Annotated in this window: 36 protein-coding genes (2 of these 36 cut by a window edge); 21 read left to right on the top strand and 15 right to left on the bottom strand. The window is 73.8% G+C overall.

Annotated features, from left to right (window positions below):
* The 5 genes from WME83_RS10335 to WME83_RS10355 all read left to right on the top strand — a co-directional run.
* Nucleotides 1-339: the 3' portion of a chemotaxis protein CheW gene (locus WME83_RS10335; protein WP_044985687.1), read on the top strand. It extends 153 nt beyond the left edge of the window; 339 of the gene's 492 nt are visible here — the last part of the coding sequence; its start codon lies beyond the left edge, outside the window; it ends in the stop codon at nucleotides 337-339.
* Nucleotides 336-2,477 carry a HEAT repeat domain-containing protein gene (locus WME83_RS10340; protein ID WP_437319107.1) on the top strand — a complete coding sequence of 714 codons (2,142 nt, stop codon included), beginning with the start codon at nucleotides 336-338 and terminating at the stop codon, nucleotides 2,475-2,477. Before WME83_RS10335 ends, WME83_RS10340 begins: the two co-directional genes overlap by 4 nt.
* On the top strand, nucleotides 2,474-3,448 hold the full coding sequence (locus WME83_RS10345; protein WP_437319108.1) for a CheR family methyltransferase: 975 nt from the start codon (nucleotides 2,474-2,476) through the stop codon (nucleotides 3,446-3,448). Before WME83_RS10340 ends, WME83_RS10345 begins: the two co-directional genes overlap by 4 nt.
* Before the next feature lie 120 nt (nucleotides 3,449-3,568).
* Nucleotides 3,569-4,651, top strand: coding sequence for a chemotaxis-specific protein-glutamate methyltransferase CheB (gene cheB, locus WME83_RS10350; protein WP_437319109.1), 1,083 nt, complete (start codon nucleotides 3,569-3,571; stop codon nucleotides 4,649-4,651).
* A 347-nt stretch (nucleotides 4,652-4,998) separates the two neighbouring features.
* Entirely contained in the window at nucleotides 4,999-7,746 is a 2,748-nt protein-coding gene (locus tag WME83_RS10355; protein WP_437319110.1) for a transglycosylase SLT domain-containing protein, read from the top strand.
* Nucleotides 7,747-7,830: 84 nt separating this feature from the next.
* Here the strand turns inward: WME83_RS10355 and WME83_RS10360 are convergent, their stop codons facing one another.
* On the bottom strand, nucleotides 7,831-8,172 hold the full coding sequence (locus WME83_RS10360; protein WP_437319111.1) for a cupin domain-containing protein: 342 nt from the start codon (nucleotides 8,170-8,172) through the stop codon (nucleotides 7,831-7,833).
* Between the two features lie 372 nt (nucleotides 8,173-8,544).
* Between WME83_RS10360 and WME83_RS10365 the strand changes: the two genes are divergently transcribed.
* From WME83_RS10365 to WME83_RS10385, 5 genes are all read left to right on the top strand, one after another.
* Nucleotides 8,545-11,025 (top strand): protein kinase domain-containing protein, encoded by a 2,481-nt coding sequence (locus WME83_RS10365; RefSeq protein WP_437319112.1) that lies wholly within the window; start codon nucleotides 8,545-8,547, stop codon nucleotides 11,023-11,025.
* Between the two features lie 156 nt (nucleotides 11,026-11,181).
* Entirely contained in the window at nucleotides 11,182-12,744 is a 1,563-nt protein-coding gene (locus WME83_RS10370) for a protein kinase domain-containing protein (protein ID WP_437319113.1), read from the top strand.
* Between the two features lie 76 nt (nucleotides 12,745-12,820).
* Nucleotides 12,821-14,956: a protein kinase domain-containing protein gene (locus WME83_RS10375; protein ID WP_437319114.1), complete on the top strand. Its 2,136-nt coding sequence runs from the start codon at nucleotides 12,821-12,823 to the stop codon at nucleotides 14,954-14,956.
* Nucleotides 14,957-15,090: 134 nt separating this feature from the next.
* Entirely contained in the window at nucleotides 15,091-17,031 is a 1,941-nt protein-coding gene (locus tag WME83_RS10380) for a serine/threonine-protein kinase (RefSeq protein WP_437319115.1), read from the top strand.
* A 202-nt stretch (nucleotides 17,032-17,233) separates the two neighbouring features.
* Complete coding sequence (locus WME83_RS10385; protein WP_437319116.1) at nucleotides 17,234-18,898, top strand: protein kinase domain-containing protein; 1,665 nt, start codon at nucleotides 17,234-17,236, stop codon at nucleotides 18,896-18,898.
* A 349-nt stretch (nucleotides 18,899-19,247) separates the two neighbouring features.
* Here WME83_RS10385 and WME83_RS10390 read toward each other — a convergent pair whose 3' ends face one another.
* From WME83_RS10390 to WME83_RS10450, 13 genes are all read right to left on the bottom strand, one after another.
* On the bottom strand, nucleotides 19,248-20,927 hold the full coding sequence (locus WME83_RS10390) for a PGRS family protein (protein WP_437319117.1): 1,680 nt from the start codon (nucleotides 20,925-20,927) through the stop codon (nucleotides 19,248-19,250).
* Between the two features lie 12 nt (nucleotides 20,928-20,939).
* On the bottom strand, nucleotides 20,940-21,929 hold the full coding sequence (locus WME83_RS10395) for a hypothetical protein (RefSeq protein ID WP_437319118.1): 990 nt from the start codon (nucleotides 21,927-21,929) through the stop codon (nucleotides 20,940-20,942).
* Nucleotides 21,930-22,016: 87 nt separating this feature from the next.
* The gene (locus tag WME83_RS10400) at nucleotides 22,017-23,681 is read right to left on the bottom strand and encodes a PGRS family protein (RefSeq protein ID WP_437319119.1); all 1,665 of its coding nucleotides are present in this window, start codon (nucleotides 23,679-23,681) and stop codon (nucleotides 22,017-22,019) included.
* A gap of 36 nt (nucleotides 23,682-23,717) precedes the next feature.
* Entirely contained in the window at nucleotides 23,718-24,803 is a 1,086-nt protein-coding gene (locus tag WME83_RS10405; protein WP_437319120.1) for a PEGA domain-containing protein, read from the bottom strand.
* A gap of 310 nt (nucleotides 24,804-25,113) precedes the next feature.
* Nucleotides 25,114-26,670, bottom strand: a complete 1,557-nt coding sequence (locus tag WME83_RS10410) for a hypothetical protein (RefSeq protein WP_437319121.1) — start codon at nucleotides 26,668-26,670, stop codon at nucleotides 25,114-25,116.
* Nucleotides 26,671-26,744: 74 nt separating this feature from the next.
* Nucleotides 26,745-27,770 (bottom strand): tetratricopeptide repeat protein, encoded by a 1,026-nt coding sequence (locus tag WME83_RS10415; RefSeq protein WP_437319122.1) that lies wholly within the window; start codon nucleotides 27,768-27,770, stop codon nucleotides 26,745-26,747.
* A 13-nt stretch (nucleotides 27,771-27,783) separates the two neighbouring features.
* A complete protein-coding gene (locus WME83_RS10420; RefSeq protein WP_437319123.1) occupies nucleotides 27,784-29,403 on the bottom strand; it encodes a hypothetical protein in 1,620 nt (539 codons plus the stop codon).
* A gap of 32 nt (nucleotides 29,404-29,435) precedes the next feature.
* The gene (locus tag WME83_RS10425; protein WP_437319124.1) at nucleotides 29,436-30,545 is read right to left on the bottom strand and encodes a PEGA domain-containing protein; all 1,110 of its coding nucleotides are present in this window, start codon (nucleotides 30,543-30,545) and stop codon (nucleotides 29,436-29,438) included.
* A 2-nt stretch (nucleotides 30,546-30,547) separates the two neighbouring features.
* Nucleotides 30,548-32,437 carry a hypothetical protein gene (locus WME83_RS10430; RefSeq protein ID WP_437319125.1) on the bottom strand — a complete coding sequence of 630 codons (1,890 nt, stop codon included), beginning with the start codon at nucleotides 32,435-32,437 and terminating at the stop codon, nucleotides 30,548-30,550.
* The gene (locus tag WME83_RS10435) at nucleotides 32,427-33,428 is read right to left on the bottom strand and encodes a hypothetical protein (protein WP_437319126.1); all 1,002 of its coding nucleotides are present in this window, start codon (nucleotides 33,426-33,428) and stop codon (nucleotides 32,427-32,429) included. Before WME83_RS10435 ends, WME83_RS10430 begins: the two co-directional genes overlap by 11 nt.
* Nucleotides 33,429-33,714: 286 nt before the next feature.
* A complete protein-coding gene (gene tsaD / locus WME83_RS10440; protein WP_437319127.1) occupies nucleotides 33,715-34,779 on the bottom strand; it encodes a tRNA (adenosine(37)-N6)-threonylcarbamoyltransferase complex transferase subunit TsaD in 1,065 nt (354 codons plus the stop codon).
* Nucleotides 34,767-35,366 (bottom strand): hypothetical protein, encoded by a 600-nt coding sequence (locus WME83_RS10445; protein ID WP_437319128.1) that lies wholly within the window; start codon nucleotides 35,364-35,366, stop codon nucleotides 34,767-34,769. Before WME83_RS10445 ends, tsaD begins: the two co-directional genes overlap by 13 nt.
* Entirely contained in the window at nucleotides 35,363-39,661 is a 4,299-nt protein-coding gene (locus WME83_RS10450; RefSeq protein WP_437319129.1) for a HEAT repeat domain-containing protein, read from the bottom strand. The genes WME83_RS10445 and WME83_RS10450 overlap by 4 nt, the downstream gene beginning before the upstream one ends.
* A gap of 330 nt (nucleotides 39,662-39,991) precedes the next feature.
* Between WME83_RS10450 and WME83_RS10455 the strand changes: the two genes are divergently transcribed.
* The 3 genes from WME83_RS10455 to WME83_RS10465 all read left to right on the top strand — a co-directional run bounded on the left by WME83_RS10455 (nucleotide 39,992) and on the right by WME83_RS10465 (nucleotide 46,991).
* Complete coding sequence (locus tag WME83_RS10455; protein WP_437319130.1) at nucleotides 39,992-41,749, top strand: AAA family ATPase; 1,758 nt, start codon at nucleotides 39,992-39,994, stop codon at nucleotides 41,747-41,749.
* 226 nt (nucleotides 41,750-41,975) lie between these two features.
* Complete coding sequence (locus WME83_RS10460) at nucleotides 41,976-45,977, top strand: protein kinase domain-containing protein (RefSeq protein WP_437319131.1); 4,002 nt, start codon at nucleotides 41,976-41,978, stop codon at nucleotides 45,975-45,977.
* 219 nt (nucleotides 45,978-46,196) lie between these two features.
* Nucleotides 46,197-46,991: a hypothetical protein gene (locus WME83_RS10465; RefSeq protein WP_437319132.1), complete on the top strand. Its 795-nt coding sequence runs from the start codon at nucleotides 46,197-46,199 to the stop codon at nucleotides 46,989-46,991.
* Nucleotides 46,992-46,996: 5 nt separating this feature from the next.
* Here WME83_RS10465 and WME83_RS10470 read toward each other — a convergent pair whose 3' ends face one another.
* Nucleotides 46,997-47,593, bottom strand: coding sequence for a Uma2 family endonuclease (locus tag WME83_RS10470; protein WP_437319133.1), 597 nt, complete (start codon nucleotides 47,591-47,593; stop codon nucleotides 46,997-46,999).
* A 75-nt stretch (nucleotides 47,594-47,668) separates the two neighbouring features.
* On the opposite strand from WME83_RS10470, the gene WME83_RS10475 reads away from it, so the two are divergent.
* The 8 genes from WME83_RS10475 to WME83_RS10510 all read left to right on the top strand — a co-directional run.
* Nucleotides 47,669-48,841: a hypothetical protein gene (locus tag WME83_RS10475; protein WP_437319134.1), complete on the top strand. Its 1,173-nt coding sequence runs from the start codon at nucleotides 47,669-47,671 to the stop codon at nucleotides 48,839-48,841.
* Nucleotides 48,838-52,416, top strand: a complete 3,579-nt coding sequence (locus tag WME83_RS10480; protein ID WP_437319135.1) for a hypothetical protein — start codon at nucleotides 48,838-48,840, stop codon at nucleotides 52,414-52,416. Before WME83_RS10475 ends, WME83_RS10480 begins: the two co-directional genes overlap by 4 nt.
* Before the next feature lie 169 nt (nucleotides 52,417-52,585).
* Nucleotides 52,586-53,404 (top strand): CDP-diacylglycerol--serine O-phosphatidyltransferase, encoded by an 819-nt coding sequence (gene pssA, locus WME83_RS10485; protein ID WP_437319136.1) that lies wholly within the window; start codon nucleotides 52,586-52,588, stop codon nucleotides 53,402-53,404.
* A gap of 84 nt (nucleotides 53,405-53,488) precedes the next feature.
* Nucleotides 53,489-53,890 (top strand): hypothetical protein, encoded by a 402-nt coding sequence (locus WME83_RS10490; RefSeq protein ID WP_020734041.1) that lies wholly within the window; start codon nucleotides 53,489-53,491, stop codon nucleotides 53,888-53,890.
* Nucleotides 53,891-54,125: 235 nt separating this feature from the next.
* On the top strand, nucleotides 54,126-55,037 hold the full coding sequence (ccsA, locus tag WME83_RS10495) for a cytochrome c biogenesis protein CcsA (RefSeq protein ID WP_437319137.1): 912 nt from the start codon (nucleotides 54,126-54,128) through the stop codon (nucleotides 55,035-55,037).
* 5 nt (nucleotides 55,038-55,042) lie between these two features.
* Entirely contained in the window at nucleotides 55,043-56,632 is a 1,590-nt protein-coding gene (gene hemA, locus WME83_RS10500; RefSeq protein WP_437319138.1) for a glutamyl-tRNA reductase, read from the top strand.
* Between the two features lie 5 nt (nucleotides 56,633-56,637).
* Complete coding sequence (gene hemC, locus WME83_RS10505) at nucleotides 56,638-57,534, top strand: hydroxymethylbilane synthase (protein ID WP_437319139.1); 897 nt, start codon at nucleotides 56,638-56,640, stop codon at nucleotides 57,532-57,534.
* A 92-nt stretch (nucleotides 57,535-57,626) separates the two neighbouring features.
* Nucleotides 57,627-57,671, top strand: the 5' portion of a protein-coding gene (locus WME83_RS10510; RefSeq protein ID WP_437319140.1) for a hypothetical protein. The gene runs 1,083 nt beyond the window's last position; only the first 45 of its 1,128 coding nucleotides appear in the window; it begins with the start codon at nucleotides 57,627-57,629; its stop codon lies beyond the right edge, outside the window.

Consider the following 57,671-nt stretch of genomic DNA (forward strand, 5'->3'; position numbering starts at 1 on the left):
GTCGCCGGCGTCGCGAACCACCGCGGCGAGGTGGTGCCGGTGATCGAGCTCCGCGTGCGCTTCGGCCTGCCTCCGGTCGAGCCGAGCCGCAGCACCAAGTGGATCCTGGTCGACGTGGGGACGCACACGGTGGGGCTCGTCGTCGACGCCGTGACCGAGGTCTTCGGCACGAGCGGCGACTACCGGCCGACGCCGCCGGTGGGCGGCAGCAGCGACCTGCGCGGCATCGTCGGGGTGACGACCCACGACGAGCGGATGATCTTCGTGCTCGACGTCGGGCGCTTCGTCGAGCTCGCGCTCGCGCTCGCCGCGTCGGGCGCGCTCCTGGAGGCGCCGTGAGCCGCGCGTTCGACGACCTCGGCCCGTACGGGGGCCCGCGCGTGAGCGACGCGGGCCCCTGGCCGACCGAGCCCGAGTCCATCTCGCCCAGCGTGCGCAGCACGCCGATGCCGATCGCGGCGATCGCCACGGCGCTCGCCGCCGACGACGCCGAGGAGCGCCGCCAGGCGGCCGCGCGGCTCGGCCGGGCCGACGTCGTGGAGGCGCTGCCGCTCCTCCTGCGCGCGCTCGGGGATCCCGACTGGCGCGTCCGCAAGGAGGCGACCTACGCGTGCCACCGGCTGATCCAGGCCTCGTCGTCGCCGCCGCCGGCCGCCGAGGGCGATCGGCCTGCGGCGCCGCCGGGCGGCGCCGAGGGCGAGCGGCCGTCCGCCGCGCTGGTCCTCGTCGGCGCGCTCCTCGACGCGCTGCGGACCAGCGACGACGTGGGCCTCAGGAACGCGGCCATCGAGGTGCTCGGCTACTGCGGCCGCGACGCCACGCCGGCGCTCGTCGGCGCGCTCGCCGAGCTCACGGGGGACGAGCGCAAGCTCGTGGTCGACGCGCTCGGCCGCACGCGCGACCCGGCGGCGCTCGACGCGCTCTACGCGGCGCTCGCCGAGAAGGACGACAACCTGCGCCAGAGCGCGATCGAGGCGATCGCCGGGATGGGGCTCATCGCGCGCGAGCGGGTGACGGACATCCTCTACGAGCGGCTCGGCGATCGGGATCGCTTCGTGCGGCTCACCGCGCTGAACGGGCTGAACGGCCTCGAGGCGCCGGTGCCGTGGCGGGTGCTGTCGCAGCTCATCGACGACCCGATCCTCCGCTCCGCGGCGCTGGTCGCCGCGGCGCTCGCGGAGAGCCCGGAGGCGCCGCGGGCGCTCGTCTCGGCGCTGGCGACGGCGCGCGGCGGCGCGTTCGCGCAGCTCGTCCGGGCGCTCGCGCGGCTCGTCGAGGGGCCGCTCGCGTCGCACGCGGTCGACGCGCTGCGGGCCGCCCCGCAGGAGGTGGGCGCCCGCCTCGTGCAGGCCGCCGCCGCGTCGCCGGGCGCGGGCGCCGCGGAGCCGCCGTCGTGGCGCGGCCTCGGCGCCGATCCGGTGAGCGGGCGCGCGCAGGCGCTCGTGCTCGCGGCGATGGCGCGCGCGCCGGGCGCGGCCGACGCCGCGGTGCAGGCGATGATCGAGCCGGCGCTCGTCGAGACGGCGCAGCGCGCGCTCGGGCTGCTCGGCGGGGAGGCGCTGCCCGCGGTGCTCGCCTACCTCGAGCGGCACATCGATCCCGATCCGGATCTCTGGGAGGGCCTCGACGACGCGACGGCCGCGCTCATCGACGGCGCCGTGGCGATCGCGGAGCAGCGCGGGCGCGAGGGCGCTCCGGCGCAGCCGGCGCAGCCGCCGCAGCCGCCGCAGCCGCCGCAGCCCACCGCCGACCCGACGCTCGACGAGCTGCTCGGCGCGGTGCGGAGGTCGGTCAAGAGCCCGTCGACGCTCGTGGCGACGAGCGCGCTCTACGGCCTCGCGAAGATCGGGACCGCGGACGATTTCCCGCTCGTCGTCTCGCAGACGCGCGCGATCTCGCTGCCGGTCGCGCGCGCGGCGGAGAGCGCGCTCGCGGGGCTCTCGGAGCGGTACCCCGAGTCGGCGCGCGCGCTCGCGCGCCGGCTGATGCAGGCGGGGGAGACGCACCTCGCGGCGGCGATCGTGATCGAGGCGCTCGGCACGGCGGATCAGGAGGAGATCGCGTTCCTCACGAGCGTCGCGTCGGTCGGGGACGTGCGCGCGCGGCGCGCGGCCGTGACCGCGATCGCGGCGGCGGCGGGCGTCTCGGCGCTCGAGGTGCTGAGCCTCTCGCTGGCGGACGAGGAGCGGGAGGTCCGGCTCGCGGCGGCGCGCGCGCTCGGCCGGCTGTACGCGTCGCTCTCGGATCGCGCGGGCGACGAGCGGGCGCGCGCGCGCGAGCTGCTCTCGCTGGTGCGCGCGTCGGGGGAGCCGGAGCTCGTCGCGGCGGCGGCGCAGGGGGGCGCGCCGTTCCGCTCGGATCCCCCGTGGAGCGAGGCCGGGGACCGGCTGAGCGCGCCCGTCTCGATCGATGGCGGCGAGGGCCCGACGTCCCCCTCGGGGATGTCCGGCGGGCCGCCGTCGGGGAAGGTGCTGTGAACCGGCGGCGGGACGACGAGATCCGCCTCTTGCCTGACGAGTTCCAGAGGCTGCGGGACCTGTTCAACAAGCACTGCGGGCTCCAGTTCGGGCCCGAGGCGCGCACGTCCATGGAGCGGCGGCTCCGCGAGCGGGTGGTGGTGCTCGGGCTCTCGTCGTTCGCGCAGTACCACGAGTACCTGCGCTCCCACAGCCGCGGGCGCGCCGAGCTCGACGAGGCGCTCGAGCTCATCACGGTCAACGAGACGTATTTCTTCCGCGAGGACTACCAGCTGCGCGCGCTCATGACCGAGATCGTGCCGATGATCGTCAAGGCGGGGGGCGCCAAGGGCCGGCTGTCCATCTGGAGCGCGGGCTGCTCGACGGGCGAGGAGGTCTACTCGATCGCGATCGCGGCGCGGGAGTCGGGCGCCGCGGATCGCCGCGAGGTGCGCGTCTTCGGCAGCGACATCTCGCGCCGGTGCGTGGTCGCCGCGCGCAAGGGGGTCTACGGCGCCTCGTCGTTCCGCGTGACGCCGCCCGAGCTGAAGCGGCGTTACTTCACGGAGCGGCCGGACGGGTTCCACGTGGTGGACGAGCTGCGCGCGCTCTGCCAGTTCGGCCACCTCAACCTGCTCGACTCGTCGCGCGCGGCGGTGGTCGGGCGGGTGGACGTCATCTTCTGCCGCAACGTGCTCATCTACCTGGACGAGGAGTCGCGGCGCCGGGTGATCGACATCTTCTACGAGCGCCTCTCGCCGGGCGGGTTCCTGCTGCTCGGCCACTCCGAGTCGCTCCTGAACGTCACGACCGCGTTCGAGATCGTGCACCTGCGGGAGGATCTCGTGTACCGCAAGCCGGCGGCGACGATGCGCCTCGGGCTCGCGGAGCTCTTCCCGGAGCGGGGGGGCGGCGAGCGGGGAGGCGGCGAGTGGGGGGGCGGAGAGCGCGGGGGCGGCGACTGGGGGGGCGGTGAGCCGGGGGGGCGGTGAGTGGGAGAAGGGTGAGCGTGGCGGATGAGGGCCGACGAAGTCGAGGCTGCACGGGCGACGGGTGGTCCCATGGCGCTCCTGGTGGGGTAGAATGAACCTCCGGCGGAAGGTTTTGCGCTCATGACATTCGCTCCCCTGCGCGTGCTCGTCGTCGACGACTCCGCGTACAACCGGCGCAACATCGCCGAGATCTTGAGCGGAAGCGACGAGATCGAGGTCGTGGGCAAGGCCGGCGACGGCGACGACGCGCTCCGTCAGGCCGCCCAGCTGAGGCCGGACGCGATCACGCTGGACCTCGAGATGCCGCGCATGGATGGCTTCACCTTCCTCCGCATCCTGATGGCGAGGCAGCCCACGCCGGTCATCATCGTCTCGAGCTACAGCCACAAGGAGAACGTCTTCAAGGCGCTCGAGCTCGGCGCCGTGGACTTCGTGGCGAAGCCGGACCGGCAGTTCACGGCGGACGCGCAGATCCGCAAGGAGATCATCCAGAAGGTCCTGCTCGTGCGCTACCTCCGCCCCCGGGCGCCGATGCCGGCGGCGTCGCCTCCGGCGCGGGCGTCGCAGCCCGCGATCCAGCGCCCGGTGCAGGAGTCGTCGCGCCTCGGGGTCTCGCTGCGCCACCTCGTGGCGGTCGGCTCGTCGACCGGCGGGCCCACGGCGCTCCTGGAGATCTTCAACCGCATCCCGGATCGCTTCCCCGGCGCGATCTTCATCGCGCAGCACATGCCGGACAAGTTCACCCGCACGTTCGCGGAGCGGCTCGATCGGAAGGGCGGGCTGCGGGTGGTCGAGGCGCAGAACGGCGATCAGGTGGTGGCCCGCAAGGCCTACGTGTGTCCAGGACGGATGTGCATGGAGATCGCGGTGACGCCGGGCAGCGGGGTCGGGTTGAGCGGCGACATCCGGATCCGGGTGGGGGCGCCGGCGCCTGGCGATCGGTACGTGCCGAGCGCGGACCGGCTGTTCCGGAGCGTGGCGCAGGTGGGCGGCAGCCGCGCGGTGGGCATCATCCTGACGGGGATGGGGGACGACGGGGTGAACGGCGCGCGGGCGATCCGCGCGGCCGGGGGCACGGTGGTGGCCGAGAGCGAGGACTCGGCGGTGGTCTACGGCATGCCCGGGGCCGCGGTGCGCGCGGGGGTCGTGAACGAGAGCCTGCCCTTCACGGCGATCGGCGACTTCATCGCGCTGCTCTCCTAGGCGGCAGCCGGAGATCCGCGGGGATCCGAAGAGAAATTGAACCACAGAGGCACAGAGGGCACAGAGGAGGGAGAGACTTCCGTCCCTTTCTGATCCGAGCTCCGAGCCCTCTCCGATCCCTCATCCTCTCTTCTCTTCCCTCTGTGCCCTCTGTGCCTCTGTGGTTTAAAATCTCTCTCTTCATCACACCCTCGCCGGTGCGATGTGCGCCAGCCCCCCGTGTCGTGGACGGTTCGCGGCCGTTCCGCCTGACTGCCAAAGTTGACCCCTCGGGCGCATCGTGAGACAGGTCGGGCGCTGACATGCGGATCCGACGCGCCGCACGCAGGCTTGTCTGTCTTGGCTGGATGGCCGCCCTCTCGGGCGTCGCTCTCGACGGCCTCGCCGCGCCTCCGGAGGCCGCGGCGGCCGACCCGGCCAAGGTCGAGGCGAAGCGGGACGAGGCGCCCGGCGGCAAGGCGGACCGGCCGGAGGCGAAGAAGGCCGGCGCGGCGGAGGCCACGCCGGAGAAGCCTGCGCCGGCCAGGCCCGCCGCCGCGTCGAGCGGCAAGGGCGGCGCGAAGCGCGTGGCCGCCAAGGCGCCGGCCAAGCCGGCGGCGCGATCGAAGGCGCCGAAGAAGGGCGCGGCCAAGATCACGCGCAAGCCGGGGGAGCCCGGCGTGCCGGACGAGGCGGCGCGGCGGGTCATCGCGGGCACCGCGGCGCCGGCGGGGGCGAGCGTCGCCGAGTCGCCCGAGCTCCGCACGATGCGCGAGATCGACCTGGCCCTGTTCCCCGGCGCGACCCCGAGCGCCGGGCCCGCGTGGCCCGTCGACGGCACGCTCCTGCTCGGCGCGGGCGAGCCGCGCCTCGAGGCCTCCGGCCTGCCGCCCTCGGGGCTGCCCGTGGCGCCGCCGCAGGCCGAGGAGACCCGCGACATCTCCTGGCTGCGGCAGCTCGAGCTGCCCGAGATCCCGGTCCGCTGGGACGGCCGGGTCGTGCGCTACCTCGAGTATTACAAGGACGACCCGCGCGGCCGCTCCGCCGTGGTCTCCTGGATCAAGAAGAGCGGCCGTTACGGCGCCGCCATCCGCCGCGTCCTCCGCGAGCAGGGGCTCCCGGAGGACCTGCTCTGGCTCTCGCTCGTCGAGAGCGGCTTCGACCCGACCATCCACTCGCCGGCCGGCGCGGCCGGCCTCTGGCAGTTCATGCCGGAGGGCGCGCGCATCTACGGCCTCACCGTCGATCGATGGGTCGACGAGCGCCTGGATCCGGAGCGCTCCACCCTCGCGGCGGCGCGGTACCTCTCGGATCTGCGGCGGCGCTTCGGCGGCTGGGAGCTCGCGTTCGCGGCCTACAACATGGGGTACGGCGGGCTGCTCGCGTCGATCCGGAAGTACAACACGAACGACTTCTGGGAGCTGTCGCGGCTCGAGGCGGGGATGCCGCTCGAGACGGCGCTCTACGTGCCGAAGATCCTCGCGATCGCGATCGTGGCGCGGAACCTGAAGGTGTTCGGCTGCGACGAGGTCGAGCTCGATCCGGCGGTGACGTTCGACAAGATCGCGCTCGGGTCCGGGGTGTCGCTGCAGTCGGTGGCGTCCGCGGTCGGGGCGGGGGCGCCGGAGATCGAGGCGCTGAACCCGCAGCTCGTGGCGAAGCGCACGCCGCCGCTGCCGGTGGACGCGAAGGAGCAGGCGCGCTGGGAGGTCCGGGTGCCTGCGGGCGCGGGGGCGCGCGCGGCCAAGGCGATGCCGAAGCTCCTGGAGCGCGAGCCGAAGCTCGAGCGCTACCTGGTCCGCTGGGGCGAGTCGCTCGACGACATCGCGACGTTCCGCGGGACGACGCGGTGGACGCTGCAGACGCTGAACGGCCTGCGGCCCGGCGAGCCGGTGCGCCCGGGGACGCTCCTGTTCGTCCCGGCGGCGGAGGGCGTGGGCGTGGCGGCGGCGGAGCACCTCCTCGCGAACGGCGCGCCGCTGTCGTCGGAGGCGAGGCCGGTCGTGGTGGTCCCGGCGCAGCGCTTCTCGTACGAGGGGCGGCGGCGCGTCTTCTACCGCGTGGTCGCGGGCGACGCGATCCGGGATCTCGCGGCGGTGCTGTCGGTGACGCCCGACGAGATCTGCCGCTGGAACACGCTCTCGCCCGGGGCGTCGCTGCACGAGGGGATGACGCTCCAGCTGTTCGTCCCGAGGTCGCAGCGCTACGACGGGGTGTTCCTGCTCGACGAGGCCGACGCGCGCATCCTCCCGGTCGGCTCGGAGGAGTTCTTCGCTCACTTCGAGGGGCTGAAGGGGCGCAAGCGCATCGAGATCGCGGTGCGGGAGGGCGACACGTTCAGCAAGCTCGCGAGCCGCTACGGCCTCAGCGTCGGCAGCCTGGAGCGGATCAACCAGCGCTCGAGGCGGAGCCCGCTGATGCCCGGGGATCGGCTCGTGGTGTACGTGCCGACCTCGCTGCCGGACGATCCGCCGCCGGTCGAGCCGCGCGAGCCGCGCGAGGACGAGGTCCGCGTGGCGTCGGCCCCGGCGGCCGGCGCGGTGGACGACGGCGACAAGGCCGCGGCCGCCGAGCCGCGGAAGCCGGCGACGGCCGCCGGGGAGGAGGGCCGCAAGGCGGCCGCCGCCAAGGACGGGAGCAGCGCGCCGGCAGGCGCTGGGGCGGGCGCGGGCGAGACGAAGCCGGCGCGGGCCGAGAAGGCCGAGGCGGGCGAGACGAAGCTGGCGCGGACCGAGAAGGCCGAGGCGGGCGAGACGAAGCCGGCGCGGGCCGAGAAGGCCGAGGCGGGCGAGACGAAGCCGGCGAAGAGCGAGGGGGCGGCGGCGGGCGCGGGCGAGACGAAGCCGGCGAAGAGCGAGGGGGCGGCGGCGGGCGCGGGCGAGACGAAGCCGGCGCGGACCGAGAAGGCCGAGGCGGGCGAGACGAAGCCGGCGAAGAGCGCGGGGGCGGCGGCGGGCGCGGGCGATCAGGCCGGAGCGGCGCCGGAGGAGAAGAAGACCGCCGAGGGCGACAAGAAGCCGGCGCCGGGCGGCGCGGACGAGAAGAAGCCGGCAGGGCGCGCCAAGGGAGCGCAGGATACGGAGAAGCCCGCGGCCGGCGCCGGCACCGCGCTGTGAGGCGCGTCGCCCGGCGCCGCGGGTGAGCTCCTCCCGGGCGGGCACGAGGCCGGCGCCGCGATCGAGCCTCGCCGGCGGGCCTCCTCAGGTCTCGTCGCGCCCGTGGACGCTGGCCGGCGGGCTCGTCGCTTCCACCGCCGTGAACGGTTCGATGATCTTGTAAGAATGCGATGCGCCTTTAGGCACCGTCCAGGAGTCGCCCGGCTCCAGGCGCACCATCTGCCCCTCGAGGTGCAGCTCGGCTCGCCCCTCGATGACGAACCCCACGGTCTCGTAATCGCGTACGGTCGCCGGTTTGACGTCGCCCGGCGGCTCGCGCTCCCAGAGTCGCATCGAGACCTGGATTCCGGAGGCCAGGTATTTTTGTCCCATCTGGCCTCTCGGGGAGCGGCCGGAGGAGACCTTCATGATGGTTGTGTCGCCCATGTGCGCCTCGCTTTTCTCGCGTCGTTCGCCGGGTTTTGCAGCGAGCGTGGGCGCGATCGTGGGTCCGGGCCTGACACGCGCGAATCGGGCCTCTCCCGCTTTCCTGGTCGGTCGTTCGTCGTCCGTCCCTCGCTGCAGAGAACGTATCGCGGCGGGGAGAACTGCTGTAAGATGCCCCGCTCAGGAGGCGCGTCCCGTGGACCTGGGAATCGGATGTTACGTCGCGCGGGAGCAGGCGCATGAGGGAACGGACGGCGCGAGCGCTGGGCGGGGGCGCCGGACGGGTGCCGCGGCTCGCCTCGCTCCGCTGGCCGCGTCCGTCCGGGCGTGCTCCGTGACGGCCGGGCGCGCCGCGCTGCTGGAAAGCCGCTAATGTCATCGCCGAAGAGCTCGACGCTGCTCGCCTCCGGCGTGCTGATCGACAAGAAGTACCGGCTCGTGCGCCAGATCGGCGAGGGGGCCATGGGCGTCGTCTGGTCGGCGGTCAACGTGGCGACCGCCCGCGAGGTGGCGCTGAAGCTGATCCACCGCCCCGAGGCCGAGTTCCGGCTGCGGCTGCAGCGCGAGGCGCGCAACAGCGGGGCGCTGCGGCACCGGAACGTCATCGACATCTACGACATGGGCGAGACCGAGTCCGGGGAGCCGTTCCTCGTGATGCAGCTGCTCACGGGGGAGACCGTGGCCGAGCTGCTCGCGCGGCGGCGCCGGCTCGATCCGCCGGTGGCGGCGTCGATCGGGCGCGACGTGGCGCGCGGCCTCGCGGCGGCGCACGCGATGCACATCATCCACCGGGACCTGAAGCCGGCGAACATCTTCCTGCACCGCGAGCCGGACATGGACGAGCCGGTGGTGAAGGTGCTCGATTTCGGCGTCGCGAAGAACCTCTCGGTCAACGACGGCCTGCACACGGTGCAGGGCGGCGCGGTGGGCTCGCCGCTCTACATGAGCCCGGAGCAGGTGCGGGCGGAGCCGAACGTCGATCACCGCGCCGACATCTGGGCGCTCGGCGTGGTGCTGTTCGAGATGCTGACCGGCATGCGGCCGTTCCAGGGGGACGCGCAGGCGGTGTTCATGGGGATCCTGACCGGCGAGATCCCCACCGTGTCCAAGTACCTGCGGCGGGTCGACCAGGGGCTCGTCGATCTGATCGCGCGCTGCATGCGGCGGGACCGCGCGGACCGGATCGCCTCCGCGGCGGAGGTCGCGGCGCAGCTCGATCGGTACGCGGCGCGGGGCGCCGGCGCCGGCATGGACGCGGCGCTGCGGCCGACGTCGCCGGAAGAGCAGGGGCCGCTTCCGGGCGAGGCCACGGACGGCGGCTGGCAGGGGGCGCCGGCCGGCGCGGCGCAACCCGGGTCGGTGGCGCAACCTCGGTCGGTGGCGCAGCCCGGGTCGGTGGCGCAGCCCGGGTCGGTGGCGCAACCCCGGTTGGCGACGCAACCCGGGCTGGGGGGCGTCGACGTGGGCGCGGGAGCGCTGCCGCTGGCGTTGCTCGGCGGCGGACCGCGGGCTCCGATCCCGGTGCAGGAGCCGTCGGGGGCGGGCGCGCCACCGTCGCTGGGCCCTGGGCAGGCGGCCGCGGGGCAGGCGGCAGGCCCGAGCCCGGATGCGGGACAGGCGGGGGTCGCGTCGCCTCGGCGCGCCGGCAGCTCGGGCCAGCACATCGCTGCGGCGTCGGCGGGGCGCGCGCTGTGGGAAGAGGACGTGGCGACCCTGCCGCTCGGGCGGGGAGGCGCGGAGGCGGCCGGCGCCGGCAGGCAGCGCGCGGGCTCGGGGCAGCACCCGGCGGCGGGACATCCCGCGGCTGCGCTGCTGACGCCGCTCCCCACGGCGGCGTCGTCGGCAGCCTCAGGGCCGGCTCACGCGGGCGCGGGGCAGCCTGGGCCGGCGCCGGGCGCGCCGGCGCACCCCGTGCCGGGGGCGATCCCGGAGCGCGGTCCCTGGGGGATGACCGTGCGCATGGCCTCGCCGTCGACGCCGGAGGGAACGGCGGGGCCGGGGGGCTTCGGCGCTGCCGGCGCGCAGGCCTCCGGCAGCGCCGGCGCGTCGTCGAGCCGGGTCCCGGAGTCGACGGTGAAGCTCGCGTCGGAGCCGGGCGCGAGCGCCTCCGACTCCAGGCCGGGCGCGACCACCGGCACGGGCGTGCCGCAGCAGGGGACGAGCTCGTCGACGACCCCGCTCGTCTCGAACCACCCGTCGGTCCATCAGACCGGGGCGCACCCGGCCCAGGGCGCCCAGGAGCCAGCGCTGCCGGGCGACGAGCAAAAGCGCAAGCGGACGGCCGCGACGCTGGCGATCGCGGCTGCCGCGCTGTCGCTGATCCTCGTGGGGATGCTGATCGCGCTGCGATCGCAGGGGCCGGCGCCCGCCGCGCCGGCGCCGGCCGAGAGCGCGGTGCTGCCCGAGATCACCTCGGGAAAGGACGAGGGGACGCCGCCCGAGGGCGGCGGCGTTCGGGCGCGGGACGACCGGCTCCCGGAGCAGCCCGCGGCGCCGCCGGCGGGCTCCGCGACGGCACCGCCGCCCGAGCCGACGGCGGTGCAGAGCGCAGCTCCGGCGCAGAGCCCCGCTCCGGCGAGCAGCGCGGGGCCGGCGGCGAGCGGCAAGGCCGGGACGGCGGCGGGCACGGGCGCCGGGACGGCGACGGGCACGGGCGCCGGCAGCGCGACGGGGGTCGGCGCGGGCGCCGCGGCGGGGGCCACCGCGCCGGCGACGCCGAGCAGCGCGAAGCCGCGTAGCGGGGGGAGCTCGCCTCCGACCGGGACGGCGCAGACCGCCAAACCGCCCTCGAATCCGTGCGCTGGTCTCAAGTTCATGGAGAAGCAAAAGTGCGAGGCGAGGTTCAAGAAATAGGCGTTCTGTTCCCCGGTCTCGCGCCGCCTCTCCCGCGCTGACGCCGCGGTCGCACCGGCGCGCGCCCGTTCTTGACCGTGCGCTATCTCACCTGCGACAATTGCCCGAAAAGCGCCTTCGACCTGCCCCCGCGTCGTCCCTAACGCGAGCCCATCCATGCCATCTCCCTCGCCTCCCGGCGGCCCGCCGCCAGGTACGCTCGTTCGCGGCAAGTACCGGCTGCTCCGTCAGATCGGCGAGGGGGCCATGGGGGTCGTCTGGGCCGCGCACAACGAGGCCACCTCGCGCGAGGTCGCGCTCAAGCTGCTCGTGCGGCCCGACCCGGAGCTCCGCGTCCGGCTCCTCCGGGAGGCGCGCGCCTGCGGCGCGGTGAGCCACCGGAACATCGTCGATATCTACGATGCGGACGAGACCGAGGACGGCGATCCGTTCCTCGTCATGCCCCTGCTCTCGGGCGAGACGCTGTCGTCCTTGCTCAAGCGCAAGCGAAAGCTGGAGGTCCCCGAGGCCTCGCGCATCGCGCGCGACATCGCGCGCGGCCTCGCCGCGGCGCACGAGCGCGGCATCATCCACAGGGACCTGAAGCCGTCCAACATCTTTCTCCACACCGAGCCTGGCGAGAGCAACTACGTCGTCAAGATACTCGACTTCGGCGTGAGCAAGTTCCCCACGGGGGGAGATCAGATCCGCACCGCGACAGGCATCCTCATCGGCTCGCCCGCCTACATGAGCCCGGAGCAGGTGCGCGCGCAGGGCGAGCTCGATACGCGCGCGGACCTCTGGGCGCTCGGGGTGGTGATGTTCGAGATGCTCACCAGCCGGCGGCCGATCCAGGGCAGGGCGCACGAGCTCCTGAGGAACGTGCTGCAGGGCGAGATCCCCACGGTCTCCCAGATCGTCTGGCAGATCGACCCCGGGCTCGATGCGCTCGTGGCGCAGTGTCTCCAGCGCGATCGCGAGCGGCGGCCGCGCTCGGCGGCGGAGGTGGCGGCGGCGCTCGAGCCGTTCGTCACGCCGCCTCCGCGGCCGCGCAGCGCCTCGTCGCCGGGCTCGTCGCCGGATCTGCGGTACGACGTGCTGCAGCAGCCGGGGCGAGGGCCGTGGGGCGGGGGGGCGCCGGGGCCGATGCCGGCGACCACGACGCCGCTTCCGGCGTCGGTGGCGTCTCTGCAGGTTCCGCACGGGCACGGCGGCGCGCCGACGTCGGCGCGAGGGGCGGGCGCGTCGCCGACGCCGCCGCGAGGGGCGGGCGCGTCGCCGACGCCGCTGCCAGGGGTGGGCGCATCGCCGGCGCCGCCGCGGGGGGCGGGCGCATCGCCGACGCCCCCGGCGAACGGGAGCCCGGCGGCGCCCGCGCCTCGGCCGCCGATGCCGAGCCATCCCCTGCTGGGAGAGCACGGCACCATCAAGCTCTCACCGGGGGCGGCGGACGTTCATCGGCAGGCGCTCGTCGCCGCGCGGGCCCGTCCTGCCGGTGCCATCGCGCCGCAGCCTGCGCCGGCGCCGGTGCCGGGGGGCGGCACCGTGCCGCTCGAGACGCTCCGCATGCCGGAGCGATCGTCGCCCGCGCCAGCTCGCCCGGCGGCGGTGTGGATCGCGCTGGCGGTGCTCGCGGCGGTGGTCCTCGTGGGGATCGGCATGGCCGCGGGGTACCTGCTGTTGCGCGCCGGAGCGGAGACCCCCGCAGGTCGCGGTGGCGCGCGTGTTACCTCGTGGTGACGCCCTTTCGTTCCGTGGTACGTCACGATACCTTGCGCGCCCCGGTGCTGCGCCCTGAACAACCCTGTTGAGCTCGATGTCCAAGTCCTTCACGCACATCGCTGCCGGCCTGGTGATCGCCGAGAAGTACAAGCTGGTGAGGCGGCTCGGCGAGGGCTCCATGGGGGTGGTGTGGGCTGCGCTCAACCTGTCCACGTCGCGCGAGGTGGCGCTGAAGCTGATCCACCGGCCGGATCCCGAGCTCCGGCGGCGGCTCCAGCGCGAGGGGCGGAACGGCGGGGCGCTGCGGCACGGCAACGTCATCGACATGTACGACATGGGCGAGACCGAGTTCGGCGAGCCGTTCCTCGTGATGCAGCTGCTCACGGGAGAGACGCTCGCGGAGCTGCTCCAGCGCAGGCGCCGGCTCGACGCGGACGTGGCCGCGGCGATCGGGCGCGACGTGGCGCGGGGCCTGGCCGCGGTGCACGCGGCGCACATCGTCCACCGGGACCTGAAGCCGGCGAACATCTTCCTGCACCGCGAGCCGGACATGGACGAGCCGGTGGTGAAGGTGCTCGATTTCGGCGTCGCGAAGAACCTCTCGGTCAACGACGGCATCCGCACGGCGACCGGCGGCGCGGTGGGCTCGCCGCTCTACATGAGCCCGGAGCAGGTGCGGGCGGAGCCGAACGTCGATCACCGCGCCGACATCTGGGCGCTCGGCGTGGTGCTGTTCGAGATGCTGACCGGCACGCGGCCGTTCCAGGGGGACGCGAGGGCGGTCTTCACCGGGATTTTGAGCGGGGAAATCCCCAAAATTTCCAGGTACTTGCGGCGTGTGGATCCGGGGCTCGTGGAGCTCGTCGCGCGGTGCATGGCGCGCCACCGGGACGAGCGGGTCGGGTCGGCGGCGGAGCTGGCGGAGCTCCTCGACGGGTACACGGCCGCGGGCGCGAGGTCGGGCGGGAGGGCGGGCGCCGCCGTGGGGGGCGGGGGTGGAGGCGGCGTTGCGGCGCCGGAGCTGCCGGCGCAGAGGGCGAGCGTGGCGCCGGCATCGCCGCCGGTGCTCGGGGCGAGCGTGGCGCCTGCGGGGGTGCCGGCGGGGCTGGGGTCGAGCGGGGTGCCAGCGGGGCTGGGGTCGAGCGTGGTGCCGGCGGGACTGGGGTCGAGCGGGGTGCCAGCGGGGCTGGGGTCGAGCGGGGTGCCGGCGGGGCTGGGGTCGAGCGTGGTGCCGGCGGGGCTGGGGTCGAGCGTGGTGCCGGCGGGGCTGGGGTCGAGCGCGGTGCCGGCGGGGCTGGGGTCGAGCGCGGTGCCGGCGGGGTTGTCGCGGCTGCCAGGCGCGAGCGCTGGGGGCGAGCCGGTGTGGAACGCCGAGCTGACCCAGAAGCTCGATCCGGAGGTCATGGCGGGCGCGGACGCGGGAGCGGGCGCCTCGCCGACGTGGGGTCAGGACGAGCCGGGGAGAGCGGGGAGAGCGACGCCCGCGCCGCTCGCGCCGGGTCCGGAGGCGGGTCGGTCGGCAGCGCAGCCGTCGCCGTGGGCGGCGCGCGCGACGCCGCCGCCGATGCCGCCGCCGGAGCTCCAGCGGCGCCCGCGGAGGATCCAGATCCCCGGCGCGCTCCTCGCGCTGGTGGCTGCCTTCGCCGCGGGTCTCGTCGGCGCGGTGCTCTTCTTCGCCCTGCGCGCGCCCGCGGGCAGCAGCGAGGTGTCCGCAGGGCCGGACGCGTCGATGGAGGCCGGCGTCGAGCGCGAGAGCGCCGAGAGCAGCGTCGCCCGGCCGGCCGAGACGCTGGCTGCGCCGGCGGCGCCCGCGCCCGAGGCTCCGGCGGCGGAGCCGAGCGAGGGCGACACGGATGCGGGCGCGGCGACCAGCACGGAACGCGCGGAAGCGGACGCGTCGTCGCCACCGGCGCCGAGCGCGCCGGCCGCAGCGGCGACGGCGGCGGCCGTCGCGGCTGCGCCTGCGGCGGCAGCGCCCGTGAAGGCGGCGCCGGCGGCGGCAGCGCCCGCCAAGCCGGCGCCAGCGGCGGCGTCGCCTGCGTTGCGGCTCGCCGCTGCCGCGCAGCCCGGGGGCAAGGCTCCCGCGAAAACGCCCGCGCCGGCCGCCACGGCGCCGCAGCAGCCCGCCGCCAAGCGGCCCAAGGTCGATCCGTGCGCGGGGAAGACCGGGTTCATGCGGACCAACTGCCTGCGCGAGAACGAGCGGAAGCGGGATCCGTACGCGCCCTGAGCGGCGTCGACGGGCAGGGCCCGGGTTCCGCGATTCCGGTCGCGCGGGAGCGATGGTAAGCCCGCGCTGGGCTTGGGGCGCGACCCGGGGGGCATATGTCGGAACCGATCGAGGCATACAGGCTTCTTCCGGGCATGCTGCTCGCGCGGAAGTACCGCCTCGGCCGCAAGATCGGGCAGGGCGCGATGGGCGTCGTGTGGGCCGCGAGGAACGAGGCCACCGGGCGCGAGGTGGCGCTGAAGGTGATCGCGCGCCCCGATCCGTCGCTGCGCAAGCGGCTGCTCCGCGAGGCGCAGTCCTGCGGCGCGCTGCAGCACCCGAACATCGTCGACGTGATCGACGTGGCCCGCACCGAGAGCGGCGAGCCGTGCCTCATCATGGAGCTGCTCGTGGGCGACAGCGTGGCCGCGCTGCTCGAGGCGCGGCGCCGCCTGGAGGCGCCGCTCGCCGCGCGGATCGCGCGCGACGTGGCGGGCGCGCTCGGGGCGGCGCACGCCGTGCAGATCGTGCACCGCGATCTCAAGCCGGCGAACGTGTTCCTGCACCGGCCGAGCGAGGCGGGCGATTTCGTGGTCAAGGTGCTCGACTTCGGGGTGGCGAAGAGCCTCGCGGCCGCGAGCGGCGCGACGTCGACGCTCGACGTGGTGGGCTCGCCGCTCTACATGAGCCCGGAGCAGCTGCGCGCGGACGAGGACCTCGATGCGCGGTCGGATCTCTGGTCGCTCGGGGTGATGCTGTTCGAGATGCTCACCGGCGTGCGGCCGTTCCAGGGCGAGGGGCCGCAGCTCCTGTCGCAGATCCTGTCGGGGGAGATCCCGAAGGTGTCTCGCTACCTGCGGCGCGTGGACGAGCGGCTCGTGAGGATCGTCGACCGGTGCCTGCGCAGGGAGCGGCAGGAGCGGTTCGGGACGGCGGAGGAGGTGGCGCGGGAGCTCGCGGCGTTCGTCGTGCCGGCCGCCGGGGGGGCGGGGGAGCTCCGGGAGGGCGCGGGGGAGGCGGAGCGCGGGGGGCTGCGCATCACGGGGGAGCGCACCGTGACGCCGCTGGGGAGCGCGGTGGAGCAGGAGACGGTGGTGGCGCCGGCGCGAGGGCAGGGGCGCGCGGCCTCCGCGGAGGAGCTCGCGACGACGGCGCCGCTGGCGGGGCCGGGGGCGCCGGCGGTGATGCAGGGCGCGCCGGGGCAGCAGCGCGCGCACGCGCCGCAGGGCGCGCCGGCGGCCGGGCAGGTGTTGCAAGGAGCAGCCCCGCCGGGCACGAGCGCCGCTGCCCCGGCCGCCGGAGCCGGACCCATGGTCACGCTCCGCGGGACGCTCGTGATGCAAGGTGAGGCCGCCGAGGCGCAGTACCAGGCGGCGATGGCCAGGATGCGCGCGGCGCAGGCGCAGCAGGCCAGCGCGCGCGCCGCGGGCGCGCAACCCGCCGCGCAGGTGGGAGCCGCCGGCAAGGCGAGGCGAAGGGGAGGGAACGCCACGGCGATCGTGGCCGTGACGCTGGTGGCTGGCGTGATCGCGGGCGCGGTCGCGACGACGTGGCTCTTCGGCTCGGGAGAGCCGACCCCGCCGGCAGGAGCCGATGGAGGCAGCGAGCCGGCCGTGGGCGCGGCGGAGGCGATGCCGCGCGAGAGGGCTCCGGCGGCGGCAGCGGCGACGCCTGCTGCCGCAGGGCCGGGACAGCCAGCCGCGATGGAGAGACCCGCGGAGGGCGCGGACGCAGGGCTCGAGGGGGCGGTGCCGATCGAGCAGGAGCAACACGAGGCCAGGGCGGCTCAGGAGGCCAGCGCGGCCCAGACGGCGCCGCCGTCGCGAGCGGCGCCGCAGCAGGGGGAGGTTCCGCCGGCTTCGTCGGGCTCCGGAGGGACATCGTCGGACCAGGGGAGGCCGTCGCCGCCGACGGGGATGGCAGCCGCTGCGACGGGAGCGGGGAAGCCGTCGCCTGGGCGAGCGTCCGTCCCTGGAAAGCCGGTGACAGCCTCGGATTCCGTGTACGGCGAGCCGTCGCCATCTCCGCCGTCTCCTGCCCGCGCCGCGTCGCCGGCTGGCGTCGCGGAGAAGAAGCCGCCGCCCCGGCCGTTCTGAGCGGGCTGGCCCGTCGCCTTGGCGCCCGTCGCGCCAGGCTGGCCCGTCGCCGTGGCGCACGTCGCGCCACGGCGCCGCGCTCGAGCTCGCTTCGAGGCGCCGCCTGGGCGCCGCGCCCTCATGCCGCGTCCGTCGCGCTCGGCCTGCGCGTCCGGCGTGCGATCGGTTACGCTGCTCCCACCCGCAGGAGGCGCCCCGGCGCATGCAGCTCGAATCAGGCTCGATCATCGCCGGCAAATACCGCCTGGAGCGCGCCCTCTCGGCGGGCGGCATGGGCTCGGTGTGGGTGGCGCAGCACGTCCAGCTCGGCACGCACGTCGCCGTCAAGCTCATGGGCACGGCCTACGCCGGGTCGCCGGCGTTCCGTGCCCGCTTCGAGCGTGAGGCGCGCGCGGCGGCGCACCTCCGGAGCCCCCACGTCGTGCAGGTGCACGACTTCGGGTTCGAGCAGGGGGTGCCGTACCTCGTGATGGAGCTCCTGCGCGGCGAGGACCTCAGCGCGCGCCTCACGCGGGTGCGCCGGCTCTCGCTGCCGGAGACGCAGCGCCTCCTGGTGCACGCCGGCAAGGCGCTGCGGAGCGTCCACGACGCCGGGCTGGTCCACCGCGACCTGAAGCCGGCGAACCTGTTCCTCGCGCGCGTCGACGGCGAGGACGAGGACATGCTGAAGCTGATCGACTTCGGGATCGCGAAGGAGACGGCGACGAAGCTCGTGTCGGAGGCGTCGACGACCGGCGAGGTGATGGGGTCGCCGCACTACATGAGCCCGGAGCAGCTCCGGGCGGAGCGCGACATCGACGCGCGGAGCGATCTCTGGGCGCTGGGGGTGATCCTGTTCCGGATGGTGACCGGGTACCTGCCGTTCCCGGGCGAGGTGCTGGCGCAGGTGATGACACGGATCCTCGTGGAGCCGATCCCGACGCCACGGCAGCTCGCGCCGGATCTGCCGCCGGCGATCGACGCGTTCTTTGTGCGGGCGCTGGCGCGCGACCGGAACCATCGGTTCCAGAGCGTGCGCGAGATGGTGGAGGAGTTCGGGCGGGCGACGGGAATGCCGGTGTTCTCATCGTCGGGGGTGGGGGGATCGAGCCCGTTCGGGTGGACGGCGGTGGGAGGGCCGGGGGTGACGGGAGCGGCGGGGGCGCCGTGGGTGGGAGCGGGGGGGAGCGGTGCGGGAGGGAGCGGCGCGGGCGGGGGACCGGGGGCCGCCGCCGGCGGGGGGAGGGGAGCGGGGTTTGGGGTTGCGGGCGGGGCGCCGGGGGTGGGGGCGGGCGGTGAGGCGGGGGGGCATGGAGCGGCCGCGGGGCATGAGGCGCAGGCGCAGCCGGGGACGCTGACCGATGCGATCCATGTGGCGGCGTCGCAGCGGTCGCGATCGCGGGGCGCGCGGGTGGCCTGGGTGCTGGCGGGCAGCGTGGGGCTCGCGGTGGTGGGATTGGGGCTGGGGGTTGCGCTGCGGCGTGCCCTGGAGGAGCAGGCGGCTCCGGTAGAGGCGGTGGGGGCGTCGGCGGAGGTTGCGCCGGTCACGTCTGGATCTGCGGCGACTGCGGTGGCGCCGACAGGGGAGTCGCCTGCGGTGGCGACAGGGGAGGCGCCTGCCGCGGAGCCGCCGCTGTTGCCGGGGCCGGCCTTGAGCGTGCATGCGCCGGAGAGCGACGCTGGAGCGAGCGCACCACCCGAGGAAGGGAAGCCTGCTCTGGCGGGCTCGCCGGGGACGAGCGCCGCGCCGACGTCCTCGGTGACGGCGGGAGCACCCAAGGACAAGCGCCCAGGAGGGACGCAGCCCTCCGGCCCGGGTGCGTCGAAGCCGGCAGGAACGGCGGCGCCTCCGAAGGCGGTACCTGGACCGCGAGACTGGGGACTCTGAGATATCGCGCGGTGCTTTGCTCGGTGCAGTCGCTTGTCAAGGGAAAATTGCTACAAATCGACGTGCAACATCGAGAAATCGATGTGAGACATCGTTGAACCGATGCTGGGCATCGAAAAATCGATGCCGTGCATCGCGCGGGCGAAGGCGGACATCGAGCGACCGATGTTGCGCTTCGTCTGAGCGAAGGCGGACATGGACGGGGCGAGGTGCGGCTTCCGCCGATGGCCGCGGAGGTTGGAGCGGCGGAAGCGGCCGTCGCAGCGAGACGGTGTGGAGCTCGAGGTGCATGCGGCAGCGTGAACCGCCGGCGGAGCTACCAGCGGTGCGCCGCACGCAACCTCGTGCGCTAGTTGAACTCCAGCGTGGTGTCCGCGACCCCAGAAGCGCCGCTGCCGTTGGCGGTGCTCTCCTGGCCGCCGGTGCCCGGAGCGCCGAGTTCGACCGCGGTGATGCCGTCGGTGGACGGTGCGGTGCCGCGGAACGCGATACCGAGGGAATGGCCGCCCTGCCCGCCGCCGCCCTTGCCGCCGGTGCCGCCGGTGCCACCTTTGCCACCCTCGCAGGCTGGAAATAAGCCTGCGGCCCCATCCGGAACCTTTCCGCCTGGACCGCCAGCGCCTCCTTCGCCACCCGGCTGTCCGGGACCGCCCTTGCCGCCGTCGGCGCCGTTGCCAACCCTGAGGATCACGTCATCGAAGGAGAGCGCGGCATCCAGGCTGATGAGCGCGATGCTGGAGCCGCCCGGCAGGCCGCCTTTGCCGCCGAGGCCACCGCAACCGCCGGCCCCGCCGGAGCCGCCGCTAGCGCCGCCGCGTCGTTCACGTCGGCTCGGGCAATAGCGATTCCCCTCCGTATCCGCCACACCCCGGGCACCACCCCCACCGCCGCCGCCTTGTCCGGGCACCCCACGGACGCCGTCGCCGCCAGCGACACCGGCATAGCCGGCCACGGAGATGGAACCGGTGCCTACCGCGCCCGCGCCGGGAGGACTCTCAGCGCGGTTGCTGCCTGGTCTTCCGATGGTGCAGGTGGTGAGCCCGTCATGGCCGTTGCCGCGATTTTCCATGTCGCCGCTGGCAGTGAAGAGCGGGGTCCCATTGTCGCCGGTGGTTCCGATCATGAGCAAGCCGTCGCCACCACTTCCGCCCGACGAATCATCGCCGAGGTCGTCAGGTGTGCCGCACTCGTTGATCACAGCGCTTCCGCCGGCTACGGGCGCTTCGTACGCGCCGGAACACGCGTAATTGCCTTGTTGCCCCGCCAGCCCCGGCGGGGCATTGCCTTCGTGAGGCGCGCCGTCCGCCCCCGCTGCCGCAGGGCCGGCCTCGAGCACGCACCGCACGAGCTCCACGCTCGTGCTGTGCGCAATCGCTGCGATCGACGATACTCCTGCACCCTTGTCGTCTTGCTGCGTGGTGGGCTGCGCGACGACGTGCAGATCCTCGATGTGCACGGTTCGCGGCAACCCGCGCATTGTAAGCGGGATTTTACCTTCGTCCGCCGTCAGGTTCGTCTTCGTCTCATCGTCGACCCACTTCCAGCCGTCGCTGCAGTCGAGCCCGCCGTAGATCGCGACGCCGCCCGGCACCACGACCGCTTCGTTGAAGTCCTCGCCGTCGCCGGCGCAGGCGTACACGCGCCCGGTCCCATTCTGCTTTGCGAGATCGATGGCCTGCTGGAGCGAGCGGAGCGGTTCCTCCTTGGTTCCCGCCACATTGGATGCGCCACCGCGCGCCGACACGAAGACGCCGCATGCGTCGTCCACGCCATCGGGGTTTTCGCGGGGCATGCATTTCGCTTCCTCCGGGTCGGGAGGGACAGGCGGATCAGGCGGGTCGGGCGGATCGGGGGTTTCCGGCGTCTCCGGCGATGCCGTGCCTGCAGCAGCGCCTCCGCATCGATGCAGCTCGACGCAGTCGGGTCCGAGGCAGCTCGACGAATGGATCGATGCTGCGATCGCCATCACGACCAGCGTTGGAGCCCCGCGTGCGGCCAGCCGGAGCGCCCTCTTGGTTCGTCGGTTCATGGCTTCCTCGACTCAGAACACGCCGCCAGCGACGAGCCCCGCGCCGCCGGGCGTCACGAGCGGCGAGAGGTGCATCTGCTTCTCCGGCTCGCTCGGCGCTGCAGCGAGCCAGGTGTAGCCGAGCGCTCCGAGTGCGCTCGCTCCCCCGAGGATGAAGCTCCACGCCGCGAGGTTGCTGAAAAGGTACTTGTCGTCGACCAGCGAGCTCAATTTTTGGCACTGAATCGCCTGATCGGTACCGACGGGGCTGGAGCAGTTCACCGAACCGCCATCCATGGTCTTGACCTTCATCCACTGCTGTGTCGCGTCGCTCGCATGGCCATTGGCGACCAGGGTGAACGCGACGCCCGCGAGCACCAGAGCTCCAGCTGCCCCGCCGCCGATCAGCGCGATCGTCCTCGCATCGCTCCCCGCCGCTGGAGGCGCGCGGTCCGGGAGCGGCGTCGTTGCTGCCGCGGTGGAGGCAGGCGAGAGCTCGATGGTGACGCGTTCTTTCTTCCCCTCCGTCAGCCGGAACATTCTGGTTACCGGAGTGTAGCCCGGCGCGGTCGCGACCAGCTTGTAGTCACCGGGATCGCGTTCCACGGGCGTCGCCACGGCGATGCGCTCTCCGTTCAGCGTCAGCTCCACCGAGCCTGGGGCCGCGCCCGCGACAGCGACCTCCAGGGCCGGGATGCGCGGCGCCAGGGCGGCCAGCCCGGCGTTCGCGTCGGCCTGGGCCTGATGGAACGCCCGCGGAGCGCTGGCGTCGAGCGGCTCGTCGACGACGCGTCGATAGAGCGCGCGGGCCTCGAGCAGGCGGCCGAGCCGCTCGCAGGAGCGCGCCGCGAGGAGCAGGAACGGCGGGGCGTGGACCTGCGCCTCGGCGTCGCGGAAGGCTGCGAGCGCCTCTTCGTAGCGACCGGCGTTGAAGAACTCCCAGCCCTTGTCGGCGAGAGCTCGAGCCGCGGCCTTGGCCTGCTCGTCCGGCCGGGCAGGCTGGGATACCGCGGTGGCCGGCACGGCGGGGAGCATAAGCGCGAGGAGCAGACCCAGGTGGAGATGTCGGCGGACGTTCATGGCTGCGAGGCGTGGGTAGGCGTAGGCGGCCTAGTTGAACTCCAGCGTGGTGTCTGCGACCCCAGAAGCGCCGCTGCCGTTGGCGGCGCTCTCTTGGCCGCCGGTGCCCGGGTCGCCGAGTTCGATCTCGGTGATGCCGACGGTGGGCGGTGGGGTGCCGCGGAACGCGATACCGAGGGAATGGCCGCCCTGACCGCCGCCGCCCTTGCCGCCGGTGCCGCCGGTGCCGCCTTTGCCACCCTCGCAGGCTGGGAATAAGCCCGCGGCCCCATCCGGAACCTTTCCGCCTGGACCGCCAGCGCCTCCTTCGCCACCCGGCTGTCCGGGACCGCCCTGGCCGCCGTTGCCGCCGTCGCCGGCCCTGAGGATCACGTCATCGAAGGAGAGCGCGGCATCCAGGCTGATGAGCGCGATGCTGGAGCCGCCCGGCAGGCCGCCTTTGCCGCCGAGGCCACCGCAACCGCCGGCCCCGCCGGAGCCGCCGCTAGCGCCGCCGCGTCGTTCACGTCGGCTCGGGCAATAGCGAGTCGTCTCCGTATCCGCCACACCCCGCGCACCACCCCCACCGCCGCCGCCTTGTCCGGGCACCCCACGGACGCCGTCGCTGCCAGCGGCACCGGAATAGCCGGCCACGGAGATGGAACCGGTGCCTACCGCGCCCGCGCCGGGAGGGCTCTCCGCGCGGTTGCTGCCTGGTCTTCCGATGGTGCAGGTGGTGAGCCCATCATGGCCGTTGCCGCGATTCTCCATGTCGCCGCTGGCAGTGAAGAGCGGGGTCCCGTTGTCGCCGGTGGTTCCGATCAAGATCCAGCCGTCGCCACCACTTCCGCCCGACGAATCATCGCCCAAGTCGTCAGGTGTGCCGCACTTGTTGATCACAGCGCTTCCGCCGGCTACTGGCACCTCGAATGGGCTGGAGCACGCGTAGCCGCCCGGCAGCCCCGACGACCCCGGTGGGGCTTTGCTCTCGTGAGGCGCGCCGTCCGCCCCCGCTGCCGCAGGGCCGGCCTCGAGCACGCAGCGCACGAGCTCTACGCTCGTGCTGTGCGCAATCGCTGCGATCGACGATAATCCTGCACCCTTGTCATCTTGCTGCGCGGTGGGCTGCGCGACGACGTGCAGATCCTCGATGTGCACGGTTCCCGGCAACCCGCGCATTGTAAGCGGGATTTTACCTTCGTCCGCCGTCAGGTTCGTCTTCGTCTCATCGCCGATCCACTTCCAGCCGTCGCTGCAGTCGAGCCCGCCATAAATCGCCACGCCGCCCGGCACCACGACCGCTTCGTTGAATTCCTCGCCGGCACAGGCATACACGCGCCCGGTATTCTGCTTTGCGAGATCGATGGCCTGCTGGAGCGAGCCGAGGGGTTTCTCTTGGGTCCCCGCCACATTGGATGCTTCGCTCTGTGTCGATACGAAGACGCCACAAGTGTCGGCCACCCCCCTATCGGGTATCTCGCGAGGTACGCACTTCTCCTCGTCTTCCGACGCGTCAGGAGCGTCGGGAGGATCCGGCACCTGCCCATCCGGGCCAGCGTCAGCGCCAGCGCCAGCACTAGCGCCTGCGTAGAAGCAGTCTTCATGCCGGTCCTCGCAGTTGGGAGATGGGGTCTGATAGATACAGCTCGCCGCGAGCACCGCCGTTACCAGCGACGCCATGACCAGCGCCGAAGCGCTGTGAGCGGTGAGCCGCATCGCCCTCTTTGCGTGTCGGTTCATGCGTTCCTCGATTCAGAAAACACCGCCAGCGACGATTCCCCCGGCACCAGGTGCCACGAGCGGAACGACGCGAACGTGCCGCTTCTCGGGGGGGGTCGATGGGCTGGCGAGCCAGTAGCCGAGCGTCCCGACGGCGACCGCGCCTCCGCCGACGAAGCTCCACAGCGCCAGGTTGCTGAACAGATCTCTGCCGTCGACCAGCGTGCTCAGCGTGTTGCACTGCTGCCTCTGCACGTCGTTCGTGGTGGCGTTGCAGTTCACGGGGTCGCCGATCTTCGTGTACTGTTCTCTCACGCTGCTCGCCTTGCCGTTCGCGACGAGTGTGAAAACGACCCCCGCGATCACCCCCGCCGCGGCGACCGAGGCGCCAGCCACGATCGGCGCCGAGCTCTGCTCCTTCACGTCGGGCGGGGGCGGAGCTGGTTCCGGTGTCGGCGGCGCGCTCACCACCAGCTTCTCGAGCTCGAAGGCGCGCTGGATCTCGCTCCCTCGGGCGACGTCCACCGCGCTGCTCTTCGGCGAGTAGCCGTCGTGCTGTACGGCGATCGTGTGCGACCCCGGCTCCAGGAACACCGGGTCGACGAGCGGCGTCGTGCCCACGGGGGAGCCGTCCACCAGGACCTTCGCGCCCGGCACGTTGGCGCTCACGACCACCGCGCCCACCTCCGCGCGCGCCTGCGTGTAGGCCGCCGCCGCGGCCTCGCGCTCTTCCGGGGTCGCGGTCGTGTCGTTCGCGAGCTCGCGCACGTAGATCGCGAGGTGCTCGGCGGCGTCCCGGTACCGCTGCAGCATCAGCTCGCACGTGCCGATGCCTCCGACGATGGTGTAGTGCTTTTGCAGCGCCCAGGCCGCGACGAACGAGGCGTAGGCGTCGGCCCACCGGTTCTGCTCGGACGCGGCGACGCCCTCGATGTAGAGCTTGCGCGCCTTGTCGCTCATGGCATCGCTCGGGGCGCGCTGGATCCTCGGGCGGCGGGCGGCCTTCGGCGCGGCGGTGCTCGTCGGCGGAGCGCTGCTCTTCGGCTGTGCGTCGGCCGGCGAGGTGGCGGCGAGCAGGGCTGGCAGACAGAGCAGCGGGACGACCTGGGAGAAGCGCATGGGCACCATCTTACCTGCGGTCGGAGCGCTCGCAGCGGATTTTGGCGGGCTCGACGAGGGGGCGGGGCGTCGGGATGCTGTGGTGGGACGAGGCGTCGAGCGGCTCGTCGGGCGTCGTCACCTGGGCAGGCCCGTCGTGTTGCGGCGGGGCTGGCGCTGATGTAGCGGCTGGCGAGGTGGCCTGGACAGTCGCTCCTTCTCGGGGCGGGCCTCCGTGGGCCGGGGGAGAAAGAACTGGTCGGCCAAGAGCGTGAGCCCGAGGAGAAGCGCCGGGCCGAGATGTCGACAGGTGCTCACGGCAGGGGGCGCATCACGGGGATGCCGATGCGTTGGCAAAATCTTTCATCTTCTCGGCGAGGCCGTTGCCAACGGCAGCGCCGACTTCGATGGCGACAACACCCTCACCCTCCTCCGGTGGCGGGTGGCCAAGGTAGGCGATGCCGAGGGAATGGCCATCGCTGCCCTTGCCGCCAGGCCCGCCGTCACCGCCGTCGCCTCCTTCACCGCCGTCACAGCCGGTGCTCAGCGCGGTCGGACCTGTGCCGCCTGAGCCTGAAGCGCCACCCAGGCCGCCGACCTGGCCCGCCCCGCCAGCGCCACCCCGGCCGCCAGCCTTGGCTTTCAGGAGCACATCCTCGAAGGTGAGGGTTGCATCGATGCTGAGGAGGGCGATGCTGGAGCCGCCGGGGCCGCCGCCCTTGCCGCCCGCGCCGCCACAGCCGCCGGCTCCACCGGAGCCGCCGCTGGCGCCACCCAACCCCGGTGAGCCGGCGGGGCAGGCGCTCCCGCCCCTGGCGCCCGCGCCGCCGCCGCCGCCCTGGCCGGGGGTTCCGGGCTTGCCTGTTCCTCCAGTGAGCCCGGTAAAACCGGTGCTGTCGATGGCACCGGTCCCGTTCGCGTCGTCGCCTGCGTCGCCGGCTTTCCCTGCTTGACCATCCTTGCCGTTGCCGCACGCGCCGCCCGAGCTGCGAGCGCCGCCATTGGGATTCGCATCCTCTCCAGGAAACCCGGCGACGCCAGCGCCTGCTTGCGTTGACGTACCGATGCCGCCCAGCCCGCCGATCGAGTTATCGCTGGAATCGTTCGGCATCCCGCAGTCGTTCTCGGGAGGTTCGTCCGTAGTCACGGTGCCCGCGGTGCATGCCTCACTCCCTGAGCTGCCGTCTCCCCCTTTCGTGGCGCGCTGGCCGTGGAGAGCTCCCGGTGCGCCCGGCGCCGCTTCGCCCGCATCGAACGTGCACCGCTCGAGCACGATGTTGCCGCCATCTGCGATCGCAGCGATCGAGGACTTCCCGTATCTATCTTTATTGTCCGGGTTGTCAGGGTCTTCGAGATCGACGGTGATCGGCGGCGCTACGACATGGAAATCCTCGATCCATACGCTCTTCCCCCCTGCGCTCATCGTGAGAGGAGCCGTCCCCGGCGGCGCCGTGGGCGGTGTCGTCAGGATCGTTTCCGCTGTGCTCGTCCATCGCCAGTTTGCTCCCTCAGTCTTGCAGTCGAGCCTGCCGAAGATCGATACCTTCGTCTGCACCGTGACGGCTTCCTCGAACGTACCGACACACACGTAGACGTGAGGTTTCTCAGCGCCCTCCACGCGAGCGATGGCTTCTCCGATCGACCTGAGCGGCGCCTCCTTCGTGCCAGCAGCGCCATCATCGCCGTCCTCGGACACGAACACCCCGCAACCGTCGTCGACGCCGGCTCCGGCGAGCTGCGGGTCACACTCGGGGGTCGGAATGACTCCTCCACTGTCACCGCCGCTACCTGCGTCGCCATTCCCGCCGGTACCCAGGGGGCAGCCGACGAGCTTGCCGACGCAGGGATCACCCGTCGAGCACCCAGTCACCTGGATCCCGATGGCCATCGAACCCAGAAGAAGCGTCGCGGCGAAGCGACAACCACCCACCCTGCTGACTCCCCGGTACACGGCGCCTCCGCTCAGAATCGACCGCTCAAGGATAGACCCGTCACGCCCGACCCCACGAGCGGCGCGACCTGCACGCGGCGGTCCGGCGCGGAAGGTCGAGCGACCAGCGCATAGATCACCGTCCCCACCCCGGCTGCCCCGACGATGAAGCTGCCGATGGCCACGTTGGTGAACGCGTACTGAAGGTCGACCGTATCGCTCAGCTCCGCGCAGACCGCCGGCGACTCCGTGCTGGGACAGCGGCCCATGAGCTCGCTGTCTGCGCGGACGTTGTCGCGCAGATCCTCCGCGTCGCTTCCCTCGCCGAGCGCGAGGACCGTGAACGCGGTGCCCGCGATCACGCCTACCCCGGCCGCGACTCCGCCTCCGATCAACAGGGTCTTTCGCAGATCGTCTCGTGATGCGGATGACTCGTCGTGCGTCCGCGGGGCTTCGGTCGGAGCCGCCGTCAGGTCGAGGACGACGTATCCTTTCGCCCGCTCGTCCAGCCGGATCGTCCGTGAAACCGGAGGGCGGCCCGGCTGGACACCGACCAGCGTATGGTCGCCAGGGTCACGCTCCACGGGGGTCGCCGGAGCGATGCGCTGTCCGTCGAGCGTCAGCTGCACCGCGCCTTTCGCCGGGCCAGCGACGGTGACCTCCAGGGTCGGGATGCGCGGGGCGAGGGCAGCGAGCTCGGCCTTCGCGTCGGCCTGCGCCTGCTGAAAGGCGCGCGGAGCGTTGGCGGAGAGCGGCTCGTCCAGGACGCGCTGGTAGAGCGAGCGCGCCTCGAGCAATCGACCGAGGCGCTCGCAGGAGCGCGCCGCCATGACCAGGAACGGCGGGGCGTGGACCTGAGCCTCGGCGTCGCGGAAGGCCGTGAGCGCGTCCTCGTAGCGGCCGGCGTTGAAGAGCTCCCAGCCCTTGTCGGCGAGCGCCTTGGCCGCGAGCTTCGCCTCGGCGCTCGGCGGGGACGGCTGGGCGACGGCGGTGGGCGAGGCGGCCAAGATCGTGAGCCCGAGGAGAAGCGCGGGGCCGAGATGTCGGCAGGTGCTCACGGCAGGGGTTGCATCACGGGGATGCCGATGCGTTGGTAAAATCTTTCATCTTCTCGGCGAGGCCGTTGCCAACGGCAGCGCCGACTTCGATGGCGACAACACCCTCACCCTCCTCCGGCGGCGGGTGGCCAAGGTAGGCGATGCCGAGGGAATGGCCATCGCTGCCCTTGCCGCCTGGCCCGCCGTTGCCGCCGTCGCCTCCTTCACCGCCGTCACAGCCGGTGCTCAGCGCGGTCGGACCTGTGCCGCCTGAGCCTGGAGCGCCACCCAGGCCGCCGACCTGGCCCGCCCCGCCAGCGCCACCCCGGCCGCCAGCCTTGGCTTTCAGGAGCACATCCTCGAAGGTGAGGGTTGCATTGATGCTGAGGAGGGCGATGCTGGAGCCGCCTGGCCCGCCGCCCTTGCCCCCCGCGCCACCACAGCCGCCGGCTCCGCCGGAGCCGCCGCTGGCGCCACCCAACCCCGGTGAGCCGGCGGGGCAGGCGCTCCCGCCCCTGGCGCCCGCGCCGCCACCGCCGCCCTGGCCGGGAGCTCCGGGCTTGCCTGTTCCTCCAGTGAGCCCGGTAAAACCGGTGCTGTCGATGGCACCGGTCCCCCTCGCGTCGTCGCCTGCGTCGCCGGCTTTCCCTGCTTGACCATCCTTGCCGTTGCCGCACGCGCCGCCCGAGCTGCGAGCGCCGCCATTGGGATTCGCATCCTCTCCAGGAAACCCGGCGGTGCCAGCGCCTGCTTGCGTTGACGTACCGTTGCCGCCCAGCCCGCCGATCGAGTTATCGCTGGAATCGTTCGGCATCCCGCAGTCGTTCTCGGGAGGTTCGTCCGTAGTCACGGTGCCCGCGGTGCATGCCTCACTCCCTGAGCTGCCTTTTCCCCCTTCCGCGGCGCGCTGGCGGTGGAGCGCTCCCGGTGCGCCCGGCGCCGCTTCGCCCGCATCGAACGTGCACCGCTCGAGCACGATGTTGCCGCCATCAGCAATCGCAGCGATCGAGGACTTCCCGTATCTATCTTTATTGTCCGGGTTGTCAGGGTCTTCGAGATCGACGGTGATCGGCGGCGCTACGACATGGAAATCCTCAATCCGTACGCTCTTGCCCGCTGCGCTCATCGTGAGAGGAGCCGTCCCCGGCGGCGCCGTGGGCGGTGTCGTCAGGATCGTTTCCGCTGTGCTCGTCCATCGCCAGTTTGCTCCCTCAGTCTTGCAGTCGAGCCTGCCGAAGATCGATACCTTCGTCTGCACCGAGACGGCTTCCTCGAAGGTGCCGACACACACGTAGACGTGAGGTTTGTCAGCGCCCTCCACGCGAGCGATGGCTTCTCCGATCGACCTGAGCGGCGCCTCCTTCGTGCCAACAGCGCCATCATCGCCGTCCTCGGACACGAACACCCCGCAACCGTCGTCGACGCCGGCTCCGGCGAGCTGCGGGTCGCACTCGGGGGTCGGAATGACTCCTCCTCCTCCGCCGTTCCCGCCGCTTCCGCCATTGCCGCCCATTGCGCCAAGGCGAGAAGCCTCATCGTGCTTCTTCTTGGCATCGTCAGGTTGTACCAAGCACCCGCTCACATGGAGCCCTGCGGTCATCGCCGTCAGGAGAAGCGTCGCGGCGAAGCGACAACCAAGACGATGATGACCCATCCTGCTGACTCCCCGGTTCACGATGCCTCCGCTCAGAATCGACCGGTCAAGGAAAGGCCTGCCGAGCCCGCTCCCACGCGTGGAACGACCTGCATGCGGCTGGCCGGTGGAGCAGGCCGATCCACGAGCGCGTAGATCACCGTCCCCGCGCCGGCTGCCCCGACGATGAAGCTGTAGATAGCCGCATTGATGAATGCGTACTGGACGTCGACCGTATCGCTCAGCTCCGCGCACAGCGGTGGGTGCTTCGTGCTTGCGCAATACCCTTTGAGATCGCGGTCGTTATCGACCTGTCCCCGCAGATCCTCGGCGGCGTCCCCTTTCCCCAGCGCGAGCACCGTAAACACCGTCCCCGCGATCACCCCCACCCCCGCCACCGCCCCTCCCGCGATGAGCAGCGTCTTGTTCGGCGGAGGCTCGCCGCCCTTCCCCAACCCCCCGTGCCACGCCGTCCCGGGCCTCTCCACCGCCGCCGGCTCGCTCGCCCGCGCGCTCTTCAGCTCGACGCTCCGCTCGATCTCCTCGCCCGCCTTGAGCTCCACCGCGACGCTCGCCGGCTCGTACCCTTGTCGCCGCACCGAGATCGTATGCGCCCCCGGCTCCAGGAACACCGGATCCTGGAGTGGCACGGTCCCGACGACCTCCGGCCCCACGCGCACCTCGGCGTCCTCCACGTCGACGCGCAGCCGGACCGCGCCCACCTTCGCCCGCGCCTGCGCGTACGTCTTGAGCGCGGCGGCGCGCTCGTCCGGCGTCGCCGTCGCGTCCTTCTCGATCTCGCGCACGTAAATGGCGAGGTGCTTGGCCGCGTCCGGATAGCGCTGCAGCATCAGCTCGCAGGTGCCTATCCCGCCGGCGATCGTGTAGTGCTTCTGCAGCGCCCACGCCGCCACGAACGAAGCATAGGCGTCGGCCCACCGCCCCTTCTCCGAGGCGGTCACGCCCTCCATGTAGAGCTTCCTGGCCTTGTCGCTCATCGCCTCGCTGGGCGCGCGCGGCGCCTGGATCGCCGTCTGGCCCGCAGCGCCCTGCTGCCCCGTGCCCCTCGGCGAGGCGCCTCCCTTCGGCTGCGCCTCGCTCGGCGAGGCGGCCGTCAGCAGGCCGACGAAGCACATCCACGGAACACTCTGCGCGAGACGCATGATCAAAACTTTACCTTCGGTTGAATCGCGCCCACCGGCTTCTGGTCCTCCGGATCGCGCCCTGTCTCTTTCCCGTCTTTCCCGCGTTGCTGCTGCGCTGCGGGCGTCTTCGAGCCCGCTCTGCCGCCGCCGGTCTTCCGCTGCTGGCTCGCCGTCGGCGCCGACCCCGGCGGCTTCGCCTGCGCATCCTCCCCGGCGCTCGCCGTCCCCTCCGTCGGCGCCGTCCCCTCCGGCGCCGACGCCGCCCCCGTCGCCTGCGGCCCCGCCGTCGCCTGCGGCGCTGCCGCCTCCGCCCCCTCCTTCACGCTCGTCCCCGGCGCCCCGCCCACCGTCGTCGGGGCCGCCGAGGGCTGCTCCGGCGGTGGCGCCGGCTGCGCCCCCGGCCCTCTCGACACCACCGCCCACGCCACCGCCCCCGCCGCCGCAGCGCACCCGAGCCCCGCCACCGCCCAGAGCGCCTTCCGGGATTTCTGCGGCTGCTCGACGACGATCGGTATCTCCCCGCCCTCGTCCTCCCCCGCGGCGCTGCGCGCCGAGACCGGCGGCATCGCCGGCGCCTGCTGCACGCCCCTGCCGGCGGCCATCGGCAACGGCGGCGCCCCCGCCCCCGGCCGCATCAGATCCGCCGGCCCTCTCGAGATCGGCGGCACGCCGCCCCCCGCCGGCCCCGCCAGCCCCCCCGCCGCCACACCCCCGCTCACCGCATTCCCCGGTCCCGCCTCCACGAGCCCCGCCTCGCGCAGCAGCTTCTCCGCATCGATGACCAGCGTCCCCTTCGGTCCCACCGCCGACGACGCCGCCCCCGCGCTCGCCCCCTCGACCGCGTGCGCCTCGACCCGCCGCTGCGCCGGCGGCGCCGACGGCAGCCGCCCCCGCTCCGACACGGGCCCCGCGGGCGCCGGCACCGCCCCGCCGGCGGTCTGCGCCAGGTGCGCCGCGCCCCCCGCCTGCTGCGCCGCGTACCGCTCGCGCCACCCGCCGAACTGCGGCTTGTCCCCCGTCTCGCCCTGCGGCCGCGCCCCGAACAGCTTGCGCGCGATCTCCCCCTCGTCTTCCGAGACGTCCTCGATCCGCAGCAGCGCCCCGTGGCGATCCTCCATCGTCACGTCGCGCTCCCGCACGAACCGCACCGACACCCCACCCGGGATGTCCGCCTCACGCCCGCTCGTGATCGACGTCCACTTGATGTTCGACCGGTACAGCACCGTCGCGATCCTCGCCGCGGCGTGCGCGATGGCCCCGAACGGCTCATCGTGCTTGTGCACGATCACGACCCGCTTTGGCAGCGACCCCTCGTCCGCCACCCAGTCCCACGTCGCGCTGCTCCGCCGCAGGTACGGCAGATCCCCGAACTCCTCGACATACCGCTCCAGCACGTGCGCCACCCGCTCCGGCGCGTCGCGCACCGCGCCCACGTACTCGCGGTAAAACATGCCCGCCGACGAGTTGACCTCCGTCGCGTTCATCACGTGCCGGTAAAACGTCGCCGACGCCTCCAGGAGCGACGTGTACCCGAGGTCCCGATCCACCGCGACGATCCCGTGCGCGAACGGCGGATTCCCCCGACCGGCGTGATCCATCGCCCCGCCGATCCGGAACCCGAAGATGAGCCCCATCGCCCCGTGCCCAGGCTCATGCTGCGTGTCGTCGCGCGACAGGTTGCCGATCGCGAACGCATGCGTCGCCCCCGTCGCGGGCTCGATGTACTTCATCAGCCGCGCCAGGTGGCTGAAATGCGTCGTCGTCAGCGCCCCCTGCGGCACCTCCGGGCAATACATGAAGTCGATCTGATGCCCAGGGATGTTCCCGTGCAGCACGTGATACCACGACGCCTCCGCAGGCGCGCGGTACCGCGGGATCACATACCCCGAGGCGCCCTCGCTACCGTACATTGGGCCTGACCTGCTGCTGCGGCATCTGCGGGGCCGGGAGCTGCGCCGTCCGCGACAGCGCCGGATTCGGCCCGATGTCCGCCTTCATCCGCTGGAGCAGCTGCGGATCATACGCGTTCTTCGGGAGGATCCGCTCCACGAAGTGCGAGAACAAATGGTGCGTGCTGTGCCCGTAGCTCGCCGACCCGACCAGCACCCGAATGTCGATGTGGTTCTTGTACCGCTCGAGGCTGTCGATGAGCGGCTTGTAATACCCGCGCGCCTCCTTCTCCACCTCGGCCGGCGTCCCGGACAGAACATCGGACTTGTTGATGAACAGCACCACCGCCTTGCACGACGCCAGCGTCTTCGGGCTGAAGAAGAACTGCAACGATTGCGGCTGAAACTCCCGGAGCTGCTCCTGGATCCGCGACGGCTCGAGCTTCTGCCCGTCCTTGCCCGCCAGATCCACCACCATCAGGAGCCCGTGGATCTCCTCCATGATGAGCTCCTGCTGCGCGTCCACGATGTGCTCGCCGCCCCAGTCGCCGATCTCGAAGACGTGCTCCGTCAAGACCTCTTTCGTGAGCACGTGGCTGACCGTCCGCTCGTAACGCTCGATCTTCGTGCCCTGCAGCGTGCCGAGATCCACGAGCGGATTCGCCCACTTGAGCGTGAGCGACGTCTTGCCCGTCCACTTGATGCCCAAGGTCAGGATCTTGTAGCGCTTCTGCGTGATCTTCGGCCGGCTCTCGAGCTCGCTCTTGTACCAGTCGATCTCCTTCTGCTGAGCGTCGAGCCAGTCGACCTTCTGCCGGTCCTCGCCCCGCGCGATCTCGAGCGCCTGCTGGAGCTGCGCGTACTGCCCCCGCATCTGCTCCAGCTGGTTCTTCGCCTGCCGGAGCGCCTCGATGTGCTGGTTCGCGTCCTTCAGCTGCCGCTTCAGCGGCGCCACCTGCATCAGCAAGAACACGACGCCCGCGCCGCACGCCACCGCCACCAACCCAAGCACAATCGGTAGAACAACCTGCATGGCCCTCAAACCTCGCGCCCCGACGGGCGGCTATCCCAAGCTGTCCTGTCCCGTCCGGCCGGAAAAACGGCCAGCGCGGGCCGGCCTGAATCCTGAGCTCTCATCAGACCACGGCTCGCCGCAGCCGACAAGTCCGAGGTAGTCCCCGGCACCAGCCGTACCTTCAACGTTCGCCAGCGTTCGCCATCGCCCGCCATGGCCCCACACACCTCGCGCCCCGCGCCCATGCCGCTCCCCGCGACGCCCCGCTACCGGCCTGTCCCGCTCACCGCGCGCCGCCGCCCTTCCGGGTGACCCGCGGCAGCGCGGTCCTCGTCTCCGGCGCGAGATCCAGCGCGTCCCGCTCCCCGGCCGCGAGCCGCAGCGCGCCCGCATACGCGATCATCGCCCCGTTGTCCGTGCAGCTCGCGAACGGCGGGACGAACAGCGCGAGCCCCCGCCGCTCGCACGCCGCCGCCATCCTCGCCCGGAGCCCCCGGTTCGCCGCGACGCCCCCCCCGAGCACCACCCGCTCGACCCCCTCGACCCGCGCGGCCCGCACGGTCTTCTGCACGAGCGCGTCGACCACCGCGCCCTGGAACGCCGCGCACAGGTCGTGGAGCGCCTGCCCCTCCGGCCGCCCCCGCCTCGCCACGTGGCGCGCCACCGCGCTCTTGATGCCCGAGAAGCTGAACTCCAGCGACTCCTTCCGCGCCATCACCGCCGGCACCGCCTCCGACGCGGCCGCCGGATCCCCCGTGGCCGCGAGCCGGTCGACCACCGGGCCGCCCGGATACCCGAGGCCGAGCAGCTTCGCCACCTTGTCGAACGCCTCGCCCGCCGCGTCGTCGCGCGTCGCGCCGAGCTCGCGGATCGCGCCGAGCGACGGCCCGTCCACCCGGTAGATCGCCGTGTGCCCGCCCGAGGCGAGCAGCGCGATGTACGGGAACGACGGCCGCTCCTCCGGCGGCGGCGCGCCGCCCCGCCGCAGGAACACCGCGAGCAGGTGCCCCACGAGGTGATCGACGCCGACGAGCGGCTTGCCCGCCGCCCACGCGAGCCCCTTCGCGGCCTGCAGGCCGACCAGCAGCGCCCCCGCGAGCCCAGGCCGCGACGTCACCGCGACGCCGTCGAGGTCCGCCGCCGCGACGCCGGCGCGCGAGAGCGCCTCGCGCACCACCGGGACCACCGCGCGCGCGTGATCGCGCGCCGCGACCTCGGGCACGACCCCGCCGTACGGCGCGTGCAGCGCCACCTGGCTGCGCACCACGTCCGAGAGGACGTCGCCGCCCTCGGTCACCACCGCCGCCGCCGTCTCGTCGCACGATGTCTCGATCCCTAGAACCCGCATGTCCCCGTCCGCCGCGTCAGCCTGAAATTGCCGAACACCTGCCGCTCTCCCTCCGCCTGCGCCTCGCCCGGCGCAAGCGGCTCCCGGCCCGGCCGGAGCAGGCGGACCTCGACCGACGCGTCGGTGCGCAGCGACAGGATCGCGATCAGCGGCTCCGCCGCAGGATCCGACGCGCTCACGGCGTAGATCGCGTTGCGCTCGCGGCCCTCCCCGAACTCCAGCCGCGACAGCGGATCGTGGGCGAGCGCGCCGATCGGCCGCAGCGGCGCGCCGTCGAGGAGGCGCCGCTCCGGCGCGGCCCCGTCGGGCGCCTCGTAGGTCCACAGCGCGCCCGGCGGCTCCGGCCCGTCGAGCGCGTCCGCGTCGAGCGACAGCCGCATCTGCACCCGCGGGCTCAGGCCCGCGCGGAACGCGCCGCCCAGCGTGATCGCGCCGCAATACGCCTCGCCGTCGGCCGTCGAGAACCGGCTCACGTCGTCGCAGCCGGCCGCGCCGCCCGCCGCCGCCGCGCTCGCCGCGCCGGCCAGGACGAGCGGCGCGAGCCGCGGCGGGACGCGCCGCGGCCCGGTCGCTGCAGCGGCGCTCACGGCGCGCCGCTCCGCATCAGATCGGCCGCGGCCTGGCGCACGCGCGGCTCGGGGTCGCGCGCCGCGAGGTGCTTCAGCACCGGCGCCGCCGCCGCGCGATCCGCCGAGGCGAGGGCGCGCGCCGCCGCCTCGCGCACGAGGGCGTACGCGTCGGAGCGGGCCGCCGCGCCGAGCGTCTCCGCGACCTGGCCCGGCCGCCCGCCGGCCGCGCCGCCGGGCGCGCCCAGCCGGCCCAGGGCCTCCGCCGCGCGGACGCGGAGCGGCCAGCTCGCCGAGGTCCGCAGGAGCTCCGAGACCGCCGCGATGGTCGGCCCGTGCCGGACCGCGCCGAGCGCCGCGAGCGCCGCCCGCCGCACGCTCTCCTCCGGATCGCCGAGCGCGTCGACCACCGCGGCCTGCGCCTCGGGCTCGGGCCGCGTCGCGAGCAGCTCGACCGCGCGCGTGCGCACCTCGATCGCCGGGTGCCGCACGAGCGCCACGAACCCGCCCACGACCGACGCCGCGACCCCCTCCACGGCCGCCTCGACCTGCCGCCGGAGCTCCGGGGCGAGCTCGGCGCGCCCGTCCGTGAACGGCGCGAGCCCGAGCGCCGCCCCGCCGGCCGTGGCGCCGCGATCGCCGGCCGCGCCCGCGCCGCGCAGGCCGGCGGCGCCGCGCGACAGGATCGCGTCCGCGACGACCAGCGCCCGCTCCGGCGACGTCGCGACCGCGGCGACCGCCGCCTTCTGGAGCGCCGGGCCGAGCGCCACGAGCGCGGCCGCGCGGTCCTCCGGGCCAGGCGGATCCGGATCGAGCCCCGCGAGCACGTCTTTCACCGTCAGCGCCCCGTCCGGCACGGGCAGCGGCTCTCGTGCGCGCGGGTAGGCGCGCCGCGTGAGCGCGACCGCCGCCGACACCGCGGCGGCGCGCAGCCCCTCGTCCGACGAGAACGCGCCTGCCGCGATCGCCTGCGCCGCGCCCCCCGAGGCGGACGCCTCGGCCTCACCGGGGCCGCCCTTCGTCGAGGCGCCCTCGCCGAGCCGCGCGAGCGTGAGCAGCGCCGCGCGGCGGAGCTCCGGCTCGCTCGAGTCGGCGAGCGACATGAACAGCGCGGGCCCCTCGCCGCCGCCGCCGATCTCGCCCAGCGCGCGGACCGCGGCCGCGCGCGGCACGGAGCCGGCCTCGGGCGCCCGCGCGACCGCGGACAGCGCCGCCGCGTGCCTCCGGTCGTGCGTCAGCCCGAGGCCGACCGCCGCGATCGCCCGCACCTCCGGCGCCGGCGACGACAGGAGCCGCGCGAGCAGCGCCTCGGCCTTCGCCGCGGGCCGGCCGCCGCCCGCCGCGAGCCGCGCCACGCCCCAGGTCGCCGCGACCGCGACCGCGTCGTTCGGCAGCACGGTCGCCGCCGCGTCCCGCGGCGCGAGCATCTGCTCGTAGCGCTCCAGCATCGACGGGTCGCGCAGCGCGCCGCACGCGATCATCGCGCGGGCGCGCAGGCCCTTGTCCGCCTGCCCGATCGCGAAGTTGTAGAGCGCCGGCCCGGCGCTCTTGTTCTCGACGTAGGCGAGCACCTCGATCGCGATCTTCTGCTGCGACTCCTTCTCGTCGGCGAGCGCGTCGAGCAGCGGCTTCACCGCGCGCGCGCCGATCTTCGCGAGCTCCGCGCGCGCCGCCGCGCTCGCCGCGCGGCCCTCGGCGCGGACCTTCTGCATCAGCGGGAAGGTCATCGCCCCGTACAGCTCGACGAGCAGCCGCCGGTAGAGCGGCTTCTGCGGGTTGCCGACCGCGACCGGCAGGAGCTCGCGCTCGAGCACCTCGAGCGAGCCCCGGCCGAGGTTCACCTGCATCGACATCCGCGCCGCGCGCGCGACGAGCTCCTCGTCGTTCGACGCCCGCACGACGCGCCGGAAGAGCCGGTCGGCCTCGTCGGCCTGCCCCGCGGTGAGCAGGAGCTCGGCGAGGTCGAAGTAGACGGGGAACAGCCGGTCGTTCTTCGCCAGCGCCTGCCGGTACTCGGCGATGGCGCGCGGGAAGTCCTGCCGCCTCCGGTACATGTCGCCGAGCTTCTGGTGGCCGCTCGCGTCCTCGGGCGACAGCTCGACGGCGCGCGCGGCGTACCGGATCGCGTCGTCGTCGCGGTAGAGCTCCGCGGCGTACTGCGCCATGCGCTGGTAGAACTCGCGGGCCCGCTTCGGGTTCACCTCGACGAGCTTGCCCAGCACGTCGATGGCGCCGAGGAGGTTCTGCTGGAGCACGAGCACGCGCTCCAGCGCGAGGAGCGAGTCCTCGTCGCCCGGCGCGGCCTGGACGAGCTTGCGGAGCGTGGCCTCGGCGTCGGGCAGCCGGTGCAGCTTGCGCTGGACCTCGGCGAGCAGCCGCCCCGCCTCCAGGTCGGGCGGGGTCGCGTTGAAGCGCGCGCCGAGCGGCCCGACGCGGCCCTGCAGCTCGTGGGTGAGCGACCAGAGGCTGACGATGTGGGTGCGCGCCTCGCGCGCGAGCAGCTTGTCGCCGCCCGCGCCGGCGAGCAGCTGCTCCCACAGCTCGCGCGCCTCGGCGTAGCGCGGCCCGGCGTTGCCGAGCGAGCTCGCGGTGCGCTCCAGCGCGATCGCCAGCGCCTTCTTGTAGCGGGTGTTCGCGGGCTCGAGCTGCGCGGCCTCCCGGAGCGCGGCGAGCGCCTCGGTCACCATGTCGTGGTCGAGGTACACCTCGCCGAGGGTCGCCGCGGCGCGCGCCCGGTTCGGCACGACCAGCTTGATGCGCGCCCAGGTCTCCAGCGCCTTCTTCTTGTCGCCCGCCTGGAAGTACCGGTCGCCGAGGTCGACGAGGTGGCTCGGATCCCCGCCCGCGGCCCCGGCGAGCCGCTGGAGCACCTTGAGGGCCCGGTCCTTCTCCTCGACGCGCTCGTAGAAGTCGGCGACGGCCGCGAGCGTCTCGGGCTCGTCCGCGACGCGCCCCTCGAGCTGGGTGAGCAGCGCGAGCGCCTTCGGCCGGTCGCCCCGCTGGATGAGCGTCTCGCACAGCTCGAACACGAAGTCGGCGTTGTTCGGGGCCGCCTTGATCAGCAGCTCGTACTCGCGGATCGCGGTGTCGAGCTCGCCGGCGGTCTGGAGCAGGTGCACGAGCCGGAGCCGCGTGTCGATGTGCTTGCCGTCGAGCGCGAGCGCCCTCCGGTAGATCGCGATCGCCTTGTCGACGTCGCCGGTCTCCTCGTACAGCGCGCCGAGGGTCGCGAGCCGCTGGAAGTCCTGCCCCCGCTCGGCCTCGAGGATGGCGATGAGCTCGGCGAGCTTGCCCTCGGCGCGGAAGGCGTCGGTCATGATGAGCAGGATCTCGGCCCGCACGCCCGCGGCGTTGCCGGCGATGGAGAGCGCCCGCTTCAGCACGGCGAGCGCCTCGTCCATCTTCTTCTGCCGCGCGAGCGCCTGCCCGAGGTCGCGCAGCGCCGGCGCGAGCGCCCGGTTGTCGCCGGCGGCGGCCTTCACGAGCTCGCGGAACTCGACCTCGGCGCGCGCGTGGTGCCCGCGCGCGGAGAGCTCGCGCCCGAGCTCCGCCTTCACGAAGAGCGAGCCCTGCGCGTTCTTCACGAGCGCGTCGTGGTGCGCCTTGGCGGCGTCGAAGTCCGAGAGGTCGAGGCAGAGCGCGAGCAGCGTGCGCCGGGTCTGCTCGACGTCCGCGGCGACCTTCAGCAGCGGCAGCGCCTTCTCGTAGTGCGCCCGCGCGCGGGCCTTGTCGCCGCGGTCCGCCTCGAGCTGGGCGAGCGCCATCATCGCCGCAGGGTCCGCCGGCCGGTCCGCGATGGCGGCCTCGTACGTCTTGATGGCGTCGTCGTAGCGCCCGTCCTGCTTGTAGATGCCGGCGAGCACGACCTTGGAGGCCCAGGCGTCGGCGCCGGGCTGCGCGGCGCGGCGCTCGAACTCCTCGACGAGCTTCTTCAGGTTCCCGTCGCGCTCGCGGTAGAGCTGGGCGAGGCGCTGGAGCGGGAAGGGCGCGCTCGGCTGGCTCATGACGATGGCCGTGTAGCGCGCGATGAGCGCGTCGTTGGACGGCCCGCTCCGCTTCGCGTCGCCGCCCTCGGCCGGCTCGGGCTTGGCCTGCGGCGCTTGTTCGGGCTGCGGCCTCGCTCCGGGCTGCGGCCGCGGTCCGGGCTGCGGCCGCGCGGCGGGGCCCGGCTTGCCGCCGCCGGGCTTCGGGGCCTTCGGTTTGCGCTTGCCGCGGCCGGAGGGATCGAAGTCCGCGGCCTCGGCGTGCGGGATCGCGAGCGTCGCGGCTGCGGGGACCAGGACCGCGAGGCAGCCGGCCAGAACGAGGGATCGCACCGGGGTAGGGTAGATCGGCGGTGCGCGGCCGGCCACGCGGAGCGGCGGCGGCGCGTCCAGGGAGGGGCGCGACGGGAAGGGGCGCGACGGGCGCTGCGGCGCCGGGCGGGTGAGCTCGGCGGGCACGTCTGCCCTCCCGGGGGAACGCTTGACGGGCGAGGTGCGGCCGGGGACAGTCCCTCTGCGCGCCGCGAGCACCCTCTCCGCCGCTGAAAGGCGGCGGCTCCATTGAAGCTACAGTCCGTCCTCTCCGCCGCTGAAAGGCGGCGGCCCCATTGAAGCTACAGTCCGCCCTCTCCGCCGCTGAAAGGCGGCGGCCCCATTGAAGCCATGCCCTTCGTCCCCGCCCTCGGCCAGTCCGATTTCCGCGAACTCCGCCGCGCAGGCGCCGGCTATGTCGACAAGACCTCGTTCATAGGGCAGCTCCTCGCCGATCCTGCGCAGGTCGTCCTGTTCCCACGGCCGCGCCGCTTCGGCAAGACCCTGAACCTCTCCACCCTCGCGTATTTCCTCGGGAAAAGCGACGAGGACCTCTCCCCACTGTTCCAGGATCTCGCCGTCTGGAGCGACCCGGCGGCCCGCGCTCATCTCCAGAAGCACCCTGTCCTCTTCCTCACGTTCAAGGACATCAAGACCTCCTCTTACGAGGCCGCACAAGAAGGGATTCGCAGTGAGCTCCAGGGGCTCTATGCGAAGCACCGCTATCTCCTCAACGAAGGAGGGATCGAGCCACATGACCGCCCGCGGTTCGAGCGCATCCTTTACGGTGAAGCGACGGAGGAGGACTGCCGTCGCTCGCTCAGAGAACTCTCGGATCATCTCGCACGCCATCACGGCCGCAAGGTGATCATTCTGATCGACGAATACGATACCCCGATCCAATCCGGATACCTGAACGGCTTCTTCGATGAGGTGACGCTGTTCTTCCGGAATTTCTTCTCTGCCGCACTCAAGGACAACCCCTCGCTCTTCAAGGGGGTGCTGACGGGGGTGCTGCGGGTCGCCCGGGAGAACCTCTTCTCGGGCCTCAACAACGTCATCGTGTCCTCGATCCTGAACGATCGCCGTTACGCGACCTCCTTCGGCTTCACCGAGGTCGAGGTCGCCGGCGTCCTCGAGCAGGCGCGACCCGACAGCGGCCCCACCGGACAGACCGGCTCGCTCCCCGATCAAGCGCCGCCGCGCCTCGATGAGGTCCGGGCCTGGTACAACGGGTATCTCTTCGGCGGCGAGGTCATCTACAATCCCTGGTCGATCCTCAACTGTGTGGCCAGCGCCGCCCTCCGGCCCTACTGGGTCAACACCGCCTCGAACGACCTTCTCCAGGATCTCATCGCCCGGCGGGGGCTCGGCCTCTCGACCGAGACCGAGGCGCTGCTGCGGGGCGAGCCCGTCGAGGCCCGTATTGATGAGAACATCGTCCTGCGCGATCTGGACCGGCAGCCGGAGGCGCTGTGGAGCTTCCTCCTCTTCTCCGGTTACCTCACCCCCAGGGCGGTGCGCGAGGAGCTCGGCAAGGTCATCGCCTCGCTCGCCATTCCCAACATCGAGGTCCGCGTCGCGTACCGCGATCTCTTTGACTCCTGGCTCCGGCGCGGGCTGCCGGAGCGGAGGCACGCCGAGGGGCTGCTCCGCGCGCTGCTCGCGGGCGACGCGCCGTCGCTGGAGGCGCTGCTCGAGCGGCTGCTCGTCACCGTGATGTCCTACCAGGACCCCGCCGGCCGGGAGCCGGAGAAGCTCTATCACGGCTTCATCCTCGGCCTCCTGGTGCAGCTCGAGGGCGATTACGACGTCCGCTCCAACCGCGAGTCCGGCCTCGGCCGCGCCGACGTCCTCGTGCGGCCGCGGACGCCGGGGCGTCCAGGGGTCGTGCTGGAGCTCAAGGTGCCGCAGCGCGGCGAGACGCCGGAGCAGGCGCTCCTCGCCGCCGCGCGGCAGGTCCGCGACCGCCGCTATGCGGCAGAGCTGGTCGCCGCCGGCGCCGCGCCCGTGCACGCGCTGGTCGCGGTCTTCGACGGAAAGCGCGCCTGGGTGAGGCCCGTCGACGAAGTCCTCTCCGGCGCCGAGGACGGACCCTCGCGGGACTGACCGCTCCGGACACGTGTCGTGGTGCGGAGCACAACGTCCTGCCCACCTTCCCACCGCTCCGCGGCAAATGGTGACCTGGATCTCGTAACGGTTGCCTTCCTCACAGCACAAATTGCTGCCTGGAAGCGGCGCGGTTCTGGATATCCTCGGCCACTGCGATGGGCTCTTCCGACGCACTGCACTGGCGAGCGCCGCGGCTCCCGGGGCCGCCGCAGGGGTACCGCTGATGCGCGCAGGGGACCTCGTCGGCAACCGCTTCGAGATCGAGGGGCACGCCACCGCCGGCGGCATGGCGCAGGTCTTCCGCGCCCGCGACCGGCTCACCGGCGAGCCGGTCGCGGTGAAGATCCTCCAGCGCCGCGGCCCCCAGGAGACGCACCGCTTCCTCCGCGAGGCGCAGGCGCTCGCCACGCTCCGTCACCCCGGGATCGTCGGGTACGTCGCGCACGGCGCGACCGACGGCGGCGACCTCTTCCTCGCCATGCAGTGGCTCTCCGGCGAGACCCTCGCCGAGCGCTTCCTCCGCGAGCCGCTCACCGTGCCCGAGAGCCTCTCGCTCGGCGCGCGCGTCGCCTCCACGCTCGGCGCCCTCCACCGCCTCGGCGTCGTCCACCGCGACCTCAAGCCGAGCAACCTCCTGCTCGTCGGCGGCTCCGTCGACGAGGTCACCCTGCTCGACTTCGGCGTCGCGCGCGTCGCGGAGGCCGGCCAGGAGCTCACCATGCCCGGCGTGATGCTCGGCACCCCCGGCTACATGGCGCCCGAGCAGGCGCGCGGCGAGCTCACCATCGACGCCCGCGCCGACGTCTTCGCCCTCGGCTGCGTCCTCTACCGCTGCCTCACCGGCCGGCCCCCGTTCGTCGGCAACGACGGCCTCTCCGTGCTCGTGAAGGTCCTCCTCGAGGATCCGCCCCGGCTCCGGGAGCTCCGCGGCGAGGTGCCCGCCGCGCTCGACGACCTCGTCATGCGCATGCTCGCCAAGGCCCCGCGCGACCGCCCCCGCGACGGCGCGGCCGTGGCCGCCGAGCTCGCGTCGCTCGGCGAGCTCGCGCCCGGCTCGCGGCGCGTCCCTCTGCCGATCGGCGGCCCCGCCCCCGAGCTCACCACCGGCGAGCGCCGGATGATCTGCCTCCTCCTCGCCCGCGACGGCGCGCTCGACAGCGACGCGACCCGGTCCGAGGGCGAGGACGCGCTCCGGGTGCGCGCGCTCAGCGCCCTGGCCGAGCGCCACCAGGGCCGCCTCGAGATCATCGAGTCGCGCTCGCCGGTCGTCGTGCTCTCGGGCGCCGTCGCGCCGACCGATCTCGCCGCCCGCGGGGCGCGATGCGCGCTCGCGATGCAGGTGCTGCTCGGCGGCGCGCCCGTCGCGCTGGTCTCGGGGCGCACCGAGCTCACCGCCCGCTCCCCGATCGGCAACCTCATCGATCAGGCCGCGGCGCTCCTCGCCGGCGACGCGGCGCGGCCCGGCGTCGTCCGCATCGACGAGGTCACGGCCGGCCTGCTCGGCGCGCGGTTCGACGTCGGATCCGACCCCACCGGCCACCTCCTGCGCGGCGAGCGCGACGACCTCGAGGTGGTGCCGCGCCTGCTCGGCAAGCCGACGCCGTGCGTGGGCCGCGACCGCGAGCTGTCCCTCCTCGAGGCGACGTTCGTCCAGTGCATCGAGGAGCAGACCCCGTCGGCGGTGCTGGTCACCGCCCCCGCCGGCATGGGCAAATCGCGCCTGCGCACCGAGCTGCTCCGGCGCCTCCGGGCGCGCGGCGAGCCGATGGAGGTCTGGATCGCGCGCGGCGATCCGATGAGCGCCGGCGCCTCCTTCGGCCTCCTCTCGCAGGTGCTCCGGCGCGCGCTCGGCGTCGCCGACGGCACGCCGGCCGCGGCGGTGCAGCGCAAGATCCGCGAGCGCGTCGGCCGCCACGGCGAGGCCGGCGCCCGCCTCGCGCCGTTCCTCGGCGAGCTCGTGGGGGCGCCCTTCCCCGACGACGAGAGCGAGGCGCTCCGGGTGGCGCGCCGGAGCTCCGTGCTCATGGGCGATCAGCTGCACCTCGCCTGGGAGGAGTTCCTGCGCGCCGAGTGCGCGGCGCAGCCGGTGCTGCTCGTGCTCGAGGACCTGCACTGGGGCGACCTGCCGACGGTGGCCATGATCAACAGCGCCCTCCGCAACCTGCGCGACGCGCCGTTCATGGTGCTGGCGCTCGGCCGGCCCGAGGTGCGCGAGATGTTCCCGAAGCTGTGGGCCGGCCGCGGCGTGCAGGAGATCGAGCTCACGGGGCTCTCGCGCCGCGCCAGCGAGCGGCTCGTGCGCCAGGCGCTCGGCAACGCGGCCGGCGAGGAGGTCGTCGCCACGCTTGTCGAGCGCGCCGACGGCAACGCGTTCTTCCTGGAAGAGCAGATCCGCGCCGCCGCCGACGGGCGGGGCGCCGCGCTGCCGGAGACGGTGCTGGCGATGGTGCAGGCGCGGCTCGAGGCGCTCGATCCCGAGGCGCGGCGCGTCCTCCGGGCGGCGAGCGTCTTCGGCCAGAGCTTCCGGCCCGCCGGCGTGGCCGCGCTGCTCGGCGGCGCCGACGCCGAGGTGGGGGACCGGCTCGCCGAGCTCGTCGAGCGCGAGGTGATCGCCCCGCGGCGGCAGCCAGGCCGGCGCGGCGACGGCCTCCTCTCCGCGCTGTCCTCCCAGCGCGCGGCGCCCTTCGACGAGCCCGAGCGCGACGCGCCGACGGCGTGCGAGGGCGCGGCGCTCGAGCTCGGCGCGCTGGGCGAGGCGGGCGCGGCCGAGCCCGAGTACAGCTTCCGGCACGGCCTCGTGCGGGAGGCGGCGTACGGCGCGCTGACGGACTACGACCGGCAGCTCGGGCACCGGCTCGCGGGCGAGTGGCTGGAAGGGGAGGGGAAGGGCGACGCGGCGGAGCTCGCGGAGCACTTCGAGCGCGGCGCCGAGCCGGGGCGGGCGGCGGCGTGGTACCGGCGCGCGGCGGAGCAGTCCCTGCGCGGCAACGATCTCCTCGCCGCGATCCGGCACGCCGAGCGCGGCCTCGCGTGCGGCGCCGCCGGGGCGGAGGCGGGCGGGCTGCTCCTCGTCGAGGCGGAGGCCCGCGTGTGGCGCGGCGATTTCGCCGTTGCCGAGCAGCGCGCGCTCGAGGCGGCCGCGCTCTTCGAGCCGGGCTCGCCGTCCTGGTATTCCGCCGCGACCGAGGTGGTCATGGCCGCCGGCAAGCAGGGGGCGCTCGACCGCGTCGAGTCCTGGGTGGCGACGGCGCGGGGCGCGTCGCCCGGCGCGGGCGCGCTCACCCGGCGGGACATCTGCCTCGTCGAGGGCGCCCTCTGGCTCGTCTTCGGCGGCCGCTACGCCGCCGCGGACGGGATCATCGCCGCGCTCGAGCGCAGCGGGGACGAGGGCCGGGCGCTCGACGTCGAGGTGCTCGCGAGGCTGTACGAGGCGCGCGCCATCCGCGCGATGACCTCCGGCGATCCCGGCGCTTGCCTGGAGGGCATCGAGGCGGCGCTCGCGGTGTTCGAGCGGAGCGGCGATCGCCGCAACGCCTGCTCGCTGCGGGTGAACCTGGGCGCCATCACCATGGAGCTCGGCGATTGCGAGGGGGCCGAGGCCGCGCTGCGCGCCGCGCTGCGCGCCGCGGAGCAGATGGAGCTCACGGACCTTGCCGCGTTCGCCCGCAGCAACCTGGGCAACGTGATGATCGCCCGCGGCGATCTCGACGAGGCGCGGCGGGTCGAGGCGGAGGCGATCGCGACGTTCCAGCGGCTCGGCGATCCGAGGGCCGAGGGGGTCGCGCGCGCCTACCTGGCGAAGGCGGCGCTGCTCGGCGGCGACCTCGCCGCCGCGGAGGCCGAGGCCCGCGCGGCCGCCGAGCTCCTGCAGAGCGCGCCGCCGCTGCGCGCCGCGGCGTGGGCGCTCTCCGCGCGCGTGCTGCTCCGGAAGGGCCGCGCCGACGAGGCGCTCGCGCTCTCCGGCGAGGCGCTCTCCCTCCTCGAGTCGCTCGGCGCGGTCGAGGAGGGAGAGTCGCTGATCCGGCTCGTCCGGGCGGAGGCCCTCTTCGCGAGCGGCCGCCGGGACGAAGGGGTCGCCGCGCTCGCGCGGGCGCGCCAGAGCGTGCTCGCCCGCGCCGGGCAGATCTCGAATCCTCGCTACCGGGATCGGTTCCTCTCGTCGCTCGACAACGGCGAGACGCTCGCGCTGGCGGCGCGGTGGCTCGGCGACGGCGACGCTCGGTGACGATGCGACGAGGGCGCGACGGATAACGGTGCGATCCACCGAACGTAGGATTCCCTGCCAGCGTCTCTCCCGGAGTCCTCGCGCCGCCCACGAGCACGCCTGATCGGCTGCTCGCTCGCCGGTTTTGCCAGACCAACGCAGGTGCGGAATCTTTGCGGTTCCTCCCGAAATGCGTTGAGGAAACTCCTGATACATGGTTCAATGGCTAATGAGGGGGCTATGCGAAATCGTTCCGTATTCGCGATCTCGTTCCTGGGCCTGATGAGCGTCTGTTTGCCGGCCTGCGTGGTTGAGGCCGAGCCCTCCGAAGAGGCCAGCGAGACGGCGGCGCAAGAGGTGTTCACGCGAAACGCGTTCACCAAGAACGCGCTGAAAGCCAGCGCGCTCACGACCGACAGGGTCGCGACGGGGGAGCTCACCGGCAATCCGCTGACCACCGACGCGATCGCCGGCAGCAGCGATGTCCTGAACGCGCTCCGGGATCCGCTGGCCCGCGAGTTCCTGAAGTACGCGGTGGGCTGCGCGCTCCCGGCGGGGCAGTCGGTGGAGGTCTCCCTGGACGGCGAGACTCACGTCTTCGAGGGGGATGTCGGTCTTTCACCCGAGTGGGGCAGGGCGCACGGGCACTGCAACGCGCGATGCCAAGGGTGGGTGTCCGCCTGCATGCTGGCCAGGGTCAACCACCTCGGGGAGAGCCTCCCCATCTCGATGCGCGGCCAGAACAAGGCCCTTGAGCTGGAGCCCGCGGAGCAGGAGTCGTTCCCTCACCGGGAGGGGGCTTATTTCGGCGATCTCTTCGCGCCGCAGCAGCTCCGGTTCGCGTGCAGGTCGCCCGGGTCGACGCTCATCCGCCGCGTGTGCGGCGGGACGGGCGCGGACGCGGAGGGCTGCGTCGTCGAGGTCCTCGGCGAGTGCGACGATCACTGCGGCCTCCCGGCGTCGGACGGCAGCTTCCGGAACTGCTCCGGCGGCGACCATACGATTCCGACGACGGTGACGATCTTCCGGCAGTAGCGGGATCAGGTCCCTGCCGCGGGCGCCTCGTCGCCCCCGAACAGGACGCCGACGGGCAGCTCCACGGCCTCGAACGGCTCGGCGCGCACGCGGTCGCCGGGGCCGGCGGTGAGCGCAGCGAGGTAGCCGTCTGCCGTCCAGCGCAGCACGGTGAGGGTCTCGTTCTGCGGGTCGACGATCCAGTAATGGGTGATCTGGAACCGGTGATAGACGCGTAGCTTCTTGACCAGATCGTTGCTGGCGTTCGAGGCGGAGAGCACCTCGCAGACCCAGTCCGGCCTGCTCTTCACCGGCCGGCCGCTCGGGCGCTCGGGGGTGCGCTCGCGGCGCCAGCCGGCGACGTCGGGGCGGTAGACCTCATGCGGATCGAGCTCGATCTCGACCTCGGGGAGGATCCACCACCCTCCGGGATGACCGCCGCCCGGGCGGCGATGGAAGGGGCCGCGCAGGCGGGCGATCACCTCGCCCTGCGCGTCGCTGTGCTCTGCGCTCGGGGTCGCCTTCTCGACGATCGCGCCGTCGATGATCTCGGCGCGCACGTCAAGGGGCAGCCGCGCGAGATCTTCGGCGGTGGCGCGACCGAGCGGCGAAGCAGTTGCCATGCCGGAAAGTGTACCGCATCCGGCCGCGGGCCTCCCCGCGACGGCTCTCCGCTTTCGTACTACAGTCGCGCCGCCATGAACCGACGGCCGCCCGCCCTGCTCGCCTGTCTGCTCCTCGCCGCCTGCGCCTCCCCGGAACCCCGGCCGAAGGAGCCCCTCGGCCAGATCCCCGAGGCCACGACCACGGCGAAGCCCGAGTGGCTCCCCTTCCGCATCCGCGCCGGCAAGAGCGTCGCCGCCGATCCGCGCGAGAAGCACCTCGCCGACCTCCGGCAGCTCACCTTCGGCGGCGAGAACGCCGAGGCCTACTGGTCGCCCGACGGCAGGAAGCTCATCTTCCAGTCGACCCGCGACGGCGGCGCGTGCGACCAGCAGTACGTGATCGACCTGGAGGGCGGCGAGGTCCGCCGGGTCTCGAACGGCCAGGGCAAGACGACCTGCGGCTACTTCCTCTTCCCCGCGCCGCCGGCCCCGGCGCAGCCGCGCGTCCTCTTCGCCTCCACCCACGCCGCCGGCGAGGCGTGCCCGCCGAAGCCGGATCACTCGCAGGGCTACGTGTGGCCGCTCGACGAGTTCGACATCTACACCGCGAACGCCGACGGCTCGGATCTCCGCCCCCTCATCCAGGGGAAAGGCTACGACGCCGAGGCCACCGTCGCGTTCGACGGCTCGCGCCTCGTGTTCACGAGCACGCGCGACGGGGACATCGAGCTCTACACCGCGAAGCTCGACGGCTCCGACGTCCGGCGCATCACGAGCACGCCCGGCTACGACGGCGGCGCCTTCTTCTCGCCCGACTCGACCAAGCTCGTCTGGCGCGCGAGCCGCCCGACCGGCGCGGCGCTCGACGACTACCGCGCGCTGCTCGCCAAGGGGCTCGTCCGCCCGAGCGCCCTCGAGATCTTCGTCGCGGGCGCCGACGGGCAGAACCCGCGCGCGGTGACGAGGAACGGCCGCGCCAACTTCGCGCCCTACTTCCTGCCGGACTCGCGGCGGCTCGTCTTCGCCTCGGATTTCAGCACCCCGCAGGGGGCCCGCGGCATGCCGAACTTCGACCTCTACCTCGTCGACGCGGAGGGGCCCCCGGGGCCCGACGGCGTGCCGCCCGTCGAGCGCGTCACGTTCTACGAGGGCTTCGACAGCTTCCCGATGTTCTCGCCGACCGGCGAGCACGTCGTGTTCGCCTCGAACCGGTACGGCGCGAAGCCCGGCGAGACCAACCTGTTCGTGGCCCGCTGGGTCGAATGACCGCGCCGCCGCCGCGGCGCCGCGCGCCGCTCGCCCTGGCGTCGGCGTGCGCGCTCGCAGGCTGCTCCAGCGCCCCGGCGCAGCCGTCGCGCCCCGCCGCGGCCGTGCTCCCGCCGGCCGACATCGCGGGCGCCGCCTACGCGTCGCCCGCGCGCTGGAGCTACCACCCGGCGCCGCCCGAGGCCGCGGTCGCGTGGGCGCCGTCCACCGGCGGCGGCTGCGTCGTCGTGGCCCAGGGCGGCCAGCGCTGGACGGTGACGCCCGAGCCCCGGGCGGCCGCGGCAGCCGCGGCGGCGCGACCGGACGCCGCCGCGCCGCCGGGCGCCGCCGCGCAGCCCGTCCGGTGCGCGGGGCAGGGCAGGGCGAGCGCCGCGCCCGCGCCCGAGGAGCTCACCGCCATCGTGCGGCGCTCGCCGACCTCCTGGATGTTCGTCGGCGCGAGCGGGGCGATCTACGAGGCCTCCTCGCCGCTCGGCCCGTTCACGCGGACGCTGTCGCCGCCGGAGCCGCTCGTGCAGCTCGCGGGCGCCAGCGGCTCGCTGCTCGGGGTGACGCGGGCCGGCGGCGTGCTCCGCTGGCGCGAGGAGCTCGGGTGGAAGCCGGCCCTGCTCGACGGCGCCGCGGCGCAGGCCGGGTCCCCGACGCGCGCCTTCGGCGTCGCCATGGCCGAGGGCGGCCGCGCGCTCGCGCTCGCGCTGCCCGAGGCGTTGTTCGCCAGCGAGGACGGCGGCGCCACCTGGGCGCGCGCGCCGCTCCCGGCCATGGGCCTCTCGCGGGTCGGCGCCCTCGGCGGCGAGCTCCTCGCCGAGGGCCTCCTCGCGTCGGCGACCTGGGATCCGCGGCGCGCGCCCGCGTTCTCGCGCGGCGCGGCGACGCTCCCGCGCGCCGACGTCGAGCTCGCCATCGCGGCCCCGCGCGCGCCGTCCGCCGCCGCGGTGTGGCTCGGGCGGGCGGCGATCGCCGGCGATCGCTACGTCGAGGCGGTGCGCCCGGACGACGCCGGCGCGCCGTGGCGCCTCGCGAGCGGCCCCATCGACGGGCCGCTCAAGGAAGCGCCCCTTCCGGGCACGGGCGAGTGCGGGAGCATCAAGCTCGGCGCGAACGGCCGGCGGGTGGTCGCGGTGTGCGCCGAGCCGGACGGCGACCGCATCGTGGCGCGGGTGCTCCGCAGCGAGGACGGCGGCGGCGCGTGGTCGCCGGCGGCCACGCTGGAGACGGCGGACATCGACCAGGTCGGCGTCGCGGTGGCGCCCGAGGGCGCGGCGCTCGTCACCGGCGTCTGCAGGCCGAGCGACGGCGCCGACGGCTGCAAGCCGACCGCGCCGCTGCTCCTCACCCGCGACGGCGCCCGCGACGCGCGCGACGCCGTGACCCTCGCGGCGGCCCCCACGCTCAGCGCCCCCGCCGCGCTGCCCGCGTTCTCGGCGGACGGGCGCTCCGCCTACTTCCTCGGCTACCGCGGCAAGGACGAGCGCCTCGCGCTGTTCGTCTCGCACGACGGCGGCGAGACCTTCGCGCCGCGGTCGCTCGACGCGACCGCCGGGGCGCCGCCGGCGCCGCTGGGGGACGGCGTCGAGGACGAGGACGAGGACGCCGAGGGCGGCCCGGGCGAGGGCGCGTCGCCCGAGGGGCTCGAGATCGTCGAGGAGAGCGCGCTCCGCCCCGCGGACGACGGCGCCGTGGGCCTGCTGCTCTCGGATCGCGGCGCGCTCACGTACCTCACGGCGGACGAGGACGGCCGGGTGCTCACGGCGGCGGTCGCGCCGGCGGAGAGCGCGGCGCTCGCCGGCTTCGGGCGGCGCGTGGTCGCGCTGTCGACGCGGGCGTCGCGCGGGCGCGCGCGTGCCGACGGCGGCGGCGAGGACGTCGCGGCGCTCTGGGAGTCGCTCGACGGCGGCGTGACCTGGGCGGAGCTCCCGGAGATGCCGGCCCTCTCGCGCGAGCTCGCGCAGGCGCCGGTCGCCGTCGCCTGCGGCGCGAGCGGCTGCCTCTTCGGCGACGCCGCGACCCGCGTCGGCTGGGGCGGCCAGGCCGAGGGCGCGCCGCCGCGCGCGCCGGAGCCTCCGCCGCGCGCCCAGCCCGCCGTGCGCACGCCCATCGTCTGCGAGACGCTGCCGTCCTCGAAGTGGACGCGCATCGACAACGTCGACTCGAGCGGCCTCGGCCTGCCCGACGCCGACGAGCTCCTGCGCGGCCGGTCGGTCTGGTCGTTGCTCACGCGCGCTCCGAGCGGCGCCATCGACGTCGTCTCCGCGACGCTCCCCGAGTCCGGCGCCGGCGAGGCGCGCGTCGTCACGCGCTCGCTCTTGCCCGCGGCGCCGGCGGGGCTCGGGGGAGCGCGGGTGGCGACCAACCTCACCGCGCAGATGGAGGGCTACGCCGCGGCGCGCGTGCGGATCCCCGGCGGCGCGGCGAAGCCGGGCGCGCCGATGCGCAACGTCGAGGTCGCGTGGGAGAACTGGCTGGACGGCACCTCGGGCCGCGGCGTCATCCCCGACGCCGGCCCGTTCGAGCTCGGCGACGTGAAACCCGCGCCGGACGCCGCGCGAGCGACGCCTCCGGGCGCGCGCCCTCCGCCCGGCCAGCGCCGCGCGCCCGCGCCGCCCCCCGAGGATTTCTACGACCCCGCGCTCCTGTCGGTCTCGCTGCGCGGCATCTTCCTCCGCCCGCACTCCGGCAGCGCGCACTCGGCGCTCACGTTCTTCTACGAGCCGCCCGGCAAGCTCCAGCGCTTCGAGTTCCCGTCCTGGCCCGCGTCGGGCCTCCACGGCAGCCTCGACGTGCGGACCGACGCCGTCCTCGCGGACGGCCAGCCCGTCGGCGTGGGGATGGTCCGGCAGGCGTCGAACGGCCCGGTGACCGCGATGCTGCTCGCGCACCGCCCGGCCCCGGCGCCCTCCGCCGGCGCGCCCGCCCCGCCCGGCCCGGGCGCCGCGTGGTCGATCGAGGCCGTGACCGTCGCGCCCCCCGCGGGCCGCGATCGGCTCGTGCACACCGACTGGACCTACGCGGGCACGTCGATCGGCGTGACGACCCTGGTCGCCGATCCAGGGCATGCGAGCGCCTGGGCCCTCTTCCAACCGTTTCGCAAGGACGGAACGCTCGGCCCTGCGCGGCCGCTGCCGACGCCGTTCGATCTCGGCGACGCGCCGCGCCCGTGCTCTGCCGCCGATCGCGCCGCGACCGCGCGCCATGAAGCGCCGCTCTTCCTGGGCAGCGAGGCCCTGTTCCCTGGCGCGCGCCACCCCGTCGTCGTCACCGACGCCGCTGGCCCGTCGGGCGCGCCCGAGGTGATGGTGCTCCTGACCGCCTCCACGGTGCTCCACGGCACGCCGTCCGCGCCGTGCGTCGCCGGCTGGGACGCCCGCGCGATCGGGCGGGCTCCTCTCTCCGCGATCCTCCCCGGCGATCTCGCGCAGTCGTGGCTGTTCCGGGCGGCGGCGGGCTCGTCGGGCGCGGCCGGCGCGGCCATCGAGCTCCGCCGGATGGCCTGCCGCTTCGAGCCGGGGGCGAAGGTCCCGGAGGCGGTATGGAGCGAGCCGGCGCTCGACGGCTCGCCGCGCTCCGAGCGCTGAGCGACGGCCGAAAGCCGAGAAAAAGAACGGCTGAAACGCAGCAGAGGGTGCGATGAAACGCTCCTGGATCCCGGCTCGCGGTAACCTTCTAGCGGATCGCGTCTGCGCTTCGGCGCTTGCGTTCGTGGTCTGTGGGGCGATAGCCTGGCCTGCCTGAAAGGGAGGCGGCATGATCCGGAAGCGACGGCGGTTGGAGCTCAGGAAGACGCTGTTCCTGCTTCCGAACCTCATCACCCTCTCATCGATATTCTGCGGCTTCGACTCGATCCGGCGCTCGGCGACCGCGCAGTCGGAGGATGATTTCTACCGCGCCGCGCTGCTCATCGTCTTCGCGATGTTCTTCGACACGCTCGACGGGCGCGTCGCGCGGATGACGAAGACCCAGAGCGCCTTCGGCCTGCAGATCGACTCGCTGGCCGATATCGTCTCGTTCGGCGTGGCGCCGTCGATGCTCGTGTACCAGTGGACGCTGCACCGCTTCGATCTCGCGGGGCTGCTCGTGTCGTTCATCTTCACGGCGTGCGGCGCGATCCGGCTGGCGCGCTTCAACGTCCTCTCCATGGGCGAGACGGGCAAGCCCACGAAGCCGTCGAAGTACATCGTCGGCCTGCCGATCCCGGGCGCCGCGGGGATCCTGGTCTCGATCGTGGTGGCGAACCACGCGGCCGCCGGCGACATCGGCGGCGAGCGCTACGCGCCGGCGATCCTCGTGACCACGACGATCCTGTCGCTGCTGATGGTCTCGACGATCCGGTTCCGCTCCTTCAAGGATCTCCGGCTCAACGTCCGCACGGTGCTCTTCGTCGCGTTCGCCGTCGGCTCGAGCGCGGTGATCTCGACGCAGCTGCAGCCTGCGTTCGTGCTCGTGTGGCTGCTCGGCTTCTACGTGCTGCTCGGGATCTTCGAGTCGCTCTGGCACCTGCCGGCGCGCCTCCGCGGCCTGTCGCGGGACTCGGCGCCTCCGCCCCGGGTGCCCCCTCCGGCCTGACGCGGGGCCCGGCCGCTGGCCGACCCCTGGCCGCCGGCATCGCGGCCCAACCGCTCGGGCCGGTTTTTGAGTAGACTGCCCGCGATGAAGAACCGCGTGTTCTTTCCGCAGGCCGCGCTCGACGACTGGATCGCGAGCGACCGCGTCGATCTGAACAACGACGAGCTTCTGATCAAGACCGAGGGCCGCCGCTACAAGATCATCGAGGCGATCCGCGTGCTCCGCGAGGTGACGGGCGCGGCGGACGTCCACGAGGTCCTCGGCCGGGTCAAGACGCGCGCGTTCCTGCGAGAGCTCGGGGCGGAGATCCTCGAGGGGTCGATGATCATCGGCGACAACGCCTACGACGTGATCCCGGGGTTCATCGGCGCGCCGGTGGGCACGTTCGCCGAGCACCGCAAGGCCGCGCCCGCGTCGACCGCCACGAACAGCAGCCTGACCAGCGACGAGGAGCTCCTCGCCGCGTTCCTGACGAGCAAGATGTAGCGCCGCCGCACCGCGGCGCGGCGGTCCCCGGCCGGGCGCGACGGCGCCCCGTCGGGCGCGACGGCGCCGCAGCCGCCGGCGCCCCGGCGGACGCGGCGGCGCCCGGGCGCAGCGGGCATCCCCGGGCTCCCCCTCGAACCGGATCCTCGCGCTGTCGGGCCGGCTCCGACGAGGGTACGCCCCCGCCTTCGAGCGCGGCGGGCCATCCCCGGTAAGGCAGGCTATAACGGGGGCCATGCCCGAGGTCATCTCCGGGATCAGCTTCGCGCTCGCGCTCCTGTTCTACGGCGCCGCCAGCGCGCTCTTCTTCCTCGACGTCGCCCGCAGCCGCGCGCGGCTCCCCTCCACGGGGGAGCTCCCGGGCCTCCTCGGCGGCGGGGCGCACGCCCACGACCCCGCCGCGCGGCCGAGCGCCACCGCCGCCGCGTCCGCGTCTCGGCACGCGCCCCTGCTGCTCGGCCTGGGCGCCCTCGGGCACGCGACCTACGTCACGCTCGCCAGCTTCGTCGCGCGCGTCTGCCCGGTCCACTCGGTCCACTTCATGCTCTCGGTCGCGTCCCTCCTCGCGATCGCCGTGTACCTCGTCGCCCGCCGTCGCTTCCGCATCGACGCGCTCGGGCTCCTCATCGGGCCGCTCGGGCTCGCCTTCCTGCTCGGCACCTTCTTCCTCGGCAAGCCGCACCCCGAGCCGAAGCTCAGCCCGCTGTTCATCGCGGCCCACGTCATGGCGAACCTGCTCGGGATCGCCCTCTTCCTCCTCGCCGGCGCCGCCGCCGCGCTCTACCTCGTCCAGGAGAAGCGCCTCAAGCGGAAGCGGCACGTCGAGCGCATGGGCAGCCTCCCGCCGCTCGACACCCTCGATCGCGCCGTCCACCGGTTCCTGATCGCCGGCTTCCCCTTGCTGACGCTCGGCATCGTCACGGGGACGTACTGGGCGCACCGGCTCGAGATGGGCAACACCGAGGAGGTGATGCGCGCCATCTTCGGCTACGCCACCTGGCTCCTCATCGCGCTCGTGCTGCTCCTGCGCGCCGCCGCCGGCTGGCGCGGCCGCCGCGCGGCGTACGGCACCATCGCGGGGCTCGCCTGCGCCGCGGCGGTGCTCGTGATCTACCTCATCCGCCCCGCCGCGGGGCTCGGAGGCTAGCGCCCGTGATCTTCGTCGGGCTCTCCCACAAGACCGCGCCCATCGAGGTGCGCGAGCGGCTCGCGATCGGCCGCGATCGGCTCCCCGAGGTGCTCGGCCGCCTCACCGCGCACCCCGCCATCGGGGAGGCGCTCGTGCTCTCCACGTGCAACCGCGTCGAGGTCTACGCCTCGCCGCGGCAGCAGGCGCCCGGGCTGTCCCGCCCCGGCGGCGCCGCGCCGCCGTCCGACGAGGAGCTCGCGGCCGACAACGAGGCGCTGCGCGCCGCCGTCGGGGTCCTCGTCGGCCTCGGCGGCGACGGCGTCCGCGGCCACCTCGCCGGCCGCGTCGGCGGCGATGCCGTCCTCCACCTCTTCCGCGTCGCCGCGTCGCTCGACTCGATGGTCGTCGGCGAGCCGCAGATCCTCGGGCAGATGAAGGAGGCCATCGAGATCGCCCGCGGGGCGAAGACCCTCGGCGCGCGGCTCGGCCGCGCGGCCCACCGCGCGATCAAGGTCGGCAAGCGCGTGCGCACCGAGACGGCGATCGGCGCGGGCCAGGTCTCGGTCTCCAGCGTCGCCATCGATCTCGCCCGCCAGATCTTCGCGGATCTCGCCGGCCACACGGCGCTGCTCATCGGCGCCGGCGAGATGGCCGAGGCCGCCTCGAAGCTCCTCGTCCGCGCCGGCGCCCGCCTCGTCGTGGTCAACCGGAGCCTGGATCGCGCGGCCGCGCTCGCGCGCGAGGTCGGCGGCGAGCCCCGCCCCTGGGCCGAGCTCGAGCGCGCCGTCATCGACGCCGACATCGTGATCTCGTCGACCTCGAGCCCGAGCTACGTGGTCACGCTCGACCTCGTCCGCCGGGCCCGCAAGGCCAGGAAGGGCCGGAGCCTGTTCCTCATCGACATCGCGGTCCCGCGCGACATCGACCCCGCCGTCAACAAGCTCGACAGCGTCTACCTCTACGACGTCGACGATCTCTCGCAGATCGTGGCGCAGTCGGTCGAGGGGCGCGCCGCCGAGGCGGCGCGGGCCGAGGCGATCGTCGCGGACGAGGCGCACGCCTTCGAGACGTGGACGCTCGAGCGCGCCCTCACGCCCACGATCGTGGGGCTCAGGGCCCGCACGCGCTCCATCCTCGCGGCCGAGGTCGAGCGCAGCCTCGCCGGCAAGCTCCGGCACCTCGGCCCGGCCGAGCGCCAGGCGCTCGCGCTGATGGTCGACGCCGCCACCAACAAGCTGCTCCACGTGCCCACCACCCGCCTCCGCGCCATGGCCACGGATCCCCGCGTCGCCGAGCACGTCGACTCGCTCCGCGAGCTCTTCGACATCGACGGCGCGCCGGAGGGCGGCGCCGCCGCCGTGCTCGCCGAGGGGGAGCTGCGCGGCGCCGCGGAGGGCCCTCCCACGCCGCGGTCCGCCCGCGGGGCAGCGCCGCCGCCCTCCGGCGCGCGCGGCGCCTCGCTGCGGCAGGCCGACCCGCGCCCTCAGGTCGCGGACGACGACGGCCGCTACGCCCGGCAGCCCAGCGCGCGCCCCCAGCCCGCCGAGGCCGGCGTCCTGGCCGTCGCGAATCCGGCCGCGGCCGTGCGCGCAGCTGGGTTAAAGGGAGCGTGACCCCCATGGAGCTCACCCTCGCCACGCGCCGCTCGGCGCTCGCCCTCGCCCAGTCCCGCGCCTTCGCCCGTTCCCTCGAGGCGGCGGTGCCCGATCTCTCCCTCCGCGAGCTCGAGGTGGTGACCTCGGGCGACAAGACGCAGGATCGCTCGCTCCAGGACATCGGCGGCAAGGGGCTGTTCATCAAGGAGCTCGAGGAGGCGCTGCTCGACCGGCGCGCCGATTTCGCGGTCCACTCGATCAAGGACGTCCCCGCCGAGATCGCCCCGGCGCTGTGCCTCGCCTGCATCCCCGCGCGGGAGGATCCTCGCGACGTGATCGTCACCCGGAGCGGCGCCCCGCTCGCGGAGCTGCCGGCGGGCGCCCGGGTCGGCACCTCGAGCCTCCGCCGGGCGGTCGCGCTGCGCGAGGCGCGCCCGGATCTCGCGATCGAGCCGGTCCGCGGCAACGTCGACACGCGCCTCCGCAAGGTGTTCGACGGGTCGTTCGACGCGGTGGTGCTGGCGCTCGCCGGCCTGAAGCGGCTCGGCCTCGCCGATCGCGCCACCGAGGTCCTGTCGCCCGAGGTGTCGTTGCCGGCGATCGGCCAGGGGGCGCTCGGCATCGAGTGCCGCGCCGAGGACGCCGGCGTGCGCGGCGTCCTCTCGGCGCTCGCGGACCGCGAGACCACCGTCTGCGTCACGGCGGAGCGGGCCGTGATGGCGGCCGTGGAAGGCAGCTGCCGGACGCCGGTGGCCGCCTACGCGGTGCGGGACGGCGGCGCGCTCTGGCTGCGGGCGCTCCTCGCCGAGCCCGACGGCTCCCGGTTGCGGAGGGCCGAGCGGCGCGTCGCGTGGCCCGGCGACGAGCGCGAGGCCGCGCGCCTGGGGGAGGACCTCGGGAGGGAGCTCAAGAACGGCTGAGGCGGACGAACCGACGCCGAAGCTCCAATTCCCGGGCGATTTCAATCGGGAATTGCTGTGACGGGGCGTCGGCGAATCGATAGCTTGAACGAATGAAGTTCAAGGACGGCAAAGCCAAAGCCAAGTCGAGCACGGGG

Source organism: Sorangium sp. So ce385, assembly GCF_051474135.1.
Classification (GTDB): Bacteria; Myxococcota_A; Polyangia; order Polyangiales; family Polyangiaceae; genus Sorangium; species Sorangium cellulosum_D.

Bases quoted from the DNA above. Each gene is read 5' to 3' on its own strand.
- pssA (WP_437319136.1), top strand. From the start codon at position 52,586: ATGATCCGGAAGCGACGGCGGTTGGAGCTCAGGAAGACGCTGTTCCTG.
- WME83_RS10460 (WP_437319131.1), top strand. From the start codon at position 41,976: ATGCGCGCAGGGGACCTCGTCGGCAACCGCTTCGAGATCGAGGGGCAC.
- WME83_RS10480 (WP_437319135.1), top strand. From the start codon at position 48,838: ATGACCGCGCCGCCGCCGCGGCGCCGCGCGCCGCTCGCCCTGGCGTCG.
- WME83_RS10475 (WP_437319134.1), top strand. From the start codon at position 47,669: ATGAACCGACGGCCGCCCGCCCTGCTCGCCTGTCTGCTCCTCGCCGCC.
- cheB (WP_437319109.1), top strand. From the start codon at position 3,569: ATGACATTCGCTCCCCTGCGCGTGCTCGTCGTCGACGACTCCGCGTAC.
- hemC (WP_437319139.1), top strand. From the start codon at position 56,638: ATGGAGCTCACCCTCGCCACGCGCCGCTCGGCGCTCGCCCTCGCCCAG.
- WME83_RS10400 (WP_437319119.1), bottom strand. From the start codon at position 23,681: ATGCGGCTCACCGCTCACAGCGCTTCGGCGCTGGTCATGGCGTCGCTG.
- WME83_RS10420 (WP_437319123.1), bottom strand. From the start codon at position 29,403: ATGGGTCATCATCGTCTTGGTTGTCGCTTCGCCGCGACGCTTCTCCTG.
- WME83_RS10410 (WP_437319121.1), bottom strand. From the start codon at position 26,670: ATGGCCATCGGGATCCAGGTGACTGGGTGCTCGACGGGTGATCCCTGC.
- WME83_RS10455 (WP_437319130.1), top strand. From the start codon at position 39,992: ATGCCCTTCGTCCCCGCCCTCGGCCAGTCCGATTTCCGCGAACTCCGC.
- WME83_RS10370 (WP_437319113.1), top strand. From the start codon at position 11,182: ATGCCATCTCCCTCGCCTCCCGGCGGCCCGCCGCCAGGTACGCTCGTT.
- tsaD (WP_437319127.1), bottom strand. From the start codon at position 34,779: ATGCGGGTTCTAGGGATCGAGACATCGTGCGACGAGACGGCGGCGGCG.
- WME83_RS10465 (WP_437319132.1), top strand. From the start codon at position 46,197: ATGCGAAATCGTTCCGTATTCGCGATCTCGTTCCTGGGCCTGATGAGC.
- WME83_RS10390 (WP_437319117.1), bottom strand. From the start codon at position 20,927: ATGAACCGACGAACCAAGAGGGCGCTCCGGCTGGCCGCACGCGGGGCT.
- WME83_RS10385 (WP_437319116.1), top strand. From the start codon at position 17,234: ATGCAGCTCGAATCAGGCTCGATCATCGCCGGCAAATACCGCCTGGAG.
- ccsA (WP_437319137.1), top strand. From the start codon at position 54,126: ATGCCCGAGGTCATCTCCGGGATCAGCTTCGCGCTCGCGCTCCTGTTC.
- WME83_RS10425 (WP_437319124.1), bottom strand. From the start codon at position 30,545: ATGCGTCTCGCGCAGAGTGTTCCGTGGATGTGCTTCGTCGGCCTGCTG.
- WME83_RS10360 (WP_437319111.1), bottom strand. From the start codon at position 8,172: ATGGGCGACACAACCATCATGAAGGTCTCCTCCGGCCGCTCCCCGAGA.
- WME83_RS10405 (WP_437319120.1), bottom strand. From the start codon at position 24,803: ATGCGCTTCTCCCAGGTCGTCCCGCTGCTCTGTCTGCCAGCCCTGCTC.
- WME83_RS10470 (WP_437319133.1), bottom strand. From the start codon at position 47,593: ATGGCAACTGCTTCGCCGCTCGGTCGCGCCACCGCCGAAGATCTCGCG.
- WME83_RS10490 (WP_020734041.1), top strand. From the start codon at position 53,489: ATGAAGAACCGCGTGTTCTTTCCGCAGGCCGCGCTCGACGACTGGATC.
- WME83_RS10375 (WP_437319114.1), top strand. From the start codon at position 12,821: ATGTCCAAGTCCTTCACGCACATCGCTGCCGGCCTGGTGATCGCCGAG.
- WME83_RS10430 (WP_437319125.1), bottom strand. From the start codon at position 32,437: ATGTACGGTAGCGAGGGCGCCTCGGGGTATGTGATCCCGCGGTACCGC.
- WME83_RS10380 (WP_437319115.1), top strand. From the start codon at position 15,091: ATGCTGCTCGCGCGGAAGTACCGCCTCGGCCGCAAGATCGGGCAGGGC.
- WME83_RS10355 (WP_437319110.1), top strand. From the start codon at position 4,999: ATGGCCGCCCTCTCGGGCGTCGCTCTCGACGGCCTCGCCGCGCCTCCG.
- WME83_RS10365 (WP_437319112.1), top strand. From the start codon at position 8,545: ATGTCATCGCCGAAGAGCTCGACGCTGCTCGCCTCCGGCGTGCTGATC.